Origin of the sequence: Nocardioides baculatus, from assembly GCF_016735675.1 — a bacterium.
GTDB classification, from domain to species: domain Bacteria; phylum Actinomycetota; class Actinomycetes; order Propionibacteriales; family Nocardioidaceae; genus Nocardioides; species Nocardioides baculatus.
The window spans coordinates 1-57671 of sequence record NZ_JAERSG010000003.1 but is presented as its reverse complement, the minus strand read 5'-3'; the positions used below and the strand labels follow the sequence as shown (position 1 = coordinate 57671).

Annotated in this window: 52 protein-coding genes, 1 tRNA gene, 1 rRNA gene and 1 riboswitch (1 of these 55 running past the window's edge); of the genes, 10 read left to right on the top strand and 44 right to left on the bottom strand. The window is 72.1% G+C overall.

Features of this window, described 5'->3' with window-relative positions; translation table 11 throughout:
- Positions 1 to 763, top strand: partial view of a TldD/PmbA family protein gene (locus JI751_RS09990; RefSeq protein ID WP_201935958.1) — the 3' portion only. The gene continues 755 nt to the left of window position 1, outside the view; 763 of the gene's 1518 nt are visible here — the last part of the coding sequence; the start codon falls outside the window, past its left edge; its stop codon occupies positions 761 to 763.
- Entirely contained in the window at positions 763 to 2160 is a 1398-nt protein-coding gene (locus JI751_RS09985; RefSeq protein WP_201935957.1) for a metallopeptidase TldD-related protein, read from the top strand. Before JI751_RS09990 ends, JI751_RS09985 begins: the two co-directional genes overlap by 1 nt.
- 17 nt (positions 2161 to 2177) lie before the next feature.
- Here JI751_RS09985 and JI751_RS09980 read toward each other — a convergent pair whose 3' ends face one another.
- The 17 genes from JI751_RS09980 to JI751_RS09900 all read right to left on the bottom strand — a co-directional run bounded on the left by JI751_RS09980 (position 2178) and on the right by JI751_RS09900 (position 19204).
- Positions 2178 to 2459 (bottom strand): hypothetical protein, encoded by a 282-nt coding sequence (locus tag JI751_RS09980; RefSeq protein WP_201935955.1) that lies wholly within the window; start codon positions 2457 to 2459, stop codon positions 2178 to 2180.
- Positions 2456 to 3676, bottom strand: a complete 1221-nt coding sequence (locus JI751_RS09975; RefSeq protein ID WP_201935954.1) for a hypothetical protein — start codon at positions 3674 to 3676, stop codon at positions 2456 to 2458. Before JI751_RS09975 ends, JI751_RS09980 begins: the two co-directional genes overlap by 4 nt.
- 52 nt (positions 3677 to 3728) lie before the next feature.
- A complete protein-coding gene (locus JI751_RS09970; protein ID WP_201935953.1) occupies positions 3729 to 4934 on the bottom strand; it encodes an SHOCT domain-containing protein in 1206 nt (401 codons plus the stop codon).
- Between the two features lie 98 nt (positions 4935 to 5032).
- Positions 5033 to 6358 carry a glycoside hydrolase domain-containing protein gene (locus tag JI751_RS09965; protein ID WP_201935952.1) on the bottom strand — a complete coding sequence of 442 codons (1326 nt, stop codon included), beginning with the start codon at positions 6356 to 6358 and terminating at the stop codon, positions 5033 to 5035.
- A gap of 44 nt (positions 6359 to 6402) precedes the next feature.
- Positions 6403 to 7692, bottom strand: a complete 1290-nt coding sequence (locus JI751_RS09960; protein WP_201935950.1) for a serine hydrolase domain-containing protein — start codon at positions 7690 to 7692, stop codon at positions 6403 to 6405.
- Positions 7693 to 7729: 37 nt separating this feature from the next.
- The gene (gcvP, locus tag JI751_RS09955; protein WP_307814065.1) at positions 7730 to 10591 is read right to left on the bottom strand and encodes an aminomethyl-transferring glycine dehydrogenase; all 2862 of its coding nucleotides are present in this window, start codon (positions 10589 to 10591) and stop codon (positions 7730 to 7732) included.
- A gap of 55 nt (positions 10592 to 10646) precedes the next feature.
- A riboswitch (glycine riboswitch) is annotated at positions 10647 to 10754 on the bottom strand.
- Between the two features lie 252 nt (positions 10755 to 11006).
- Positions 11007 to 11591 (bottom strand): MerR family transcriptional regulator, encoded by a 585-nt coding sequence (locus JI751_RS09950; RefSeq protein ID WP_443678522.1) that lies wholly within the window; start codon positions 11589 to 11591, stop codon positions 11007 to 11009.
- Positions 11592 to 11818: 227 nt separating this feature from the next.
- Positions 11819 to 12286: a bifunctional nuclease family protein gene (locus JI751_RS09945; protein WP_129475188.1), complete on the bottom strand. Its 468-nt coding sequence runs from the start codon at positions 12284 to 12286 to the stop codon at positions 11819 to 11821.
- Between the two features lie 52 nt (positions 12287 to 12338).
- On the bottom strand, positions 12339 to 13079 hold the full coding sequence (gene ftsR / locus JI751_RS09940; protein ID WP_201935947.1) for a transcriptional regulator FtsR: 741 nt from the start codon (positions 13077 to 13079) through the stop codon (positions 12339 to 12341).
- Between the two features lie 4 nt (positions 13080 to 13083).
- Positions 13084 to 13611 (bottom strand): zinc-ribbon and FHA domain-containing protein, encoded by a 528-nt coding sequence (locus JI751_RS09935; protein WP_201935945.1) that lies wholly within the window; start codon positions 13609 to 13611, stop codon positions 13084 to 13086.
- Positions 13612 to 13719: 108 nt separating this feature from the next.
- Positions 13720 to 14106, bottom strand: a complete 387-nt coding sequence (gene gcvH, locus JI751_RS09930) for a glycine cleavage system protein GcvH (protein ID WP_201935943.1) — start codon at positions 14104 to 14106, stop codon at positions 13720 to 13722.
- 41 nt (positions 14107 to 14147) lie between these two features.
- On the bottom strand, positions 14148 to 14921 hold the full coding sequence (locus tag JI751_RS09925) for a DUF881 domain-containing protein (RefSeq protein ID WP_201935941.1): 774 nt from the start codon (positions 14919 to 14921) through the stop codon (positions 14148 to 14150).
- Positions 14914 to 15246: a small basic family protein gene (locus JI751_RS09920; RefSeq protein WP_201935940.1), complete on the bottom strand. Its 333-nt coding sequence runs from the start codon at positions 15244 to 15246 to the stop codon at positions 14914 to 14916. The genes JI751_RS09925 and JI751_RS09920 overlap by 8 nt, the downstream gene beginning before the upstream one ends.
- The gene (locus tag JI751_RS09915; RefSeq protein WP_201935938.1) at positions 15243 to 16151 is read right to left on the bottom strand and encodes a DUF881 domain-containing protein; all 909 of its coding nucleotides are present in this window, start codon (positions 16149 to 16151) and stop codon (positions 15243 to 15245) included. The genes JI751_RS09920 and JI751_RS09915 overlap by 4 nt, the downstream gene beginning before the upstream one ends.
- Positions 16144 to 16743, bottom strand: a complete 600-nt coding sequence (clsA, locus tag JI751_RS09910) for a cardiolipin synthase ClsA (protein WP_372440559.1) — start codon at positions 16741 to 16743, stop codon at positions 16144 to 16146. Before clsA ends, JI751_RS09915 begins: the two co-directional genes overlap by 8 nt.
- Before the next feature lie 20 nt (positions 16744 to 16763).
- On the bottom strand, positions 16764 to 17828 hold the full coding sequence (locus JI751_RS09905) for a hemolysin family protein (protein WP_201935936.1): 1065 nt from the start codon (positions 17826 to 17828) through the stop codon (positions 16764 to 16766).
- Complete coding sequence (locus JI751_RS09900; protein WP_201935934.1) at positions 17825 to 19204, bottom strand: hemolysin family protein; 1380 nt, start codon at positions 19202 to 19204, stop codon at positions 17825 to 17827. Before JI751_RS09900 ends, JI751_RS09905 begins: the two co-directional genes overlap by 4 nt.
- A gap of 244 nt (positions 19205 to 19448) precedes the next feature.
- On the opposite strand from JI751_RS09900, the gene JI751_RS09895 reads away from it, so the two are divergent.
- From JI751_RS09895 to JI751_RS09885, 3 genes are read left to right on the top strand one after another with little or no spacing between them, the layout of a single operon-like run.
- A complete protein-coding gene (locus JI751_RS09895; protein WP_201935932.1) occupies positions 19449 to 20951 on the top strand; it encodes a sulfatase family protein in 1503 nt (500 codons plus the stop codon).
- Positions 20952 to 20968: 17 nt separating this feature from the next.
- Positions 20969 to 22054, top strand: a complete 1086-nt coding sequence (locus JI751_RS09890; protein WP_201935931.1) for an SLC13 family permease — start codon at positions 20969 to 20971, stop codon at positions 22052 to 22054.
- 17 nt (positions 22055 to 22071) lie between these two features.
- Positions 22072 to 22995 (top strand): threonine/serine dehydratase, encoded by a 924-nt coding sequence (locus tag JI751_RS09885; RefSeq protein WP_307814063.1) that lies wholly within the window; start codon positions 22072 to 22074, stop codon positions 22993 to 22995.
- Positions 22996 to 23005: 10 nt separating this feature from the next.
- Here JI751_RS09885 and JI751_RS09880 read toward each other — a convergent pair whose 3' ends face one another.
- Together JI751_RS09880 and JI751_RS09875 are read right to left on the bottom strand one after the other, a co-directional pair.
- Positions 23006 to 23839 carry a calcium-binding protein gene (locus JI751_RS09880; RefSeq protein ID WP_201935930.1) on the bottom strand — a complete coding sequence of 278 codons (834 nt, stop codon included), beginning with the start codon at positions 23837 to 23839 and terminating at the stop codon, positions 23006 to 23008.
- 599 nt (positions 23840 to 24438) lie between these two features.
- Positions 24439 to 24512: transfer RNA gene (locus JI751_RS09875), tRNA-Pro, on the bottom strand.
- Between the two features lie 191 nt (positions 24513 to 24703).
- Here JI751_RS09875 and JI751_RS09870 point away from each other — a divergent pair.
- Positions 24704 to 25375, top strand: coding sequence for a M23 family metallopeptidase (locus JI751_RS09870; RefSeq protein WP_201935929.1), 672 nt, complete (start codon positions 24704 to 24706; stop codon positions 25373 to 25375).
- A gap of 10 nt (positions 25376 to 25385) precedes the next feature.
- Here JI751_RS09870 and der read toward each other — a convergent pair whose 3' ends face one another.
- The 11 genes from der to JI751_RS09815 form a co-directional block, all read right to left on the bottom strand.
- Positions 25386 to 26753 carry a ribosome biogenesis GTPase Der gene (der, locus tag JI751_RS09865; RefSeq protein WP_201935928.1) on the bottom strand — a complete coding sequence of 456 codons (1368 nt, stop codon included), beginning with the start codon at positions 26751 to 26753 and terminating at the stop codon, positions 25386 to 25388.
- A gap of 17 nt (positions 26754 to 26770) precedes the next feature.
- Positions 26771 to 27505 carry a lysophospholipid acyltransferase family protein gene (locus JI751_RS09860; protein WP_201935927.1) on the bottom strand — a complete coding sequence of 245 codons (735 nt, stop codon included), beginning with the start codon at positions 27503 to 27505 and terminating at the stop codon, positions 26771 to 26773.
- Positions 27502 to 28164 carry a (d)CMP kinase gene (cmk, locus tag JI751_RS09855; RefSeq protein WP_201935926.1) on the bottom strand — a complete coding sequence of 221 codons (663 nt, stop codon included), beginning with the start codon at positions 28162 to 28164 and terminating at the stop codon, positions 27502 to 27504. Before cmk ends, JI751_RS09860 begins: the two co-directional genes overlap by 4 nt.
- An 11-nt stretch (positions 28165 to 28175) precedes the next feature.
- Entirely contained in the window at positions 28176 to 29258 is a 1083-nt protein-coding gene (locus JI751_RS09850) for a prephenate dehydrogenase (protein WP_201935925.1), read from the bottom strand.
- Positions 29251 to 29628 (bottom strand): chorismate mutase, encoded by a 378-nt coding sequence (gene aroH / locus JI751_RS09845; RefSeq protein WP_201935924.1) that lies wholly within the window; start codon positions 29626 to 29628, stop codon positions 29251 to 29253. The genes JI751_RS09850 and aroH overlap by 8 nt, the downstream gene beginning before the upstream one ends.
- A gap of 26 nt (positions 29629 to 29654) precedes the next feature.
- Entirely contained in the window at positions 29655 to 30458 is an 804-nt protein-coding gene (locus JI751_RS09840) for a pseudouridine synthase (protein ID WP_201935923.1), read from the bottom strand.
- Positions 30455 to 31267 carry an SMC-Scp complex subunit ScpB gene (gene scpB, locus JI751_RS09835; protein WP_201935922.1) on the bottom strand — a complete coding sequence of 271 codons (813 nt, stop codon included), beginning with the start codon at positions 31265 to 31267 and terminating at the stop codon, positions 30455 to 30457. Before scpB ends, JI751_RS09840 begins: the two co-directional genes overlap by 4 nt.
- Positions 31264 to 32145, bottom strand: coding sequence for a segregation and condensation protein A (locus JI751_RS09830; RefSeq protein WP_201935921.1), 882 nt, complete (start codon positions 32143 to 32145; stop codon positions 31264 to 31266). Before JI751_RS09830 ends, scpB begins: the two co-directional genes overlap by 4 nt.
- Positions 32142 to 32501 carry a hypothetical protein gene (locus JI751_RS09825; RefSeq protein WP_201935920.1) on the bottom strand — a complete coding sequence of 120 codons (360 nt, stop codon included), beginning with the start codon at positions 32499 to 32501 and terminating at the stop codon, positions 32142 to 32144. The genes JI751_RS09830 and JI751_RS09825 overlap by 4 nt, the downstream gene beginning before the upstream one ends.
- The gene (locus JI751_RS09820; protein ID WP_236666094.1) at positions 32486 to 33322 is read right to left on the bottom strand and encodes a ParA family protein; all 837 of its coding nucleotides are present in this window, start codon (positions 33320 to 33322) and stop codon (positions 32486 to 32488) included. The genes JI751_RS09825 and JI751_RS09820 overlap by 16 nt, the downstream gene beginning before the upstream one ends.
- A 753-nt stretch (positions 33323 to 34075) precedes the next feature.
- Positions 34076 to 36691, bottom strand: coding sequence for a DEAD/DEAH box helicase (locus JI751_RS09815; protein WP_201935919.1), 2616 nt, complete (start codon positions 36689 to 36691; stop codon positions 34076 to 34078).
- 168 nt (positions 36692 to 36859) lie between these two features.
- On the opposite strand from JI751_RS09815, the gene JI751_RS09810 reads away from it, so the two are divergent.
- A complete protein-coding gene (locus JI751_RS09810; protein WP_201935918.1) occupies positions 36860 to 37906 on the top strand; it encodes an ATP-binding cassette domain-containing protein in 1047 nt (348 codons plus the stop codon).
- Positions 37903 to 38715, top strand: coding sequence for an ABC transporter permease (locus JI751_RS09805; protein WP_201935917.1), 813 nt, complete (start codon positions 37903 to 37905; stop codon positions 38713 to 38715). Before JI751_RS09810 ends, JI751_RS09805 begins: the two co-directional genes overlap by 4 nt.
- On the opposite strand, the gene JI751_RS09800 is transcribed toward JI751_RS09805, so the two are convergent.
- The 4 genes from JI751_RS09800 to JI751_RS09785 form a co-directional block, all read right to left on the bottom strand.
- Positions 38702 to 41830 carry an AfsR/SARP family transcriptional regulator gene (locus tag JI751_RS09800; protein WP_201935916.1) on the bottom strand — a complete coding sequence of 1043 codons (3129 nt, stop codon included), beginning with the start codon at positions 41828 to 41830 and terminating at the stop codon, positions 38702 to 38704. The genes JI751_RS09805 and JI751_RS09800 overlap by 14 nt on opposite strands.
- Positions 41830 to 42750 (bottom strand): site-specific tyrosine recombinase XerD, encoded by a 921-nt coding sequence (gene xerD / locus JI751_RS09795; RefSeq protein WP_201935914.1) that lies wholly within the window; start codon positions 42748 to 42750, stop codon positions 41830 to 41832. Before xerD ends, JI751_RS09800 begins: the two co-directional genes overlap by 1 nt.
- 10 nt (positions 42751 to 42760) lie before the next feature.
- Positions 42761 to 43876 (bottom strand): alanine dehydrogenase, encoded by a 1116-nt coding sequence (gene ald / locus JI751_RS09790; RefSeq protein WP_201935912.1) that lies wholly within the window; start codon positions 43874 to 43876, stop codon positions 42761 to 42763.
- Between the two features lie 80 nt (positions 43877 to 43956).
- A complete protein-coding gene (locus JI751_RS09785; protein WP_201935910.1) occupies positions 43957 to 44577 on the bottom strand; it encodes an NUDIX domain-containing protein in 621 nt (206 codons plus the stop codon).
- 46 nt (positions 44578 to 44623) lie between these two features.
- On the opposite strand from JI751_RS09785, the gene pepN reads away from it, so the two are divergent.
- Complete coding sequence (gene pepN / locus JI751_RS09780; RefSeq protein ID WP_201935908.1) at positions 44624 to 47071, top strand: aminopeptidase N; 2448 nt, start codon at positions 44624 to 44626, stop codon at positions 47069 to 47071.
- Between the two features lie 114 nt (positions 47072 to 47185).
- On the opposite strand, the gene pyrG is transcribed toward pepN, so the two are convergent.
- Genes pyrG through JI751_RS09740 form a run of 8 tightly spaced genes read right to left on the bottom strand, consistent with a single transcriptional unit; the run spans position 47186 to position 55816 of the window.
- Complete coding sequence (gene pyrG, locus JI751_RS09775) at positions 47186 to 48877, bottom strand: CTP synthase (RefSeq protein ID WP_201935906.1); 1692 nt, start codon at positions 48875 to 48877, stop codon at positions 47186 to 47188.
- Between the two features lie 11 nt (positions 48878 to 48888).
- Positions 48889 to 49788, bottom strand: coding sequence for a copper transporter (locus JI751_RS09770; RefSeq protein ID WP_201935905.1), 900 nt, complete (start codon positions 49786 to 49788; stop codon positions 48889 to 48891).
- On the bottom strand, positions 49785 to 50984 hold the full coding sequence (gene steA / locus JI751_RS09765) for a putative cytokinetic ring protein SteA (RefSeq protein ID WP_201935904.1): 1200 nt from the start codon (positions 50982 to 50984) through the stop codon (positions 49785 to 49787). The genes JI751_RS09770 and steA overlap by 4 nt, the downstream gene beginning before the upstream one ends.
- 15 nt (positions 50985 to 50999) lie before the next feature.
- On the bottom strand, positions 51000 to 52772 hold the full coding sequence (gene recN / locus JI751_RS09760; protein WP_201935903.1) for a DNA repair protein RecN: 1773 nt from the start codon (positions 52770 to 52772) through the stop codon (positions 51000 to 51002).
- Positions 52765 to 53733 (bottom strand): NAD kinase, encoded by a 969-nt coding sequence (locus tag JI751_RS09755; RefSeq protein ID WP_201935902.1) that lies wholly within the window; start codon positions 53731 to 53733, stop codon positions 52765 to 52767. Before JI751_RS09755 ends, recN begins: the two co-directional genes overlap by 8 nt.
- The gene (locus JI751_RS09750; protein WP_201935901.1) at positions 53730 to 54569 is read right to left on the bottom strand and encodes a TlyA family RNA methyltransferase; all 840 of its coding nucleotides are present in this window, start codon (positions 54567 to 54569) and stop codon (positions 53730 to 53732) included. The genes JI751_RS09755 and JI751_RS09750 overlap by 4 nt, the downstream gene beginning before the upstream one ends.
- A 7-nt stretch (positions 54570 to 54576) precedes the next feature.
- Positions 54577 to 54783: a hypothetical protein gene (locus tag JI751_RS09745; RefSeq protein ID WP_201935899.1), complete on the bottom strand. Its 207-nt coding sequence runs from the start codon at positions 54781 to 54783 to the stop codon at positions 54577 to 54579.
- Positions 54784 to 54793: 10 nt separating this feature from the next.
- A complete protein-coding gene (locus JI751_RS09740) occupies positions 54794 to 55816 on the bottom strand; it encodes an HAD-IIA family hydrolase (protein ID WP_236666057.1) in 1023 nt (340 codons plus the stop codon).
- Between the two features lie 49 nt (positions 55817 to 55865).
- On the opposite strand from JI751_RS09740, the gene JI751_RS09735 reads away from it, so the two are divergent.
- Positions 55866 to 56984 carry a DUF1015 family protein gene (locus tag JI751_RS09735; protein ID WP_201935897.1) on the top strand — a complete coding sequence of 373 codons (1119 nt, stop codon included), beginning with the start codon at positions 55866 to 55868 and terminating at the stop codon, positions 56982 to 56984.
- On the opposite strand, the gene JI751_RS21475 is transcribed toward JI751_RS09735, so the two are convergent.
- Complete coding sequence (locus JI751_RS21475) at positions 56959 to 57363, bottom strand: single-stranded DNA-binding protein (protein ID WP_307814060.1); 405 nt, start codon at positions 57361 to 57363, stop codon at positions 56959 to 56961. The two genes, JI751_RS09735 and JI751_RS21475, sit on opposite strands and share 26 nt — an antisense overlap.
- Before the next feature lie 187 nt (positions 57364 to 57550).
- Positions 57551 to 57668: ribosomal RNA gene (rrf, locus tag JI751_RS09725) — 5S ribosomal RNA — on the bottom strand.
- Positions 57669 to 57671: the final 3 nt, after the last annotated feature.

Sequence of the window (57671 nt, the reverse complement as noted above, 5' to 3'; positions counted from 1 at the left end):
GGTCGTGGACCCGTCGAACCTCTGGCTCACCATCCACGAGTCCATCGGCCACGCCACCGAGCTCGACCGGGCCCTGGGCTACGAGGCCAACTACGCCGGCACCTCGTTCGCGACCTACGACAAGCTCGGCACGCTGCAGTACGGCTCGCCGGTGATGAACGTCCAGGGCGACCGGACGCAGGAGCACGGCCTGGCGACCGTCGGCTACGACGACGAGGGCGTGCAGACCCAGACGTGGGACATCGTCCGCGACGGCGTGCTGGTCGGCTACCAGCTCGACCGCTCGATGGGGCACCTCAAGCCCGAGCTCAACGGTGCGCGCTCCAACGGCTGTGCCTACGCCGACTCCCCCGGCCACATCCCGATCCAGCGGATGGCCAACGTGTCGCTGATGCCCGGCACCGACGAGCTCTCCACCGACGACCTCATCGGCAAGGTGGAGCGCGGCATCTTCGTCGTCGGCGACAAGTCGTGGTCGATCGACATGCAGCGGTTCAACTTCCAGTTCACCGGGCAGCGGTTCTACAAGATCACCGACGGCAAGCTCGACGGGATGCTCCGCGACGTCGCCTACCAGGCCACCACGACCGACTTCTGGGGCTCGATGGAGGCCGTCGGCGGCCCCGGGACCTGGGTGCTGGGCGGCGCGTTCAACTGCGGCAAGGCCCAACCCGGGCAGGTGGCCGCCGTCAGCCACGGGTGTCCGAGCGCCCTCTTCCGCGGGGTCAACATCCTCAACACCATCGACGAGGCGGGACACTGATGACCACGCTGCGCACCACGCCCCAGCAGCTCGTCGAGCACGCGCTCGCGAGCTCGACGGCCGACGACTGCATCGCGATCGTCCGCGACTCCACCAGCGCCAACCTCCGGTGGGCCAACAACACCCTCACGACCAACGGCGTGATGACGGAGGTCGCGGTCACCGTCGTCAGCTTCGCCTCGGTCGACGGTGGCGTCGCCACCGGCTCGGTCTCCGGCAGCGCCTCGACCACCGACCAGGTCGCCGCGCTCGTCGAGGCCGCCGACGCGGCGGCGCGGGCGGGCTCGCCCGCCGAGGACGCCGCCGAGCTGGTCGCCGACCGGACCTCCCCCGACTGGGACACCGAACCGGAGACCACCGACATCGGCGTCTACGACGCCTTCGCGCCGGTCCTCGGTGACGCGTTCCGCGAGGCGACGGCCGAGGACCGCCTGCTCTACGGCTTCGTCAACCACGAGGTCACCACCGTCTACCTCGGCTCGTCCCGCGGGCTGCGGCTGCGCCACGTCCAGCCGACCGGCCACTACGCCTGCACCGGCAAGGACACCTCGCTGACCCGCAGCGCGTGGACCGGTGGCGCGACCCGAGACTTCCGCGACGTCGACGCGGCCGCGATGGCCGCGACGGTGAAGCAGCGGCTGGGGTGGGCCGAGCGCCGCATCGACCTGGCGGCCGGCCGCTACGACACGATCCTGCCGCCGTCCTCGGTCGCCGACCTGATGATCGACGCCTACTGGGGCGCCGGCGCCCGCGTCGCCCACGAGGGCGAGTCGGTCTACAGCCGTCGCGGCGGCGGCACGCGGATCGGCGACAAGGTCGCCGCTCCGGGCGTCAGCCTGTTCTCCGACCCGGCCTACGCCGGCCTCGAGTGCTCGCCGTTCGTCATCGCCGGCGCCTCGGACAACACCGACTCGGTCTTCGACAACGGCCTGGCGCTCGAGCGTACGGACTGGATCCAGGACGGACTGCTGACCGGTCTCCTCCAGACCCGCCACTCGGCCGGGATGACCGGCCAGCCCGTGACGCCGATGATCGACAACCTCGTCCTCGAGGTCGGCGACGGCGCGGGCACGATCGACGACATGATCGCCGGCACCCAGCGCGGGCTGCTGCTGACCTGCCTCTGGTACATCCGCGAGGTCGACCCGCAGACCATGCTGCTCACGGGTCTGACCCGTGACGGCGTGTACGTCGTCGAGGACGGCGAGATCGTCGGTGCGGCCAACAACTTCCGGTGGAACGAGAGCCCGATCGACCTCCTCAACCGGTTCAGCGCGGCCACCACCTCGGTGCCGAGCTTCAGCCGCGAGTGGGGCGACGACTACTTCTCCCGCACGGCCACGCCCGCCCTGCGGATCCCCGACTTCAACATGTCGAGCGTCTCGCAGGGCGTCTGACCGGCACCTGACCGGCGTCAGGTGAGGCGCTGCACGCGCTGGCGGTGCTTGCTGGAGTTGTCACCGTCGATGTCGGAGTCGCGGGTCCGGGAGATGTGGTCGACCTTCTCCTGGTGGCCCTGCACCGGCTGGGCGGCGATGATCGTGTCGCGCTCGTAGGCGTGCGACTTGTCGGTGTTGCGGTAGTAGCGGTAGAGCGCCCAGTAGGTCGCCGCTCCCCCGGCCGGGCCGGCGGCGAGGATCCAGGCCGGCACGCCGTCGCTCGCCATCACCACGACCTGCGTCAGCTCGGTGATCATGCGCTCACCACCAGGATCCAGCCGGCGATGCCCTCGAGGAAGGTGCCGACGGTGAAGGCGGCGGCGAGCAGGCGCCACTGCGAGACGGGGACGCTGCCCATCGTCTCTCCCGTGCGGGCGTTGACCGCGATGTAGTGCAGCATCTTGGTGTTCTCCTGGTAGTAGGAGTAGAGCCACACCGGCAGGTACATCGAGACCCACCGCGAGCCGCCCACGTCGACCTTCTCGGCCTCCCACCGCACGCCGCGATCGAACTGCGCGAGCGAGCCCTCCACCTGCGAGCGCCCGATGGACAGCAGCTGGTCCTCCAGGACCGGCTTGAGCTCCTCGACGTCGAGGTCGCGCTTCTCGCTGGTGAACCCGACGAGGTAGCTGGAGTTCCACTTCACGGCGTTCTTGGTGTCGAACGGCAGGACCGTGTTGACGATGTTGTTGGTGGTCGACCCGTCGAAGTTCGCACGGTCGGCAGCGCCCTCGACGGTGAGGTCGTCGACCGTGAAGGCGACCTGCCGGTCGACGGCGTACACGTCGGCGGCGTAGTAGGTCGTCGAGCTGTCGCCGTGCTTCTCGGTCCAGCGCCTGGTCTGCACCTCGCCCCGGCCGACGTACGACGCCTCGGCGCGCGCGTCGATGACGAGGTAGGGCAGGTAGACGCCGAGGACGTTCTCGGGGACGAACTCCTTCTTGAAGCGCGGGTGGGCGAAGAGCCGCCGCTTGGAGGCGAACTCGCGGATCTTCTCGACCGCCTCGGCGTGGGTCAGCCGGAACGGCAGGACCGCATCGGGCACCGCGCCGTTGGGCGTGCGCTGGTTGACGTTGAGGGTGTGCCGGCACCAGTGGCAGCGCGCGTTCATCGCGTGCGCGGTGTCCACGACGACGTCGGCACCGCAACCGGTGCACGTCATGGTGATGACGTCCTGGTCGGAGGAGATCTCGTCGGCTCCCCCGGCGATGACCGTGCCCTCGAGCTCGTCGATGCCCACCCCGAGGCCGAACTCCTCCTCGACGCGCGACTCGGCCCACTCGTGTCGGCAGAACAGGCAGATCAGCTGCCCGGTGGACGCGCGCTGGCGTACGTCCGTCGACCCGCACTTCGGGCAGCGGTTGACGCCGTCGGCCAACGACTCGTTGACCATGTCGATGCTGGGGCCGGGCTCGGGCTCGGCGCGCGCCGCCGCCAGCTCCTCCTCGAGGGGCAGCGGCGGCCCGTCGAACACGGGAGCGTCGGGATCGCGCGGTGGCGGGTCGGAGGGCGACCCCGAGGACGGCTCAGAGGCCAAGAGCCTTGGCCTTCGCCGCGTCGTAGTCCTCCTGGGTGATGAGGCCGGCGTCGAGCATGTCCTTGGCCCGCTTGAGCACCGCGACCGGGTCCTCGGCAGCGGGCTCCGCCGGCGCCGCCGGTGCGGCAGGGGCCGTCGGTGCGGCGGGTGCGGCCGCCGGAGGCTGCTGGCCCGTGGGCTGCTGGAGGCCGCCGAGGCCCATGCCGCCGGTGGCCATGCCCATCCCGATCAGGCCGCCGGGGCCGGCGTTCTCACCGGCCGACTCGATGCCCGCCGCGACCGATGCCTGGAGGTTCGAGTTGCCGCGCGAGCCCGACAGGGCATCGGCACGCTGGACGTTCTTGAGCAGCTCGCGGGTGTTCGCGTCGTACTCGATGGAGATGATCGCGGTCTTGACGATCTCCAGTCCCCGGTCGGTGCGCCACCTGTAGTTCTCCTCGACCGCGGCCGAGAGGGACTGCGCGAAGCCGACGGAGTCCTGCTGGAGGCGGGCGATCCGGTTCCCCTTGGCGGGGTCGTTGGTGTACATCGAGAACGCCGGGGCGAGCGAGCCGACGACCTCGTTGAAGAGCTGCTCACCGGCCGGGTTGTCGATGTCGGTGAAGTCGAAGACGCCCTTTCCGCTGATCACGCTCGCCGACACGAAGTTGCGGATGAACGTCAGCGGGTCGGTGATCTTGAGCGTGTAGGTGCCGCGGGTGATCGCGCCGACCTGGGTGTTGAGGAACGCGTCGTCCCAGTAGATCTCCGACTGCGTGCCGAACTTGTTGTTGGGCAGCTCCTTGAGGGCCACGAAGATCGCGGTCTGCTGGCTCCCGGGGCGACCGCCGAACTTGAAGCGCTCCCAGCTCTGCTTGATGAGCGAGTCCACGAGCCCGCCGCCGGAGAAGACCGACTGCGAGGTCGTCTCGTCGGAGTCCCAGACGTAGCCGCCGGGCTGGGCCGCGAAGCCGGTGAACGCGCCGTCCTGGATCAGCACGAGGCCGTAGCCCTCGGGCACGACGATCTTCGAGCCGTTGGTGATGACGCCGTCGGAGGCGCCGGCGTTCTCACCGCGACCGGCGTTCTGGTCCCGGCGCACGGCCGGGAACACGGCCGCCGTGGCGGGCAACCCGTCGGGCACCGTGTAGAAGTCGAGCCACTGGTCGGCCAGCGTGCCGCCGATCGCACCGCTCACTGCCTGGAAGAGTCCCATGCCGTTTTCCCTCCGGAAGGTTCCACGCGGGTGCTCATCGCCCCCGACGGCGGCAACACTAGCGCCCGGCGCGACGCCCAGGCAGGTGCTCCGCGAGGTCAGCGGGTGCCGGTCTGGAGCGCTGCCCAGGTCTCCGTCGTGACCACGCCGGTCGGGTCGAGACCGACCCGGCGCTGGTAGCGCGCCACGGCCTTCGCGGTGCGGTCCGTGACGATGCCCGAGGAGGTGGCCGAGCGCACGCCGGCGGCCCTCAGCGCACGCTGGAGACGCAGTGCCGTCTTCCCCGACGAGCCCACCTTCATCAGCGGCGACGAGCCGCGGGCGAAGAGAGCAGTCCAGGTCGCGGCATCCGGCTTGCCGGTCTCGCGCAGGTCGTGGCGCCGCTGGAACGCCGTCAGGGCGCGTACGACGTCGCGGTCGAGGCGACCGTCGAGCTTGCCCCGGTAGCGGGCGTTGGTGCGGAGCAGGCACTGGAGCGCGGCCACCCGGTCGCCACGGCTGCCGGCCTTCAGGCGCGGGTAGGTCGGGAAGTCGACCCGTGTACGGCCGCACGCGAGCGTCTTCCGGGGCGCCTGCGAACCGCCGTCGAGGTCGAGGAAGTTGCGGTCGATGGTGAGCGGGACGCCGCCGTAGGCGACGGTGGTCTGCGCCTCGTACTGGTGGATCCGCTCCCCCGGCCAGCTGCCGGCACGCACCCACTGCGAGTCGATGTCGACGTCTGCGGCGCCGTTGAACCAGGCGTACCAGACCTGGTCGGGCATCTCGTAGGAGCCCGGCGACAGGCTGTCGGCGTTGTCGAGCGCGTGGATCCCCGCCGACACGCTGGAGTAGACCCCGGAGCGACGCCCGAGGGCGTGGAGCTGGGAGGTCCAGCCGCTGAGGAACCGCAGCGCCGAGCGGCGGCAGTCGGTGTCGGCGACGTCCCAGCCGCCCTCGAGGTCGTACCAGAGCGTCGTGGACGCCGGGAGCCCGAGCTGCGCGGCCCGGGCCACCGCCGCTGAGGCCTCGGCGCGCCCACGCGCGTCAGCGGCGGCGTAGTCGCCCGCCGGGTTCGGGTCGATGCGGTCGGCGTAGGACGAGCACGCGGCCTGCGGGCCGACCCAGATCGGCAGCAACCGCCACCCGTTGCGCCGCTGCTGCGCCACCCACGTGGCGTCGAGGTGCGGTTGGCCCGGGTCGGTGGCGGTCGGCTGGCACGCGGCGGTGGACCCGCCGATGTAGATGCCCGCGCCCCAGAACGGCGACGAGGTCAGCCAGGCGTCCATCTCGGCCTGCGTCGGCGCGCAGCGCGCGTCGAACGCGTAGCCGGTCAGCCCGTCGGGCCGACGGTCCGCGGCCTGGGCGGCGCCCCCGGTCAGGAGCGTGGTGCAGAAGGCGAGCGCGACGGCCACGACCGTGGCGGCGCGCAGTGGTGCGACAGACATGAGTTCTCCCCCGAGACGAATGTCCGCAGACCCTAGCCTGCCACCTAGCGCGGGTGCCCACCCGGGATGTCGACGTAGGGGTCGTAGGGCGTGCGCGTGTAGACGAACGTCGCGCACTCGAGGTGCCCGATCGACCCACCCGGACGGCGTACGACGTCGAGGCGCTCGCCGCGGTGGTAGCCCAGGACCCCGCGCAGCACGCCGTCGTCGAGCTCGAACCGCTCCTTGAGCAGCCCGCCGCGTGCCATCAGCCGCAGCTCCAGCCCGTCGTTGTGCCAGCGCACGTCGTAGGCCGTGTTGCCCCAGAACCAGACGCCCGGCACGCCCACGACCTCCGTCGGCAGGAACGCCGTCGGCCGCCAGGTCACCGGACGCTCGTCGGCGCCGTCCGGATCCCCCTCGATCAGCGAGACGGCCAGCTCCTGGGGCGCGATCCCGGTGGTGGCGTTGGTGAGGACCACGGCGCCGATGCCGCTGTCGGGGTCCACCTGGAGCGAGGCCATGAAGCCCGGCATCGACCCGTCGTGGCCGACGAGCCGTCCGCCGGGGTGCACGCCGAGCATCAGCCCCAGGCCGTAGGTCGGCGTCACCGGTCGGCCCATCTCGCCGAGCGTCGCCGGTGAGATCACCTGGGGGTGGACGCCGGCGAGCACCTGGCCCCAGGTGACGAGGTCGGCCAGCGTCGACCAGAGCTGGCCGGCGGGCGCCATCGCGCCGGTCTCGGTCAGCGGCTCGTGCACCCGGATGCCGGTGAAGTGGTCGACGCTCCAGCCGGCCTGGGCGCCGGGCCGCGGGAGGTAGGACGTGGAGCGCATCCCCAGGGGGCGGAACAGCCGCTCGTTGACCAGGTCGCGCCACCGACCGCCGAACCTCCGCGCGACGACCTCGCCGAGCAGGCCGTAGCCGAGGTTGGAGTAGTGGAACCACTCACCCGCTCCCGCCACCCGACCCGAGCCGTCGTTGGCGGCGACGAGCGCCGCGAAGTCGCCGCCACGCGTCCGCTCCCACCACGGTCCGCGCGGCTCGCTCTGCATCCCGGAGGAGTGCGCGAGGGCGTCCCGCACGGTGACGTCGCCGTAGCCGCCGATCTCGCCGAGGTGGGCCGACAGCGGGTCGTCGAGGTCGAGCAGTCCCTCGTCGCGCGCCTGCATGACCAGCACGGCGGTCATCGACTTGGTGATCGAGCCGATGCGGTACTGCCCGTCGAGCCCCGGCGCGTCACCGGCGCCACCCGCCCAGACCGCGCCGTAGCGGTCGAAGACGGCACCGACCACGGACGTCAGCCGTCCCTCGGCCTGCGCGACGTCCAGCAGCCGCTGCCGTTGATCGCTCACGCACCAGACCCTAGCCCCGGCCCGGACCCGCCACGGCTCAGTCCGCGAACGCCTCCGGCGGCGGGCAGGCGCACACCAGGTTGCGGTCGCCGTACGCCTGGTCGATGCGCGCGACCGCGGGCCAGTACTTGTCGGGGTCGATGCCCTGGGGGAACACCGCGACCTCGCGGGAGTACGACCGGTCCCACTCGCCGACGAGGGCACGGGCCGTGTGCGGGGCGTGCCGCAGCGGCGAGTCCTCCGGGGTCCACTCCCCCGCCTCGACCCGCGCGATCTCGCCGCGGATGGCGATCATCGCGTCGCAGAAGCGGTCGATCTCGGCGAGGTCCTCGGACTCGGTGGGCTCGACCATCAGCGTGCCGGCGACCGGGAACGACATGGTCGGTGCGTGGAAGCCGTAGTCGACGAGCCGCTTGGCGACGTCGTCGACGCTCACCCCGCTGGCCTTGGAGATCCCCCGCAGGTCGAGGATGCACTCGTGGGCGACGAGGTCGCCGTGACCGCGGTAGAGCACCGGGAAGTGCTCGCCGAGGCGGTGGGCGATGTAGTTGGCCGACAGGACCGCCACCGCGGTCGCGCGGGTCAGGCCGGGGCCGCCCATCATCCGCATGTAGGCCCAGGTGATCGGCAGGATGCCGGCGGAGCCGTAGGGCGCGGCGCTGATCGCACCGATGCCGTCGCGCTTCCCGGTCTCGGGGTGCCCGGCGTGCGAGGGCAGGTACGGCGCGAGGTGCTCGCGGACCGCGACCGGGCCGACGCCGGGGCCACCGCCGCCGTGCGGGATGCAGAACGTCTTGTGCAGGTTGAGGTGCGACACGTCGCCGCCGAACTCACCCGGGCGCGCGTAGCCGAGCAGCGCGTTGAGGTTGGCGCCGTCGACGTAGACCTGCCCGCCGTGGTCGTGGACGATCTTGCAGAGGTCGGTGATCGTGTCCTCGTAGGCACCGTGGGTCGAGGGGTAGGTCACCATGATCGCCGCGAGGGTCTCGGCGTGCTGGTCGCACTTGGCGAGCAGGTCGTCGAGGTCGACCGAGCCGTCGTCGGAGGCCTTGACGACGACCACCTTCATCCCGGCCATCACGGCCGAGGCGGCGTTGGTGCCGTGGGCCGACGACGGGATCAGGCACACGTTGCGGTCCGAGTCGCCGTTGGCGCGGTGGTAGCCGCGGATCGCGAGCAGCCCGGCCAGCTCGCCCTGCGAGCCGGCGTTGGGCTGCACCGAGACCTTGTCGTAGCCGGTGACCTCGGCCAGCCAGCGCTCCACGTCGTCGACGAGCTCGCGGTAGCCGGTCGCGTCCTGTGCGGGAGCGAACGGGTGCAGGTCGGCGAACCCCGGCAGGCTCACAGGCTCCATCTCGGTGGTCGCGTTGAGCTTCATGGTGCACGAGCCGAGCGGGATCATCCCGCGGTCGAGTGCGTAGTCGCGCGAGGAGAGCTGGTGCAGGTAGCGCAGCATCTGGGTCTCGCTGCGGTGGGAGTTGAAGACCTCGTGGGTCAGGAAGTCCGTCGTACGACCGAGCGCCTCGGGCAGGCTGGACGCCGCCTCGTCGTCACCCGTCGCCACGCCGAACGCGCGCAGGACCGCGCCGACCGTGGAGGGGCTGGTGCGCTCGGAGGTCGACAGCCCGACGTGGTCCTCGTCGATGAGCCGCAGGTGGAGACCGACCGTGCGCGCGGCGGCGACGACCTCACCCGCGCGGCCGGGGACCGAGACGGTGAGGGTGTCGAACCAGGTGTCGTTGACGACCTCGAGGCCACCCGCCTTCAGGGACGCGGCGATCCGGCTGGCGTGGTCGTGGGTGCGCTGTGCGATCCGGCGCAGGCCGTCGGGCCCGTGGTAGACGGCGTACATCGAGGCGACGACGGCCAGCAGCACCTGCGCCGTGCAGATGTTGGAGGTGGCCTTGTCGCGACGGATGTGCTGCTCGCGCGTCTGGAGGGCGAGGCGGTAGGCCGGGCGTCCCTCCGCGTCGACCGAGACGCCCACCAGCCGGCCGGGCAGGTGCCGCTCGAGGCCGGAGGAGACCGACATGAAGCCCGCGTGCGGGCCGCCGTAGAAGAGGGGCACGCCGAAGCGCTGCGAGGACCCGACGACGACGTCGGCGCCGAAGGTGCCGGGCGCCTCGAGCAGGGTCAGGGCGAGGATGTCGGCGGCGACCACGGCGAGGCCGCCCCGCTCGTGGACGGCGTCGATCACCGGGCGCGGGTCGCGCACGGCGCCGGAGGCGCCGGGGTACTGCACGAGGACTCCGGAGACGTCGCCGTCGGGCAGGCCGTCCGCCAGGTCGGCGACGACGACCTCGATGCCCATCCCCTCGGCGCGGGTGCGGACCACGTCGATGGTCTGCGGCAGCGCGTCGGCGTCCACGACGAACGGACCGGCGGCGTTGCGCTGCGCACGGCGTACGAGCGTCATCGCCTCCGCCGCCGCGGTGCCCTCGTCGAGCAGCGACGCGTTGGCGGTCGGCAGGCCGGTGAGGTCGGCGACGACGGTCTGGAAGTTGAGGAGCGCCTCGAGCCGGCCCTGGGAGATCTCGGGCTGGTAGGGCGTGTAGGCGGTGTACCAGGACGGGTCCTCGAGCACGTTGCGCCGGATGACCGCCGGGGTGATCGTCGCGTGGTAGCCGAGCCCGATCATGGCCTCGGCCGGCCGGTTCTGGGAGGCGAGCGTCCGGAGTGCGCGTGCCGTGGCCTCCTCGTCGAGCGGGTCGGGGAGGTCGAGCGCGGCAGCCGTACGGATCCCGCCGGGGACGGCGGCCGACATCAGGGCCTCGAGCGACTCGTGCCCGATCGCCTCGAGCATGTGGGCGACGGCCGCGTCGTCAGGTCCGATGTGGCGGGCGACGAACTCTCCCAGCGTGGCGCTGTCCTGCGAGGGGGTGGCGTCCGGCACGGGCACTCCTTGAGGTCACTTCGATGACCTCCCCTCTGTCGGCCGGACGGCCTCCAGAGTGCCAGCCCGTGCGGTCCTGGGTGCCTGAGAGGTTCCGGGAGGATTTGCCCCTTCGGCGCACTGCGACCTGCCCGAGGACCGGCCGCAACGACTCTCCCGCACGGGATGTCGGCAGTGACAGTTTAGGGCATGCCGCCGAGGCACTGGCCGTCGTGAGCGTCGTTCGGGACGTGCAATGGCAAGGCGGAGGAGGGAGACATGACGGAGTCATGGCGACTGACGACAACGCAGCCAGTGTGCGTGCCGGGCGGCGCGCAGCAGGTCAGGGCTGAGGTGGGGTGCCCAGATACGCAACAGAAATGGACGAAGCCGCCCGGTGAGGGGCGGCTTCGTCGGAGGTCGGTGCGGTGCTGGGAGGGCGTCAGCCGGTCTGGCGGGCGGCGCGACGTGCGGCGAGCATGTCGCCCGCGACCGGTGCGGCCGGCTCGTCGGCGGTGCGCTCGCTGGGCAGCTCGGCGAGCGTGCCCTCGATCTCGCGCCAGACACCGCCGATGGCGATGCCGAAGACGCCCTGGCCGCCCTGGAGCAGGTCGATGACCTCGTCGTTGCTGGTGCACTCGTAGACCGAGGCCCCGTCGCTCATCAGCGTCACGCGGGTCAGGTCGTCGGTGCCGCGCTCACGCAGGTGGGCGGTGGCGGTGCGGATCTGCTGGAGCGAGATGCCCGCGTCGAGGAGCCGCTTGACGACCTTGAGGATCAGGATGTCGCGGAAGGAGTAGAGCCGCTGCGAGCCGGAGCCGGCCGCGCCGCGCACGCTCGGCTCGACCAGGCCGGTGCGGGCCCAGTAGTCGAGCTGGCGGTAGGTGATGCCGGCGGCGTTGCACGCGGTCGGTCCGCGGTAGCCCGTGTCGCTGGGCAGCGGGGACACGTCGTCGCTGAAGAGGAGACCCTGCTCCTCGGCGAGGCCGGCGGCCTCGGCCGCAGCCTGCTGCGCGGCGGCGTCCACGCCCGGGTCGTTCTCGTTGCTAGCCACAGCCAAGCCTCCACGTCGGTTCCTCCGCTGAGCAGCAACTCCGGGGGGAAGGATCCGCCGGTGCCGGTCGAACCGGCACGACAACGGTGGAGTTACAACGAAGACATCTCAAGGTAAGCCCGAGAGTTCGGGTTGTCCATCCACGCTACGGCGTGTCGCAACCCTCAACCTCTACATGAGGGTGAGTGTTGCTGGAGAGACTACGGAGACTCGAAGTCGTCGGGCGAGACGTGGTCGAGGAACTCCCGGAACCGCTCGACCTCGTCCTCCTGCTCGGCCGGCACGGCGAGGCCAGCCTCATCGAGCACCGCCTCGGCGCACACGATGCGGGTGCCCGTGCGGAGCGCGAGCGCGATCGAGTCGGACGGCCGGGCCCCGACCTCGGCGCCGCCGTCGAAGACGAGCTGGGCGAAGAAGATGCTGTCCTGCATGTCGACGATGCGCACCTCGACGAGCCGCTGGCCGGTGGCCTCGAGGACGTCGCGCATGAGGTCGTGGGTCAGCGGCCGGGGCGGCGTCACGCCCTGCTGCGCGAAGGCGATGGCCGTCGCCTCCACGGCGCCGATCCAGATGGGGAGGTAGCGCTCCCCCGTCACCTCTCGCAGCAGCACGATCGGCTGGTTCGAGGGCATCTCGACGCGGACTCCGACGACGTCCATTTCGCGCATGTTCCCACCCTACTCATGCGTCGTGAGGCCACAGACCGCTGTCCCCGGAACGTCAGCCGCGGTCGAGCCCGACCTTCACCAGCGTCGCGTGGAGGCGTACGGACAGGGCGGCGATCTCCGACGTGGCGTCGTCGGCGCGACCACGGGCCGCGGCGTCGCGACCCCGCGCCAGCGGCGCGACGACCTGCTGCACGAGCCCGACCTCGCGGTCGGCGGAGGTCTTGAAGGCGCGCAGGTGGCGTGGCTCGAAGCCGAAGTCGGCGAGCTCGCGGGCGGTCTGGGCGACCACCAGGGCGTCGCTGTCGAAGTGGCCGGTGCCCGTGCGGGCGCTGACCAGGCCGAACTGCTCGAGCTGCGCGAGCAGCTCCTCGGAGATGTCGGCCACCTTGAGCAGCTCGCGGCGCGAGAGCCGCAGGTCGCTGGTCCGGCGGAACGACTCGGGGCTGGGCAGGCCGTCGGCGCTCAGCGCGACCTTCGGCACCGTGGGGACGACGGACTCGATCGCCGGCGGCTCCAGTCCGCGGTCGATCGCGTCGAGGTGGTCACCGATCACCTTGAGCGGCAGGTAGTGGTCGCGCTGCATCAGCAGGATGTAGCGCAGCCGGGCGACGTCGTCGCCCGAGAACTTCCGGTAGCCCGCGGCGGTGCGCTCGGGCTTGACGAGGCCCTGGTCCTCCAGGAAGCGGATCTTGGGGATCGTCACCCCGGGGAAGTCGGCACGGAGCTGGTCGAGGACCTGCCCGATGTTGTAGCGGGCGCCGCGACTCGCGCCGGCGGGCGTCGAGGCACTCAACGGCTCAGCTGTCCGGGTGGGAGGAGAAGAACACCAGGCGGTACTTGCCGATCTGGACCTCGTCGCCGTCGTTGAGGGCGACCGAGTCGATGCGGTCACGGTTGACGTAGGTGCCGTTGAGGCTGCCCACGTCGCTGACGGTGTAGCCACCGCCCGAGCGTCGGAACTCCGCGTGCCGACGCGACACGGTCACGTCGTCGAGGAAGATCTCGCTGTCCGGGTGCCGGCCGGCACCGACGACGTCGGTGTCCAGCAGGAACCGGCTGCCCGCGCTGGGACCGCGTTGCACGACCAGCAGGGCGTGGCCCTCCGGGAGGGCGTCCACGGCCGCGGCGTCGACCGGGCTCAGCTGGCGGTCGGACGACTCGCGCTGGTCGGGGACCCCGAAGGTGATCGTCGCAGTGGACTCGACCGGGCTGGCCCCGACAGGGGTGGCGCCGGTGTCTTCCCCGGCGAGCAGCTTGGTGCCGCACTGGGCACAGAAGCGCGCATCGTCAGGGTTCTGCTTGCCACAGGCGGTGCAGAACGGCATGGGAACTCCTCGGCGGATCGACGCCCAACCCTCAGCCGAGAGTTGAGGTTGACGGTTGGATCGAACCTATCAGCCGCGCAAGCACGTGGCGCGGCGAACGGTCGCGAGTCAGCCCGCGATGCTGGCCTGGTAGGCGGCGGAGTCCATGAGCCCGTCGACCTGCGAGGCGTCGGAGACGCTGACCTCGAAGAGCCAGCCGGCCTCGTAGGGGTCGCTGTTGACCAGCTCGGGCGTGGAGTCCAGGGCCGGGTTGATCGCCACGACCTCGCCGGTGACCGGGGCGTAGATGTCGCTGACCGACTTGGTCGACTCCAGCTCGCCGCAGGTGTCGCCGGCCGTGACGCTGTCGCCCACCTGCGGGAGGGAGACGTACACGATGTCGCCGAGGGCGTCCTGGGCGAACTCGGTGATGCCGATGCGCACCGAGCCCTCCGCCTCGCCGGGGGTACGGACCCACTCGTGCTCGCTCGTGTACTTCAGGTCTTCCGGATACACAGTGGGCTCCCTCGGATGTGGTTCGGGTGACGTCGGGCAGGCTACTGGCCGTCGTCGAGCTCCGCATAGTCAGGTCGCGAGGAGTCCCGGACGCTCGTGATCTCGACCGACTCGAGGTCCTTGACGTCGACGGTCGCGCCGTCCTCGGTCTGCAGCGTCTCGATGGGGCCGCTCGAGAACGCCAAGGCCGTCTCGAGCAGGTGGGGGTCGCCGATGACGTCCAGGACGTAGGGCGGCTCGAGGAGCCGACCGTCGAGCTCGATGCCCCCGACGGCGTCCTCGAAGTGGCTGTCGGCACCGAGCCGGATCGAGTCGTTGAACTCCATCGCCTCGGCGCCTGCGGTGCGGAGCTCCTGCACGGTGTCCAGCAGCGAGCCCACGGCGATCCGGCTGGTGGACTCGGTGATCGTGACGCGCAGGCCCGGCCCGGAGACCGGCACCAGGCCGGCGACGATGTTGAGGGTCCGGACGCGCTGCTCCGCCTCGTCGAGGGCGGCGGCGCGGTTGGTCGACTCGTCGAGCAGCTCCTCGCGACGGGCCTCGAGGCGGTCGACCTCGCGCCGAGCCCGCTCCGCGGTGCCGGTCAGGCCGTCGAGGACCTGGATGAGGTCGCTCTCGCGCAGCCCCGCGTAGGTGTCGTTGGCCGCGGTGTCGCGCACCTGGACGACGAAGGCGAAGCCGAGGACGGCCAGCAGGACCGCCACGACCGCCTGCCGTCGCGAGGGGTGCGTGATCGCGCTCCGCAGCCGGCCCTCGGAGGGTGCCTCGTCGGGTTGGCGGTGCTCGGGCTTGGAGCCGGGACGGGTGTCAGGCATGGAACACGTGCCTGCGGATGGCCGCGACGTTGGAGAAGATCCGGATGCCGAGCACCACGACGACGCCGGTCGTGAGCTGGGCGCCGACGCCGAGCTGGTCGCCGAGGTAGACGATGGCGGCGGCGATCACGACGTTGCTGACGAACGAGACGACGAAGACCTTGTCGTCGAAGATCCCGTCGAGGTAGGCGCGCAGGCCGCCGAAGACGGCATCGAGCGCCGCCACGACGGCGATCGGCAGGTAGTTCTGCAGGGCGAGGGGCACGTCGGGTGCGAACAGCAGCCCGGCGACGATGCCGAGCAGCAGACCCAGCGCAGCGATCACGGCGCGCTCCCTTCCCCTTCCGGAACGCCTGCGGGATCGGCGTTCAGCTCGATCACATCACGCAGCGGGTGCCCGGGGGCAGCCGGCAGGCGGATGTCGTCGACATTCTCCGCCTTGTAGACCATGTCGAGCCCGTTGACCAGGAGGAACCACGCTCGGCCCTGGCTGGTGCCGAGCAGCTTGGCCTGCAGCGACCGGGGGTCACCGATCGCCTGCACCACGTAGGGCGCCAGGACGGGGCGACCGTTGACGTGAACTGCCCGGCCGGTGTTGCGGATGCCGCCGAGCGCGTTGATCCGCTGGTCGTTGATCGCCACCGCCTCCGCACCCGCGGCCCACAGTCCGTCGACGAGGGTGGCGAGGTCCTCGTCGCGGATCTCGTCGTCGACGTCGATGTTGGGTCGGTTGTCGACGGTGATCCGTACGCCCGGACCGCGCACCGCGGCGAACCCGCTGTTGAGCTCGGCCCGGTCGACGCGCGCGGCGATCCCGTCGAGCTGGCCCTGCACCGTCGTGCTGCTGCTCGCCACGTCCTGGTTGGCGCTGGTGATCTCGGCGACGTCGTGCTGGAGGTCGGCGACCCGGTCGCTCTCGGTCTCGATGCGCTGGACCAGCGCGGCGCGGCTCAGCTCGTTGACCTCGGCCTCGCGGTCTGTCTGCGCGGCGACGACGGCGGCCATCACGCCGAGGACGACGACCGCGACCAGGCTCGCCCAGTGCGGCCGCGACCGCTCCACCGGGGCCTCCCCCGCCTCGGCGCGCTTGCGGGCGACGTGGGCGTAGTCCTCGTCCATCGACCGCGCAGTGATCAGGGTCAGCAGCGGGGTCGTGACGTGCTCGGGCAGCGCACGCTCGCGGGTGTCGGTCCCGCGTCCCGCGCCGCGGTGGGAGTGCTGGTCAACCATGGTCGGCCGCGGACGACGTACGTCTGGGGGTGTCGCGCAGCAGCGTGCGGACCTGCCAGGCGTAGAGCACGCCGGCCCACCAGTAGAGCCCGATCCCCCACCACGCGAAGGCCCAGCCGAAGGTGCGCGCGAGGTTGGCGACGATGCCGTCGCCCTCCCCGAGCAGCAGGAGCGGGAACGCGTAGAGGAGGTTGAACGTCGCGGCCTTGCCCAGGAAGTGGACCGGCAGCGCCGAGAAGCCCCGGGTGCGCAGGATCGGCACCAGCCCCCACAGGAGCAGGTCGCGCAGCGGCAGGGCGAGCGCCACCCACCACGGGATGATGTCGCGCAGGTAGAGCCCGATGACGACGGCCAGGATGTAGAGCCGGTCGGCGACGGGGTCGAGGATCTCGCCGAGCTTGGAGAACTGGTCGAGGCGCCGGGCGAGCCAGCCGTCGAGGTAGTCGGTGAAGCCCGCGACCATCAGCACCACCAGAGCCCAGGCGTCCGCCTCCGGCCCCAGCACCAGCCACAGGAAGAGGGGGACGCCGGCGAGCCGCACCACACTGATGATGTTGGGCACGGTCCAGACGCGCGACGCTTCCTCGGTCACGCCCAGACCCTATCCACGGGTCACCGTGGGTCGACGACGGACACGTCGTGGTGCGCCGCGTCGCGGATCTCTCCGACGAGCTCCTCGAGCACGTCCTCGAGGGTGACCAGCCCGACGACCTCGCCGTCACGGCGTACGACCCGGGCCATGTGGGCGCCCTTGACCTGCAGGCTCTCGAGCGCGTCGTGGAGCAGGTCGCCGGGGTGGACGGTCGCGAACGGGCGGATCCACTTGTCCTCGATGACCCGCGAGCGCTTGTCGTCGTCGGACTCGAGGGCGTCCTTGATGTGGAGGTAGCCGAGCAGGTCGCCGTCGGGCGCTGCCACGGGGAACCGGCTGAACCCGGTCGAGGCGCACACCGCCTCGACGTCGGCGACGGTCGAGCCGGGCGCGACGGTCGCGAGGGTGTCGGGCGCCATCAGGATCGACTCGACGGACTTCTCGGTGAAGCCGAGGGCGCCGGCGAGCCGGTCGTACTCCTCGGCCTCGATCAGGCCCTCGCCGCGCGACTCCTCGACGAGCGCTGCGACCTCCTCGCGGGTGAAGCTCGAGTGGACCTCGTCCTTGGGCTCGACGCGCAGCAGCCGCAGGACGCCGTTGGCGACCATGTTCATGAGCGCGATGACGGGACGGAGCACCGTGACGATGACCATCATCGGGGGGCTCAGCACCAGCGCCGCGCGGTCGGCACCGGCGAGCGCGATGTTCTTGGGGACCATCTCACCGAGGACCACGTGGAGGTAGACCACGACCGACATCGCGACGACGAACGAGATCGGGTGGAGGAGGTCCTCGGGCACGTGCGCGGCGTGGAACACCGGCTCGAGCAGGTGCGCGACGGCGGGCTCGCCGATCGCACCGAGCCCGAGCGAGCAGACGGTGATGCCGAGCTGGGCACCCGCCATCACGAGGGAGATGTTCTCCATCGCCCGCAGCGTGGTCCGCGCGGCGCGCGAGCCCTCCTGGGCGCGTGGCTCGATCTGGCTGCGGCGGGCGGCCAGCAGCGCGAACTCCGAGCCCACGAAGAACGCGTTGAGGGCGAGCAGGACCACTGCGAGGGCCACGCCGAGGAGGTCGCCGTTCATCGTCCGGCCCCCTCGGTGGTGCCGGACGCGTCTGCGGCCGGCTCGTGGGCCACCAGGCGCAGGTCGAGGCGGTCGATCCGCAGGCCGTCCATCCGCTCGACGGTCAGCGTCACCAGCCGCTCGCGCAGCTCGTGGGGGTCCGAGCGGTCAGGCACCGGCACCTCGACCCGGTCACCCGGCTCGGGGATCTTGCCGAGCTCGCGCATGACGAGGCCCGCGACGGTGTCGTAGTCCTCGTGGTCGGGCAGCTCGATGTCGGTGGCGTCCTCGACCTCGTCGGGCCGCAGCAGGCCCGACAGGGTCCAGCTGCCGTCGCGGCGCTGGCGGATGCGCGCGCCGAGGCGGTCGTGCTCGTCGGAGATGTCGCCGACGATCTCCTCGACCACGTCCTCGAGGGTCACGATCCCGGCGTGGCCTCCGTACTCGTCGAGGACGATGGCCATCTGGAAGCCGTCCTGGCGCAGCAGGGCGAGCAGCGGGTCGAGCCGGAGGCTGTCGGGCACGACGACCGGGCGGACCATGACGTGCTTGATCCGGGTCGTGGCGCGCTCGTGGACCGGCACGGCGACCGCGTGCTTGACGTGGACGGTGCCGACCACGGTGTCCTCGGAGTCGAGCACCGGGAAGCGGGAGTGCCCGGTCTGGCGGGCGAGGTCGATCACCGAGGAGACGCGGTCGCCGTCCTCGACCGTCGTCGTACGCACGCGGGGGGTCATGATCTCGCCGGCCGTGCGGGTGCCGAACTCGACCGACCGCTCGACCAGCTCGGCCGTGTCGGCGTCGAGCGTGCCCTGGTCGGCCGAGCGTTGCACCAGCGAGGCGAGCTCCTGCGAGCTGCGCGCGGAGCGCAGCTCCTCCTGGGGCTCGATGCCGAGCCGCCGGACGATGGCGTTGGCCGAGCCGTTGAGCGCACGGATGGGCCCCTTGGTGAGCGTGGTGAAGCCGCGCATGAAGCCCTGGGTCGTGCGGGCGGTCTCGAGCGGCCGGGCGATCGCGAGGTTCTTGGGGACCATCTCGCCGAAGATCATCGTGACGACGGTGCCGATGGCCAGGCCGAGCGCGAGGGACAGCGGCGTGACCACGCCGTCCGGCACTCCCACCGCGGCGAGCGGGCCGTCGATGAGGTCGGAGATCGCCGGCTCGGCGAGGAAGCCGATCGCCAGGTTGGTCACGGTGATGCCCACCTGGGCGCCCGAGAGCTGGGTCGACAGCGAGCGCAGCGCCAGCTGGACGCCCCGGGCGCCCTCGTCGCCCTCGGCGGCGGCGCGCTCGACGCTCGGCCGGTCGACCGTGACGAGCGAGAACTCGGCCGCGACGAACAGTCCGCAGGCGACCACGAGGGCCAGCGAGACGAGAAGCAGGAGGAGCGGGGTCACGACGCGCACCCGGGATTCAGTGCGGTCGTGCGGGGACTTTGACTTCCGTCCATGGCGCTGCTGGGGGTTCCTTCTGTCGGTGCCGGTCTCGGTCGCGGCGAAGCCACAGAGTACCGGTCCGGAGCTACTTCGCCCCACTCGTCGTGTCGCTTTGGGGAGGGGGGCTCCGGCCACCTACTGTGACCCCCACATCGGGGTGCGTCATCCGGGCCGCCCCGGTCCCCGGGGCGAGGAACTTCACCAGATGCGTGTGTGGGCACAGTCGATCACGGCTGCACTGCTCGTGGTCCTCGTGGCCGCACTCGCCACGGTCACCGCCGACGGCGGCTCGAGCGCGTCCGGCCCGGGGTCCGTGCGGATGGTGCAGGGCACCCAGCAGCCGAGCGCTGCGCCGGACAGCCGACCCAACCTGGTCTTCGTCCTCACCGACGACATGCGCGACGACGACCTCGACCACATGCCGATCACCCGGGCCCTGCTGGCCGACCAGGGCATGGAGTTCACCGACGCGATCTCGCCGCACCCCCTCTGCTGTCCCGCCCGCGCGCAGCTCGCGACCGGCCAGTACGCCCAGAACAACGGCGTGCAGCACAACCGGGGCGTGCACGGCGGCTTCCAGGCGCTGGACCCGACCGAGGAGGCCAGCGTCTGGTTCCGCGACGCCGGCTACCGCACCGGCTTCGTCGGCAAGTTCCTCAACGGCTACGGCCCGCGCGACGTCCGCCCGGACGGCTGGACGCGCTGGGACGCCCTGACCCGCGGCGTCTACGACTACGTCGACTTCTCGATGACGGGTGACGGTGAGCCACGCCGCTACACCGGCAGCTACATCACCTCGGTGATCGAGGACCACGCCAACCAGGCGGTGCGCGACTTCGCCGAGTCGGGCGACCCCTTCGTGCTGTACGCCTGGCACCTCGCGCCGCACTACCGGATCACGCCGGAGGGCGGGCGGAGCCTCCCGCTCGCCGCCCCGCAGGACCGGGACTCGTTCCTCGACGAGCGGCCGTCGTCGTTCGACAGCCCGGCCTTCAACGAGGCCGACGTCAGCGACCAGCCGGCCTACCTGCGCCACCTCTCCCCCGCCTCCCCCGACGAGGTCAGGGCCGAGAACACCGCGCGCCTCCAGTCGCTCCAGGCGGTCGACCGGGCGGTCGGCTCGCTGGTCGAGACCCTCGACGAGGAGGGCGTGCTCGACAACACCTACATCGTCTTCTCCTCCGACAACGGCTACTCCCTCGGCGAGCACCGCTTCGTCGGCAAGGACGTGCTGACCGACGAGGCGCTCCAGATCCCCCTGCTCGTGCGCGGCCCCGGCATCGCACCGGGCTCGACCTCGGACCTCCCGGTCACGCTGGTCGACCTCCCGGTCACGTTCGCCTCGCTGACCGGGGTCTCCCCGCAGTGGCAGGTCGACGGGACCTCCCTGGCACCGACGCTGCGCGGCGAGGACCAGACCTTCCGTGACACGACGCTGATCCAGACGGGTCGCACGCTCGGCGACGGGTGGTCGCACCGCGGCGTGCGCACCGACCGCTACCTCTACGGCACCGACGGTGCCGACGGCTTCCTCTACGACCACCTCCTCGACCCCGAGGAGCAGGTCAACCTCGTCGCCGACCCGGCCTACGACGCCGTGCGCGCGGCCCTCGAGCTGCGGCGGACCGAGCTGGTCACCTGCGCCGGGTGGACCTGCAACCAGCAGTTCGGCCCACTGCCCGAGCCGGTGACCGACACCGCTCGCTGACCGGGCATCCTTGCCTCGTGCTCGAGGTCCTCCACCCCGTCGTCGTCCAGGTGCTGCCGGTCGCAGTGTTCCTGCTGGCGATCACGGTGACGGCCGAGATCGCCCAGCTGGCCGGCGTCTTCGACGTCGCCGCGCATGCGATGGCGCGTCGGGCCCGGCACCGCGTCGTGCTGCTCTGGCTGCTCTTCGCGGCCCTCGCGATCGTCAGCACGATCGTGATGAGCCTCGACACCACGGCCGTGCTGCTCACCCCGGTCGGCCTCGCGATCGCCCAGCAGACCGGCATCGCGCCGATGCCGTTCGCCCTGACGACCCTCTGGATCGCGAACACCGGCTCGCTGCTCCTGCCGGTCTCCAACCTGACCAACCTGCTGGCCGTGCACCGTTTCGAGGACCTCGGCGCGGGCCACGCCGACTACGTCCGTACGGCTGCACTCCCCGCGGCGACCGCCATCGTCGCCACGCTCGTGCTCATCGCGGTCCTCCAGCGGCGCGCGCTGCGGGGGACGTACGCCGTCGACCCGCCCGCCGAACCGCACGACCGGGTGCTGCTGGTCATCGCTGGGGCCGTCTCGCTGGCCATCGGGCCGCTGTTCGCGGTCGGGATCGAGCCCGCAGCCGTCGCCGTGGCGTCCGCCGCCGTGCTCATCGTCGCGACCCTGTGGCGGGCGCCCGGGCTGCTGCGCGAGGTCAGCCCGCCGTGGCTCATGGCCGGCGCCTTCGTGCTCGTCGCCGGGCTGCTCCGCGCGGCCCAGACCGAGGGGCTGCTCGACTGGCTGGCCCCGGCCGTCGGCACCGGCACCCGTCCCCTCGACCTGCTCCACCTGTCCGGCGTGTCCGCCCTCGCGGCCAACCTCGTCAACAACCTGCCGGCCTACCTGGTCGTCGAGCCGTCCGCCGCGGGCGACGTACGCCGCCTCGTGGCGACGCTCGTCGGTGTCAACGCCGGTGCCCTCGTCACCCCGTGGGCCTCGCTCGCCACCCTGCTCTGGCTCCAGCGCTGCCGGTCGGCGGGGCTGCAGGTGCCGCTGCTCCGGCTCGCCGGCTGGGGCGCCGTGTGCGCCGTCGTCTGCGTCACCGCGGCGACGTTGACCATCCGCTGACCCGGATACTGGGCGCCGTGATCACCCGCGACGACGTCCTGGCGGCCCGCGAGCGCATCGGCGGACGCGTGCGCCGTACTCCCCTGCTGGCGCCGTCGGGTGCCGACCCGGCGTGGCTCAAGCTGGAGCACCTCCAGCACTGCGGCGTGTTCAAGACACGTGGCGCCTTCAACCGGCAGCTGGCCGCGATCGAGCATGGCGAGCTCGGCGACGCGGGCATCGTCGTGGCGTCCGGCGGCAACGCCGGTCTGGCGCACGCCTTCGCGGCCCGCGAGCTCGGCGTCCGCGCGACCGTCTTCGTGCCCGAGGCCGCGCCGGAGGTCAAGGTGCAGCGGATCCGGGCCTACGGCGCCGACGTGGTGCGGGCGGGTTCGGAGTACGCCGAGGCGCTCGCGGCCGCCGTCGACTTCGGGCACGCGCAGGGAGCCGCCTTCGCGCACGCCTACGACCAGCCGGAGGTGGCCGCCGGCGCCGGGACGCTCGCCGAGGAGCTGCTGGACGACGAGCCGTCGATCGACACGGTCGTCGTCGCGGTCGGAGGCGGCGGGCTCTACGCCGGGGTCGCTGCCGCCGTACGCGGACGGGCGAAGGTCGTCGCCGTCGAGCCCGAGACCTGCCCGACCCTGCATCGCGCCATGGCCGCCGGCGAGCCTGTTGACGTCGAGGTCTCGGGAGTTGCGTCCGACTCCCTGGGCGCCCGTCGCCTCGGGGACCTCGCGTTCGCCGCGCAGCAGGCCGAGCCACCCGTCTCGGTGCTGGTCACCGAGGAGGCCATCGTCGAAGCCCGTCGGCGGTTGTGGTCCGACTACCGCATCGCCTCCGAGCACGGCGCCGCGACCGCGTACGCCGGCCTGCTGTCCGGGGCGTACTCCCCCGCTGTCGGCGAGCGCGTCTGCGTCGTCGTCTGCGGGGCCAACACCGATCCGGCGACGCTCGCCTGACGCCGGGCCGTCAGAAGGCCACGCGCAGACGCGGCTCCAGGACGGTCGAGCGCACCTTTGGGAAGATCGACGACTGCTCGGGGATCGGGCCGTAGGGCCAGCCGGCCGGGAGGTGGTCGATGACCTCGACGATCTCGCAGGTGCCGAACGGGTCGACCACGTCGAGCGGGTCGCGCCAGCCGACGAAGAAGACGCGGTCGGCGGTGCCGTTCTCCTGGCCGCCGTCGTCGCAGCGGATCTTGTCGACGAATCCGTCGGGCAGGACGTAGATGGTGTCGTTGCCCTGCTCGCCGAAGACCTTGTCGGCGCCGGGGCCGAGGAAGACGGTGTCGTCGCCCTCGTCGCCCTTGACGAGCCAGTCGTTGCCCGGACCGTCGATCAGGACGTCGTTGCCGGGACCACCCTGGATCGCACCGTCGTCACCGGGCCCGGCGTCGATCCAGTCGTCGCCCGGGCCGCCGATGTGCTTGTCGTTGCCCTCGCCCCCGAAGAGGCGGTCGTTGCCGGGACCCCCGTTGAGGATGTCGTTGCCGTTCTCGCCGTACGCGACGTCGTTGCCCGAGCTCGCTGAGATGACGTCGTCGCCCTCGCCGCCGAAGACCGTGTCGTCACCGGACCCGCCGTCGACCTTGTCGTGGCCCGCTCCTCCGGCGACCCAGTCGTTGCCGGGCTGCGCGGTGATCCAGTCGTTCCCGTCGTCGCCGTGGACCGTGTCGTTGCCGTTGCCGGCGTAGATCTTGTCGTTGCCGCTGCGGCCGCGGATCACGTCGTCGCCACCCAGGCTCATGATGACGTCGGCCCTGGCGCGTCCCACGATGACGTCGGCCTTCGTCGATCCGCGCATGAGCCTGGCACCTTCGGCAGGGGATGCCGCCAGGAGGACGACGATCGCGCCCATGCACAGCGTCACGCGCCCGTACCTCACCCGCATCTCCAGTCACTCGCCGTCTGCGGGAAAACTAGCGAGGAACCAGACCGTGCGTTGACGTTCGGTGCAAGCCGGTCCGAAGGGATGAGGCGGTCCGACCGAGGTGGGACGGAGCGACGCGCCGGAGCGGGCAGGGGCGTCCCGTCCAGAGATCCGGCTACAGCCGCCGGCGTACGCTCGACCTCACCCGCTACACCTCGAGTGCGCGAGCCGGCTTCCCGCCCCCAGGTTGCCACGGCCGCGCAGGGCCCGGTCGGCGCGTGACCCCGCCCCCGACCGGGCCCACCTCCACGAAGGGTGATGGCCCAGCGGCGCTGGCTCCGGGGGGGATAGCAGCGCTGCTGGGCCCATCAAGCCTTCAGCGCCGCACCGCGACGATCTGTTACGGCCCATCTCCACTGGTCTAGACGCGTCCGCTCCAACGACCGGGTCACCACTGCGCGCGCGGGGCGAGAACGAGGAAGAGGCCGCCCCCGCATCCAGCGGGAACGGCCTCTGACCTGCTGCTTCTTCGGTCGGGCTGACAGGATTTGAACCTGCGACCCCTTGACCCCCAGTCAAGTGCGCTACCAAGCTGCGCCACAGCCCGAATGCCCCCGGCGCGAGGCCAGCGGAGCGAGGGGAACACTACCGCAGCCCCCTCGACGCCACGGAATCGGCCCACCCGGCTCGCCGATGAGCCATGCCGCCTGGCCCGACTGGGCCATTTGAGGAGAAACGGGCGGCACCGGCTGCCCGGCGCGAGGAGCATCGGATCCTCGACCTGTGGGGGTTCCGTCCGTGTCTTCTCTACCTCGCCGCGCCGGCCTGGCGGTGGCTGCCGTCGCTCTTGCGCTCGGCCTGGACATGGCTGCGCCGCGCGCCGACGCCGCGCCCGAGACGCTCGTCCGCGAGAACACCCGCCAGGCCGACGCCATCGAGCTCGCGCTCCAGGTGCGGGAGCGCCAGCAGAGCCTCTCCTCGCTGAACCGGCTCGCGGACGCCCGGGACCGCGCCCTCCTCGGCCGCAAGGCCGTCCTCGCGCAGTACGGCTACCACGGGGACCCCGACGCGGTCGTCGCGGTGCTCCCGCTGGCGTCGTACTCCGTCTCGGCAGGCTTCGGGCTCACCGGACCGCTGTGGGAGGCCGAGCACGGCGGACAGGACTTCGGCTCGTACGTCGGCGACCAGATCGTCGCGGTCGCGGCGGGCGTGGTCACCGAGGTGGCGTACTCCGGTCCCTACGGGCTGCGCACGATCGTGACGCTGCCGGACGGCACCGAGGTCTGGTACTGCCACCAGGACGACGTGTCGGTCTACCCCGGCCAGGCGGTCGACGTCGCCGACCCGATCGGCAGCGTCGGGTCCACCGGGAACTCCACCGGCCCGCACCTCCACCTCGAGGTCCGCCCCGGCGGTGGCAGCCCGATCGACCCGATGGACTGGCTGCGGGCGACCGGGCTGACTCCCTGACGGGCGTCGGTCAGCGCTTGCGCTTCTCCCGCACCTTCTGCTCGATCACGATCGGCGTGCCGACGAAGCCGAACTCCTCGCGCAGGCGGCGCTCGATGAACCGCTCGTAGGACGCGTCGAGCTTGCCGCTGGTGAACAGCACGAAGGTGGGCGGTGCGACCGACGGCTGGGTCGCGAACAGGATCTTCGCCTGCTTGCCGCTGCGCACCGGGTGCGGGTGCTCGGCCACGAGGCGGCCGAGGAACGTGTTGAGGGCACCGGTGCCGATGCGGGTCTCCCAGCCCTCGAGAGCCTTCTCGATCGCCGGGACGAGGCGGTCGACATGCCAGCCGGTGCGCGCGGTGAAGTTGATCCGCGGGGCCCACTTGAGCTGGACGAGGTCGCGCTCGACCTCGCGCTCGAGGTAGTAGCGACGCTCCTCGTCGACGAGGTCCCACTTGTTGAAGGCGATCACCATCGCGCGGCCGGCGTCGCGGATCGTCTGGATGATGCGCATGTCCTGCTCGGAGACGGTCTCGCTGCCGTCGAGCACGAGGACCGCCACCTCGGCGCGGTCGATCGCCGTCGACGTGCGGAGCGAGGCGTAGTACTCGTGGCCGGAGGCCTGGTTGACCCGCTTGCGGATGCCGGCGGTGTCGATGAAGCGCCAGGTCTTGTCGCCCAGCGTGATCAGCTCGTCGACCGGGTCCACCGTGGTGCCGGCGGCGTTGTCGACGACGACGCGGTCCTCCTGGGCGAGCATGTTGAGCAGCGAGGACTTGCCGACGTTGGGCTTGCCGACGATGGCGATGCGGCGCGGACCGCCGACCTCCTCGAACGACTGCTCCGGCGTCTCCGGCAGCGCGGCGAGGATCGCGTCGAGCATGTCGCCCGACCCACGACCGTGCAGCGCGGAGACGCAGAACGGCTCGCCGAGACCGAGGTTCCACAGCCCGTAGGCCTCGGCCTCGGTGCGCTGGTCGTCGACCTTGTTGGCGGCCAGCACGACCGGCTTGCCCGACTTGCGCAGGATGCGTACGACGGCCTCGTCGGCGTCGGTGATGCCGACGGTCGCGTCGACCACGAAGAGCACGGCGTCGGCCAGCGACACGGCCACCTCGGCCTGCCCGGCGATCCGCTCGGCGAGGCCGCGGGCGTCGGGGTCCCAGCCGCCGGTGTCGACGACGGTGAAGACACGGCCGTTCCAGTCGGCGTCGTAGGACACGCGGTCACGGGTCACGCCCGGGCGGTCCTCCACGACGGCCTCGCGGCGGCCGATGATGCGGTTCACGAGGGTCGACTTGCCCACGTTGGGGCGGCCCACCACGGCCAGGACGGGGGTCGGGCCGGTCGGCTCGTCGGCACCCGGCTCCACGCTGAGGGCGTCGTACTCACTCATGCTGCTCACTGCTCATTTCACTGCTCGACGAGCCCGGTGTCGGGGTCGTCCTCGGATTGTCCCGCAGGAAGGGGCCCGGGCAAGGATCGGCGCGTCTGCGAGAGGGCGCTGTCCAGCTCGGACAGCAGGTGTCCTCGCAACAACACCGACGTGGCGGCCACGTGTTCCCGGGTGCGCGGCCACGGCTGCTGTGTCGTGTGCCACGGCTCACCGAACACGATGTCGATGGGGTCGCCGGACTCGGGGATCGACCGCACGCTGCCGGGGGCCCGCGTGCCGATCAGGGTCACCGGGACCACGGGAGCGCCGGTCACGAGCGCGAAGTAGGCCGCACCGTGGTGGAAGCGGCGGAAGTCGCCGCCGCCCCGCGTGCCCTCGGGGAAGATGCCCAGCACTCCCCCGTCACGCACCACCCGGAGGCCGGTCCGGATCGCACCGGGGTCGGTCGCGTAGCGGTCGAGCGGGATCTGCCCGGTGCCGCGGAGGAAGCCGCCGAGCCTGCCGTCGAACATCTCGCGCTTGGTCAGCGCGTGCACCGGCCGTGGGGCGTACGTCGCCAGCAGCGGGCCGTCGAGGAGACCGATGTGGTTGGCCGCGAGGATCACTCCCCCGCTGGCCGGGACGTGCTCGGCACCGTGGACGGTGACCGGCCACCGCCGGCCCATCACCTGGACCGCGATCGGTCGCATCACGCCGAGGAGCCGCGTCCGCGGGTGCACGACGCTGCCGGTCGGCAGGTCCCGAGCGGTCACGGAGCCGTGGACCCGACCAGGCCCACGATGGTCTCGATGACCTCGTCGAGGGTGAGGTGCGTGCTGTCGACGTGCACGGCGCCGTCGGCCATCGTGAGCGGCGCGGTCGCGCGGCCGGAGTCGATCCGGTCGCGCTCGAGCAGCGACTGCTGGGTGCGCGCCAGGTCGGCGCCGCCCTCCTCGGCCGCGCGCCGCTCGGCGCGGGCGTCGGGGTCGGCGCTCAGGTAGACCTTCACCTCGGCCTGCGGCCACACGACCGAGCCGATGTCGCGACCCTCGACCACGATGCCGCCGTCACCGATGGCTTCGCGCTGGAGCTCGAGCAGGCGGGTCCGCACGGCGGGAACAGCACTGACCGGGCTGACCGCGGCGTTGACCTCGGCGCTGCGGATCTCGACCGACACGTCCACGCCGTCGACGGTGATCGTCGGGGCGAGCGGGTCGGTGCCCGACTCGATGCGGGGGCGGTTCGCGGCGGCCGACACGGCCTCGGCGTCGTGCACGTCGACGCCCTCGCTCAGCAGCCACCAGGTCATCGCCCGGAACATCGCCCCGGTGTCGAGGTAGCGCAGTCCCAGCCGCCCGGCGACGCCGCGCGAGGTGCTCGACTTGCCGGAGCCTGACGTGCCGTCGACGGCGATCACGAGGGAGCTGGTCACGGGCGAGAAGATTACCGGTGCGTGGTCCACCCACGGGATTCGAGAGCGGCGAGCAGGTGCTCGGCCCGGCCCTTCTCGACGACGAGCTCGGTGAGGCCGACGGGACGGCCGGGGTCGTGGTCGATGTGGACGTCCTCGATGTTGACGCCGATCTCGCCGGCGTCGCCGAACAGGCGGGCCAGCTCGCCCGGGTGGTCGGGGACGGACACGAAGACGGACCGCGTCGGACGGGCCGGTCCACCGTGCTTGCCGGGGATGGCCGCCGTGCCGGCGTTGCCGCGCGCGAGGATGTCGACGAGGTCGGCCCCGGCGTCTGCGGAGACAGCCGCCATGAGCGCGTCGAGATCGGCTCGCACCTCGCCCAGCAGGTCGAGCACGGCCCCTGCGTTGGCCTCGAGGATCTGCTGCCAGAGCGCCGGGTCGCTCGCGGCGACGCGCGTGACGTCGCGGACCCCCTGCCCGGACAGCGCGAGGTGCTCCGCGGGCGCGGCGGCGAGCCGGCCGGCGACCAGGACGGCGGCGAGGTGCGGCAGGTGCGAGATGCGGGCGACCGCGCGGTCGTGCTCGGCGGGATCCATCCGCAACGGGGCTGCCCCGCACTCGACGACCAGCGACTCCACCAGCCCGACCGCCGCCGGGTCGGCGTCGGCGTGCGGGGTGACGGCCCACGGTCGTCCGTCGAACAGCGCCGCGCTCGCGGCCAGTGGACCGGATCGCTCGCTGCCGGCCATCGGGTGCGACCCGACGTAGCGGGCCAGGTCGGCGGGCGACACGCGCGCGGCGACCGCGGCCAGCGGTGCCGACTTCACGCTCCCCACATCGGTGACGACGGCGTCGGTGCGGTGGAGCGCGTCGACGACCGCCCCGGCGATCGCCGCCGGTGGGACGGCCACCACGACGAGCTGCGGCCGGTCGGTCGCCGTCGCGGAGCGGCCCGCGCCCAGCCCGGTCGCCGTACGCACGTTCTCCGCCGAGGCGTCACGCAGCACGACCTCGAGGCCGAGTCGGCGGCACACGAGCGCGACGGACGTGCCGATCAGGCCCGCCCCGACGACCTCGACGGGTCCGGTGAGGGCGGGCAGGTCGTCAGTCATGGCTGGTGGTCCGGCTGAGGTCGCGCCGCAGGTTGGCCGCGCCGTGGAGGTAGACGTGGGTGACATCGGCGCGCAGGAGGTCGGTCTCGACATGGGCCATCAGGCGCACGACCCGCGGCATCGACCCCTCGATCTCCAGCTCGCGCGCGCACACCAGCGGGACGTCGGAGAAGCCGAGCTGGCGCGCGGCGTAGGCCGGGAACTCGCTCACGAGGTCGCTGGTCGCGGTGAAGATGATCGAGATGAAGTCGTCGACGTCGAGGCCGTTGGCCTCCATCACGTCCGTCACGAGCTCGGCCACCCGGTCGAGCATGTGCTCACGGGTGTCCTCGTCGAGCTGCGTCGCCCCGCGTACTGCCCTCACTGCCACGGGGAAGACCCTAACGTCGGCGGGCCTCAGAGCTGCGCGCTGTCCATCAGCTCGCCGAGCTCGGCCATCGTCAGCTCGCGCATCTCCCCCGACCGGAGCCGCGCGAGGGTCACCGGACCGATCTCGGTGCGGGTCAGCCGGCGCACCGGGTGGCCGACGTGGTCGAGGAGCCGACGCACGATGCGGTTGCGGCCCTCGTGGATGGTGAGCTCGACGATCGAGCGGTTGCTGCCCTCGCGTCGCGGGTCGCCGCCGACGACGCGCGCCTTGCTGACGGTGACGGGGCCGTCGTCGAGGGTGACGCCGGCGAGCAGCTCGCGGATCGTCCGGACGTGCACCTCGCCGTCGACCTCCGCGACGTAGGTCTTGTCGACCTCGTGCGAGGGGTGTGCCAGGTGCTGGGCGAAGTCGCCGTCGTTGGTGAGGATGATCAGGCCCTCGGTGTCCGTGTCGAGCCGACCGACGTGGAAGAGCCGCTCCGGGCGGTCGGCGACGAGGTCGCCGAGCGTGCGCCGGCCCTCGGGGTCGGACATCGTCGAGACGACGCCGCGGGGCTTGTTGAGGACGAGGTAGACCTTGTCGCTGATCGGCGGCAGCCGCTTCCCCTCGACGCGTACGACCGCCGTGCGGGGGTCGACCTTGGTGCCGAGCCGCGTGACGACCTCACCGTCGACCTCGACCAGGCCGTCGAGCATGAGCTCCTCGCACTTGCGGCGGCTGGCGACGCCGGACTGGGCGAGCAGCTTCTGGAGGCGGATCAGCCCGTCGTCGTCGACGTCCGGCCGCTGGGAGGCGGGCTGCGGGTTGTCCGGCTGGTCGTGGGGCCTCATGTCGTCTCGGTCCCGCCGTCGGGCTCGGTGCCCGCGCCGCTGTGGGGAGACGCGTGGTGCTCGGTCACCTGCGCCGGCACGGGCTCGCTCGGCGCGACCTCGACCGGTGCGGTCTCGACCGGTGCGTCCAGGCCCGCGACGCTGGCGAGCTCGTCCTCGAGGTCGTCCATGTCGGGGAGGTAGGGGGCGAGCTCGGGCAGCTCGTCGAGCGAGGTGATCCCGATGCGCTCGAGGAAGTAGGAGGTCGTGCGGTAGAGGTTCGCGCCGCTCTGCTCGTCCTGCCCGGCCTCCTCGACCAGCCCGCGGCTCAGGAGCGTGCGCATCACGCCGTCGACGTTGACGCCGCGGATCGCGGACACCCGCGCCCGCGAGACCGGCTGCTTGTAGGCGACGACCGAGAGGGTCTCCAGCGCGGCCTGCGTCAGGCGCGCCTGCTGGCCGTCGAGGACGAACGACTCGACGACCCCGGCGAACTCCGGGCGCGAGTAGAAGCGCCAGCCACCCGCGACGGGTCGCAGGTCGAAGCCGCGGCCCTGCTCTGCGTACTCGCTCGCCAGGGCGGCCAGGGCCTCGTCGACGTCGCTGACCGGGTGGCCGACCACGGAGGCGAGGCGCACCGTGCCGAGCGGCTCGTCGGAGACCATCAGGATCGCCTCGAGTGCCGGGCGCAGCTCGGCGACCGCGACGGACAGGGTGTCGACGTCGTCGGTGGTCCCGGACGTGGGCTCCGGCGCGGGCTCGGGCGCGGGCTCCGGCGCGGGCTCCGGCGTGGTCTCGGGGACGTCCGGCTCGCTGGTCTGGTCGGTCACTCATCCGCTCCGTCATGGTCCTGGGGCACGGGAGCATCATCGTCGGCCGCGTCCGCACCGTCGAATTCGTCGGTGATCTCGATGTCGCCGTCGTCGGCGCCGGTCCACCGCACCGTCAGCTCGCCCAGCGGGCTGACCTGGTCGAAGGAGACCGCACCTTCGCGGAACAGCTCGAGCAGCGACAGGAAGCGCGCGACCGTGGTGAGCCGGTCGGGCGAGTCGCCGCAGAGGGCGCGGAAGGTCAACGTCCCGCTGCGCCGCAACCGGTCGGCGACGAGCTGGGCCTGCTCGCGCACGCTGACCTTGGCCGCGTGGATGTGCTGGAGCGAGACCTCGAGCACCGGCTTGGGCTCCATCGCCCGGGCAGCGAGCTGGGCGAACTGCTCGAGCCCGATGCCGATCAGCACCTCCGGCAGGAGGGTCGCGAAGCGCTCCTCCAGGCCGACGGCCCGCGGGTGGCGACGCGACTCGGACGCCAGCCGGTCCTCGAAGACGGACGCCACCTGCTTGAACGCGCGGTACTGCATGAGGCGCGCGAAGAGCAGGTCGCGGGCCTCGAGGAGCGCGAGGTCCTCCTCGTCCTCGACGTCACCCTGGGGCAGCAGCCGGGCCGCCTTCAGGTCGAGCAGCGTGGCCGCCACGACGAGGAACGACGTCGTCACCTCGAGGTCGTAGATCCCGCCGAGGTTCTTGACGTGCGCGATGAACTCGTCGGTGACCTGCGAGAGCGCGACCTCGGTGATGTCGAGCTTGTGCTTGGCGATCAGGCCGAGCAGCAGGTCGAACGGTCCCTCGAAGTTGTCGAGGTGCACGCCGAAGGCGGGAGCCTCGTCGATGCCGCCCGGCTCGAGGACGGCGGTGCCGGGGTCGGAGCTCACTCGTCGAGCAGCCGCTGCACCAGCGCGCTGTCCGTGCCCTGCGCCTCGAGGTCGGCGAGGACGAGCGCCAGCGCCTCACGCACGAGGCGGCCGCGGTCGACCGCCAGGCCGTGGTGGCGGCGCAGCGTCAGCCGGGCGTGCTCGATGTCGAGCAGCTCGTCCGCGGTGACGTAGACCGTCATCTTCTCGTCGTGGCGCACGCGACCGCTGGGGCGCTTCACCCCGGTGTCGGTCTCGGGGGCGTCGTCGGCGACGGCCCGGACGCGGCGCGGGCGCTGCTCCGGTGCGGGCTGCTCGGTGTCGGAGGTCGGCCGGAACAGGTCGTCCGCGGCCGGCATGCTCACTCGGCGGGCCACCGGGTGAGCACCTCCTTGGCCAGCTGGCGGTAGGCGCTCGCCCCGGTCGACGACGAGGCGTAGGACGTGATCGGCTCACCGGCCACGGTGGCGTCGGAGAACTTCACCGTGCGGCGGATCACGGTGTGGAAGACCGTGTCGCCCCAGGCCGAGACCAGCCGCTCCATCACCTCACGGCTGTGGAGCGTGCGCCCGTCGAACATCGTGCCGAGCACGCCGTCGATCTCGAGCTTGGGGTTGAGCCGCTCGCGGACCTTGTCGATCGTGGTCTTGAGCAGGGCCACGCCGCGCAGCGCGAAGTACTCGCACTCCAGCGGCACGATCACGCTGTCGGAGGCAGTCAGCGCGTTGACGGTCAGCAGGCCGAGCGAGGGCTGGCAGTCGATGAGGATGATGTCGTAGTGCTCGATCGCCGGCGCGAGCACCCGCTGGAGCGTCTGCTCGCGGGCCACCTCGTGCACGAGCTGCACCTCGGCGGCGGACAGGTCGATGTTGGAGGGCAGCAGGTCCATGCCCTCGATGCCGGACCCCACGATCACGTCGCCGAGCGTGGTCTCGCGGTCCATCAGCAGGTTGTAGATGGTCGCTTCCATCTCGTGGGGGTTGAGCCCCAGGCCGACCGAGAGCGAGCCCTGCGGGTCGAAGTCGACGAGCAGCACCTTGCGACCAAGCTCGGCGAGCGAGGCGCCCAGGTTGATGGTCGTCGTGGTCTTGCCGACGCCGCCCTTCTGGTTGCACATCGAGATCACGCGCGCATTGCCGTGGCGGGTCAGCGGGGTCGGCTCCGGGAAGTACGGCATCGGCCGGCCGGTCGGGCCCATCGGGGCGTCGAGCGGCGTGGCGTCGGTCGGGGCCACGATGGGCTCCTCGACGGTGCTGCGCTCGAAGGGCAGGGGCTGGGTCACGGAGGGCTCGTCTCGGGGGAAGGTCGACGGGGCGGGCGCGTGGCGAGGTCGGTACATCGGCGGCATCTCGGAGGCACTGCTCCCGACGTTCGAACCGGGGAATCCCGCACCGCTCATGTCTTCTCCTCTGGATTGCTGTGGAGCTCGATTGCACCACGCCGGAGCCTCCGAACTTTGTCGACACGTCGACAGTTCTCGGACCGGCTTCGCACGGACCCTAGGCCCCGGCGCCGCCCTCACCAACACCGACCGGGAGACCCACAGGCAGACGTCTGGATCTGTGTACGACGCCCCGGTGCTCTGCACAGGGACCGGCCTCCCTGTGCACAACCCTGTGCACTGCCGCGTTCTCCGCCCTAGGGCCTTGTTGGGTGGCGGCACACGACATGCCCGGCCGCCTGGGTGGCGGCACACGCCATGTCCAGACGGTGATCCAATGTCGTCTGCCGCCACCCACTGCTGGAGGCCTTCTTGGGTGGCGGCACACGACATGCCTGGGCGTCTGGGTGGCGGCACACGACATGTCCAGACGGTCATCCGACGTCGTCTGCCGCCACCCACAGCCAGCCAGATGTCGTCTGCCGCCACCCACAGCCAGCCAGATGTCGTCTGCCGCCACCCACAGCCAGCCAGATGTCGTCTGCCGCCACCCACCAGGGCGGACCGGGGTCAGTCGAGCCGGCGCATGGCCGTCGTCGCGAGCACCAGCTCGCCGGCCTCGTCGGTCGCGTCGCAGTCCACGGTGGCCTCGATCACCCAGTCGTGGTGGCCCTCCGGGTCGTGGATCGTCTGGCGTACGTCGCGCAGCCGGGACGTCACGCCCTCCTCGGCGCCGACGGGCTCCCCCACCCGCTCGTCGGCCACCACCAGCAGGTCTGGGCCGCGGGCGTCGCCGTCGGTGAGGACGGAGTCGTGCTCGGCGTAGTAGGCCTCGATCGCCGCGTCCCACACGGAGCGGCCGACCACGACCTGGCGTGGGGGCTCGGTGCGGTCGGCGGCCGCGCGCTCGAGGCGGACGAGCACGTCGAGGTCGTCGCGGGCGACCGCGTCGACGCGCGCCCACATCGCGTTGCGGAGCATCACCCGGAACGGGCGCTCCTGCCTGGACAGCGGCCGCGGCGGTGGCGGCGGCTCGTGGTGGGCGACCGCGCTGGAGGCGTGGTCGGGGTCCGACAGCGCCTCCCACTCGTCGAGCAGCGAGGAGTCGGTCTGCCGCACCGTCTCCCCCAGCCACTCGATGACGTCCTCGACCTCGGGCGCCCGGTGCGCCTCGGGCACCGAGTGCCGCAGCGTCTTGTAGGCGTCGGTGAGGTAGCGCAGGACCAAGCCCTCGGACCGGGCGAGCTGGTAGCGGCCGACGACGTCGGTGAACCCCATCCCGTTCTCCCACATCTCCCGCACGACCGACTTCGGCCCCAGCGCGTCGTCCGGGAGCCAGGGGTGGGTCTGCCGGTAGGTCTCGTAGAGCGCCTCGAGGAGCCCGCGCAGCGGCTGCGGCCAGGTGATCTCCTCCAGCAGCGCCATCCGCTCGTCGTACTCGATCCCGTCGGCCTTCATCTCCCCGATCGCCTCCCCGCGGGCGGCGTGCTGCTGGGCCATCAGGATCTGCCGCGGCGCCTCGAGCACCGACTCGACGATCGAGACGACGTCCAGGGAGTACGTCTCGGACTCGGGGTCGAGCACGTCGAAGGCGGCCAGCGCGAAGTGCGCCAGCGGCTGGTTGATGGCGAAGTCCTCGGGCAGGTCGACGGCCAGGACGTAGCGGCGCCCGAAGCGGTCCGGCTCGTCGAGCCGCGTGACGATGCCGGTGCGGACCAGCGAACGCGACAAGCGCAGCGCCCGGCGGGCCAGACGCAGCCGCCCCCGCTGCCCCTCGTGGCCCTCCATCACCAGTCGTCGCATCACAGCGAAGGCGTCCTCCTCGCGCGCGACGACGTTGACCAGCATCGCGTTGTCGACCTTCATCCGGCTGCTCAGCCGCTCGGGCACGCCCGCGACGAGCTTGTCGAAGGTCTGCTCGGTCCACACGACGGTGCCCTCGGGCGCCTTCTTGAGCTGTGCCTTCGACTTCTTCTTCCCCGCAGCCACGCGGGCGGCGATCTTCGCCTTCTGCTGCTCGTTGTCGATCACGTGCTCCGGAGCCTGTACGACGACGTAGCCGGCCGTGTCGAAGCCCGCCCGGCCGGCGCGGCCGGCGATCTGCTGGAACTCCCGCGTCCGGAGCACCCGCTGCCGGTTGCCGTCGAACTTGGCCAGTCCGGTGAAGAGGACGGTGCGGATCGGCACGTTGATGCCGACCCCGAGGGTGTCGGTGCCGCAGATGACGCGGAGCAGTCCCGCCTGGGCGAGCGTCTCGACGAGCCGGCGGTACTTCGGCAGCATCCCGGCGTGGTGGACGCCGATGCCGTTGCGGACCAGCCGCGACAGGGTCTTGCCGAAGCCGGCACCGAAGCGGAACGCTCCGATCCGCTCGGCGATCGCCTCCTTGTCGACCGTGAGCCCGTTCGCGCCGACCTTCGACTTCAGCAGGTTGGTGGCGTGCTCGACGGCCGCCGCCTGGGTGAAGTGGACGACGTAGACCGGGTCCTGCCCGGTCGTCACCAGCTCCTCGAGGGTCTCGTCGAGCGGTTCCATCGACCAGCGGAAGCTCAGCGGGACCGGGCGCTCGGCGTCGTCGACGACCGCCGTGTCGCGCCCGGTGCGCTCCTTGAGGTCGTCGACGAAGAAGGAGACATCACCGAGGGTGGCGGACATCAGGAGGAACTGCGCGTCGAGCAGCTCGAGCAGCGGCACCTGCCAGGCCCATCCGCGGTCGTGCTCGGAGTAGTAGTGGAACTCGTCCATCACGACCAGCCCGACGTCGGCGGACCGGCCCTCGCGCAGGGCGATGTTGGCCAGGATCTCGGCGGTGCAGCAGATGATCGGGGCGTCGGGGTTCACCGCCGCGTCGCCGGTGAGCATGCCGACGTTGTCGGCGCCGAAGACCTCGATCAGGGAGAAGAACTTCTCGCTCACCAGCGCCTTGATCGGCGCGGTGTAGAAGCTGACCTCGTCCCGGGCGAGGGCGGCGGCGTGCGCGCCGAGGGCGACCAGCGACTTCCCCGACCCGGTCGGGGTCGCGAGGATCACGTGGTTGCCGCCGAGCAGCTCGATGACCGCCTCGTCCTGGTGCGGGTAGAGGCCGAGGCCCTGGTCGGCCACCCAGCTCGCGAAGGCGTCGTACACCGTGTCGGGGTCGGCGCCGGTCGGGATCCGGGTGTCGAGTCTCGCTGCGGCATCCGGCATGCCCCGATCCAACCACCTGCCGGTCCAGGGTCGGGTTTCACCGTGGCGGTCGGCGCGCAACCGCCGTGAAACCGGGCGGGGCCACGCTTCGACCATGAAGACACCCCACGGCGTTCTCGCCCTCCTCCGCTTCGCTCCCCCGGCCGACAACCCCGCAGGGACCCCGTCATGAACTCACCCACCACCCAGCCCGCCGTCCGGGCAAGCGGGCTCGTGAAGAGCTTCGGCGACCACCGCGCCGTCGACGGCGTCGACCTCGAGGTCCACCGCGGCGAGGTCTTCGGCGTGCTCGGCCCGAACGGCGCCGGCAAGACCACGATGCTCAAGATGCTTGCCACCCTCCTGCCGATCGACGGCGGCACCGGCGAGGTCTTCGGCCACGACGTCGCCACCGAGCCCCACCTGGTCCGCCAGCTCCTCGGCGTCACGGGGCAGTACGCCTCGGTCGACGAGAACCTGACCGCGACCGAGAACCTGTGGCTGTTCGCCCGCCTCCAGGGCCTGGGCCGCGCCGAGGCGCGGCAGCGCGGGGCCCGCCTGCTCGAGCAGTTCGACCTCACCGAGGCCGCGTCCAAGCCGATCTCGGCCTTCTCCGGCGGCATGCGACGGCGCCTCGACCTCGCGGCCAGCCTGATCACCCGTCCGCCGCTGATCTTCCTCGACGAGCCCACCACCGGGCTCGACCCGCGCACTCGCGGCCAGATGTGGGACACGATCCGCGAGCTCGTCACCGAGGGCAGCACCGTGCTGCTCACCACGCAGTACCTCGACGAGGCCGACCAGCTCGCCGACCGGATCGCCGTGATCGACCACGGCCGCAAGGTCGCCGAGGGCACCGCCGACGAGCTCAAGTCGTCCGTCGGCCGCTCGACGCTGCAGCTCCAGCTCGTCGACCCCTCCGACCTGCCGACCGCCTCCGCGCTGGCCCAGCAGCTGCTCGGCGAGGAGCCCACGCTCACCCCGGAGTCACGTCGGGTCACCGTCGCCCTCCAGCGCACCGACCAGTCCGTCGACCTGCTCGTCGCGCTCCGCGACCGGGGCGTCGCGATCGAGTCGGTGACCGTCCAGAAGCCCTCCCTCGACGAGGTCTTCCTCGCCCTCACCGGTCACGACACCGGCGAGGACACCGGCGAGGACACCGCCGAGGACACCGCCGACCAGCCCACCCAGAACACCCAGAACACCCAGCCCCAGGACATGGAGGCCTCCCGATGACCACCCTGAGCCCCGAACGGCCCGACACCGTCGACCTCGCCCCGCACGTCAGCCTCTCCGACACGATCTCGCAGACCATGACGCTCGCCTGGCGGGCGACCGTCAAGATGCGCCGCAGCCTGGAGGTGATGTTCGACGTCACCATCCAGCCGCTGATCTTCACCGCGATGTTCGCCTACATCTTCGGCGGCGCGATCTCCGGCGACGTCGGCAGCTACCTGCCGCTCATCATCCCCGGCCTGATCGGCCAGACCGTGCTCACGGCGTGCGTCGCGACCGGCGTACAGCTGCGCACCGACCTCGACTCCGGCGTCTTCGACCGGTTCAAGGTGCTGCCCATCGCGCGCATCGCGCCGCTGGCCGGGCCGATGGTCGCCGACATGCTGCGCTACCTCATCGCCGCGGTGCTCACCTTCACCGTCGGCATCGCGATCGGCTACCGCCCGGGCGGTGGCTTCGCAGGCGTGGCCGGCGCGATCCTGCTCGCCGTCGTCGCGGGCTGGTCGTTGGCCTGGATCTTCACCTTCTTCGGCCTGGTCGGGCGCAACGCCCAGGGCGTGCAGGGGATCTCCCTGCTGGTGATGTTCCCGCTGACGTTCCTGTCCAACGCGTTCGTCCCGACCGACACGATGCCCCGCCCGCTGGAGGCCTTCGCCGAGGTCAACCCGGTGTCGCTGGTGATCACCGCGCTCCGCGACCTCGCCAACCGCGGCGAGGTGACGGGCGCGGTCGGCTGGGCGCTCGTCGGTTGCGCGGTCGTGGTGGCGATCTTCGCCCCGCTGTCCGTACGCCGCTTCAAGAAGATGTGAGCCACAGGCGCCGCAATCGGTCCACGACCTCTGCGGCGCCGGGCAGCAGGTCCGGGCCGGGGCGGTCGGCCAGCTCCTCGACGAGCTGGTCGACCCGTCCCGGCACCGCTGCGTCGGCGAGCTCCACGAGCGGCTCCCACGCCATCACCGGGATGCTGCGGTTGTAGGCCCATCGGTGCGCGATGGCGAGCAGGCGTACGCCGTCCTCGTGCTGCTCGGGCGGCCCGAAGCGCAGCACCCACGTGCCGAGCGCGACCAGCATCACGCCGTTGAGGGGCAGGTCGGCGAACCAGAGGGACCCGTCGACGAGGGCGGCCGACGAGCCGAGCAGCAGGTCGCGCAGCTCGCTCGCCCGCGGGTCGACGTCGAGGCCGCCGTGCCGGGCACGTGCCACCAGGGCGGCCGATGCCGCCAGCATCAGCCACGGGTTGATGCCGGCCGCGGGGTCGGACTCGACCACCATCTCGACGATGTCGTCGTAGCGCCGGATCGCGCCCGCGTGGTCGCCGCGGGCGAGGGCGAGCTCCGCCTGCGCGGTGAGCCACGTGAGGCGGGCACCCATCTGGGCCGTCTCGCCGTCGGGCTCCCCGAAGTCCGCCAGCATCGCGGCGGCACGGTCGACGTCGCCGTCGAGCAGAGGGGCGATCGCGGTCGCCATCCGCAGGCTGTACGCGTCGGTCACCGAGTGCACGCGCTCGAGCAGGGGCCACGCGATCTCGGCGTGCTCGGCGGCGCGGTGGTGGTCGCCGACCGCCATGGCCAGCTGGCTCAGCTCGGCGTGGAGCGACGCGGTGAGGTAGGGCGGCAGCGGGCCGAGGGCGAGCGCCTGCTCGGCCCGGGCGCGGGCGGTCTCCACGTCGCCGACGTTCTCCCCCACGATGGCGGCCCACATCAGCAGCGCACCGGCCATCGCGGTCGGCTGGGTGGAGGCGACCTCACTGAGCCGCGCAGAGACGTCCGCCGGCTCGCTCGCGACGTGGACGGTGTGCCCGATGAGGCCCCAGGGGCCGACCGGTCGCTCGCCCTGCAGGAGCAGGTCGCGCAGCCCGCTGAGGTCGACGCTGGGCATCCAGCTCAGGTGGATCATCAGCACGCCGGCCGCCTCCTGGGCGTCCGGGAGCAGGTCGACGGGCACCTCCCAGCCGGTGAGCAGCTCCGCGGCCGGGTCGCACACCGCGAAGACCCGCGGCTGGTCACCGGTGATCGTCCAGACGCTCCCGAGCAGCGCCACCAGTCGGGCGACCACCGCGCGGTCACCGACCGACAGCGCGTGCCGCAGCACGTCGGTCAGGTTGTTCTGCTCGCGCACCAGCGCGTCGAGCAGCGCGACCTGGTGCTCGGCCACGACGAGGTCGACGGCGCGCTCCGCGTGCTCGAGCGCCCACCGCCGCTGCGCGGCGACCGCGTCGTCGTGCTCACCGGCCGCGACCAGCCGGGTCGCGGCGTACTCCCGGATCGTCTCCAGTGCGCGGAAGCGTGCGCCCCCGGCGCCCTCCCCCATCACGAGCAGCGACTGCTCGACGAGCACGCCGACCAGGTCGGGGCCGTCGGTCCCCAGCACGCTCGTCGCGGTCGCCCGGTCGAACCCGTCCTGGAAGACCGACAGCCAGGCCAGGGCCCGTTGCTCGTCGGGTGCCAGCAGGTCCCACGACCACGCGATGACGGCCTCGAGCGTGCGGTGCCGGTCGGGGGTGCTGCGGTCGCGGCTGCGCAGGGCGGCGAAACGGTCGTCGAGCGCGGCGGCCACCTCGGCGACGGTCATCGTACGCACGCGGGCCGCGGCGAGCTCGACGGCCAGCGGGAGCCCGTCGAGGCGCTCGACCACCTCACGCACGGCCTCCGGGTCGAGCACGGCGTCGGGCCGCGTCGCCGTCGCCCGGCGGACGAACAGGTCCGCGGCGTCGGCCGGCGACAGCTGGGTGAGCGGCACGGCGCGCTCGGCGGCGAGCCGCAGCGGTGCCCGGCTCGTCGCCAGCACCTGCAGGTCGCGCGTGGTCGCCAGCAGGAACGCCACCAGCGCCGCCACCGGCTCCAGCACGTGCTCGCAGTTGTCGAGCACGAGCAGGGTCGGCCCCGCGTCCAGCTCGGCGGCGATCCGACTGCGTACGTCGGCCTGCTGGGCCGGGGTGAGGATCGCGCGGGTCGTGACCGAGCCGCGTACGCCCAGGCCGGCACCCACGGCCGCCACCACGTCGTCGCCCGCGCCCACACCGACCAGCTCGACCACCCGCACGTGCGGCAGCGTCGACTCGCGCGCGAGCGCCTGGGCCACGCTCGTCTTGCCGATCCCGCCCGGGCCGAGGACCGTCACGAGCCGCGACGTCGCGAGGGCGGACCGGAGCCGGGCCAGGTCGTCGTCGCGCCCGAGCAGCCGCTCACCGTCGTACCTCAGACCGGTGCGCACCGGGTCGTCGGCGGCGAGGAGCTCGCGGTGGAGGTGCTGGAGCTCGGGCGCGGGGTCGACGCCGAGCCGCTCGGCGAGGTCCTCGCGGTAGGCCTCGTAGCGGCCGAGCGCCACCGCCGGTCCGCCGAGCGCCGCCATCGTGCGCAGCAGGTCGCCCAGCACACCGGCGTCGTCGACCCAGCGCGCAGCGGCGGCCTCCAGCAGCGGCAGCGCCTCGGCGTGCCGGCCCTGCCGGGCGAGGGCCCGGCCGAGCACGTCGTCCGCAGCCGCCAGTGTCCGGGTCGTCAGGTCCCGCAGCGTGGCCAGCGGGCCCGACGGCTCGTCCTCCAACGACCCGGCCAGGCCACGGGCGGCCTCGGCGCGGGCCGCGGCGCCCACGGCGTCGCCTGCCCGCAACAGGTCGCGCGCCTCCGCGACGTGAAGGCCGAGCGCCAGCGCGTCGACCTCGTCGGGCCGCAGCCCCAGGCGGTAGCCGTTCTCGGTCAGCTCGATGACGTCGGATGAGGTGGCCGAGCGCAGGCGGGACACCAGCACCTGGAGGGCCTTGCCCGGGTTGGCCGGGGGTGCGTCCTCCCAGACCTGCTCGACGAGGTGGGCGACGCTCAGCCCGCGCGGCTCGAGGACCAGCGCGGCGAGCAGCGCCTGCGGGCGCGCCCCGACCAGCGGTGCGCCGTCCCAGCTCGGCTGGCCGAGCAGCCGCAGGCGGACCATCACTCCCGCGCCCGCGGGTGCGCGGTGGCGAAGACCTCGCGCAGGTTGTCGACCGTGACGAGCGTGTAGACCTGCGTCGTGGTCACGGAGGCGTGCCCCAGCAGCTCCTGCACCACGCGTACGTCCGCGCCGCCGTCCAGCAGGTGCGTGGCGAAGGAGTGGCGCAGCGTGTGCGGCGACACCGAGGCCGTGACGCCCGCACGCTCGGCGGCCTTCACCAGCACCGCCCAGGCACTCTGCCGCGACAGGCGGCCGCCGCGCGAGTTGAGGAACATCGCAGGTCCGCCACGTCCGGCGCCGACGATCTCCGGCCGGGCGCGGGCCAGGTAGGCGGCGACCGCATCCCGGGCGTAGCCGCCGACCGGCACCAGCCGCTCCTTGCCGCCCTTGCCGCGCAGCAGCACCGTGCCGTCGACCGCGTCGAGGTCGTCGACGTCGAGGCCGACGGCCTCGGAGATCCGCGCGCCGGTGCCGTAGAGCAGCTCGAGCAGCGCCCGGTCGCGCAACGCCAGCACCGTGTCGGGTGCGCCGGCCGCCTCGAGGATCGCCTCGACGTCGGACAGCGGCAACGCCTTGGGCAGCCGCTTCGCCGGGGTCGGCGGCTTCACCGCCGCGGCCGGGTCGGCCACGGCGAGCCCGTCGGACACGGCGAACTTGTGGAAGCCGCGCACCGCCACCACGGTCCGGGCGGCCGAGGTCGCACTGAGCGGTGGGTGGCCCTCGCTCCCCTCACGCAGGCTCACCAGGAACGCGGCCACCGTCTGCTCGGTGACCGCGTCCAGGTCGTCGATCCCCTGCGCGGCGAGGAACTCGTCGTACCGGCCCAGGTCGCGCCGGTAGGAGCTGAGGGTGTTGGCGGCCAGGCCGCGCTCGACCGTGAGGTGGTCGAGGTACGTGCGGACGGCCCGGCCGAGACTCACCCGGGCACTCTCAGGCGAGAACGCTGTCGAGCCCCACCGCGTCGATGCCGACGGCGGCGCCGACCGGACCGTTGGTGAGCTGGCCGGCGTGGGTGTTGAGGCCCAGCGCCAGGCTCGGGTCGTCGCGGAGCGCCTGCTGCCAGCCCTTGTCGGCGAGCGCGACCGCGTAGGGCAGCGTCGCGTTGGTGAGGGCGTACGTCGAGGTGTTGGGCACCGCGCCGGGCATGTTGGCCACGCAGTAGAACACCGAGTCGTGGACCTGGTAGGTCGGGTCGTCGTGCGTGGTGGCGTGCGAGTCCTCGAAGCAGCCGCCCTGGTCGATCGCGATGTCGACGAGCACCGAGCCGGGCTTCATCCGCGAGACCAGGTCGTTGGTGACCAGCTTGGGCGCGGCCGCACCGGGGATCAGCACGGCGCCGATCACCATGTCGGCCTCCATCACCTGCTGCTCGATCGCGAGCTTGGAAGATGCGAGGCCGTGGACGCGGTTGTTGTAGCGCCAGAACGACATCCGGAGCTTGTCGAGGTCGGTGTCGAGCAGTGTCACGTCGGCACCCATGCCGAGCGCGATGTTGGCGGCGTTCTGGCCCGAGACGCCGGCGCCGATGATGACGACCTTGGCGTTGGCCACGCCGCCGACACCGCCCATCAGGACGCCGCGGCCGCCGTTGGCCTTCATGAGGGAGTAGGCACCGACCTGGGGCGCCAGGCAGCCGGCGACCTCCGACATCGGGTAGAGCAGCGGCAGGCCGCCGGAGGGCAGCTGGACGGTCTCGTAGGCGATGCCGGTGACCTTGCGCGCCATCAGCTCCTCGGTCAGCGGCTTGTCGGCGGCGAGGTGGAGGTAGGTGAAGAGGGTCTGGCCCTCCCGCATCCGGTGGTACTCCTCGGCGACCGGCTCCTTGACCTTAAGGATCATGTCCGCGGTGCCCCACACGTCGTCGGCCGTGTCGAGCATCGTGGCGCCCGCGGCGACGTACTCCTCGTCGGGGATCTGCGAGCCCTCGCCCGCGGTCTTCTGGATGACCACCTCGTGGCCGTGCTGGACCAGCTCGTGCACGCCGATGGGGGTCAGGGCCACGCGGTACTCGCGGTTCTTGACTTCCTTGGGTACGCCGACCTTCATGCCTTTGCTCCTATGGAATCGGAGAGGGGCCACGGGTGTGGCTCGCCTCACAGCGGGAGCGACACTACTCCCGGCGGGCGCTAGGCACCGTCGAGGGTGCCCCGCTCCTTGAGCACGGCGTACGCCAGCACGGCCTGGGCCAGCGGACCCTGTCGGACCCGGCGCTCGAGCACCGCGTCGAGGAGGTCGGACATCGGCACCCAGAAGTGCTCCATCTCGGCTTCCTCGTGGCGCATCTCGAAGTCGCCGCGGGGCGCGTGCGACAGCCCGCGCGCCAGGAAGATGTCGTGCACCTCGTCGCTGATGCCGGCGCTGCCGAAGGTGCTCAGCAGCAGCCGCCAGTCCGACGCCTCGAGCTCGACCTCCTCGCGCAGCTCGCGCTTCGCGGTCTCGACCGGTGGCTCGTCACCGGCGTCCTTCAGGCCGGCGGGCAGCTCCACGAACTCGTGACCGCTCGTGTGGCGGTACTGCCGCAGGCACATCACCTGCTCGTCGTCGTCGACCGCCAGCACGACGACCGCACCCGGGTGCTCGAGGCTGATCCGGCTGAACTGCTCGGAGTGGCCGGGGCGCGTGATCACGTCCTCGCGGAGCGCGACCACCCAGTCGTCGCGGTGCAGGTCGTGGGTCGAGACGACGGGCCACGACATCGGCCGGTCGGCGAGGTCGTCAGCAGGGTCGTCTCCGCGAGGGGTGGCCATGCCCCGCACGCTAGCGCGGGTGGACACAGTGCATAGGGTCGGCCGCATGAGTCTTTCGACCCTCACCCAGACCGAAGCAGCGGCCCGATCGGCCCTCCTCGAGGTCCAGCGCTACGACATCGCGGCCGACATGACCGGGCTGCTCGAGGGAGAGGTCTTCTCCTCCGTCAGCACCATCACGTTCACGTGCAGCGAGCCCGGCGCGACCACGTTCGTGGACGTCGCGATGGACGTCGCCCGTGCCACGCTCAACGGCGAGGACATCGACGTCTCGCAGGCCGAGGACGGCCGGTTGCCGCTCCCCGCGCTCGCGGCCGACAACGTCCTGGTCGTCGAGGCCAGCACGACCAACACCGGGACCGGCGAGGGCATCCTCCGCACGGTCGACCCCACCGACAAGCTCGTCTACGTCTGGACCAGCCTCGAGCCCGACGAGGCCCGCCGCGTGTGGGCCTGCTTCGACCAGCCCGACCTCAAGGCGCCGCACCGCTTCGTGGTGACCGCCCCGTCGTCGTGGATCGTGACGTCCAACGGGGCTCCCGAGTCGATCGTGGACGTCGAGGGTGACGACGCGAAGATCTGGACCTATCCCGACACCCCGCGCCTGTCGACGTACGTCGTCGTGGTCAACGCCGGCCCCTTCCACGAGGTGCGCCGTCAGCACGACGGCTACGACCTCGGCTTCTACTGCCGCCAGTCGCTCGTGCCGATCCTCGAGCGTGACCTCGACGAGCTGGTCACCCTCACCCGCCAGGGTCTCGCCTTCTTCGGCGAGCAGTTCGGCTACCCGTTCCCGCAGTCGCGCTACGACCAGGTCTTCGTGCCCAACCTCGGCGGGGCCATGGAGAACTGGGGCTGCGTGACCTACGGCGACGGCCAGCTCTTCCGCACTCCCCCGACCCACGCGCAGCGCGGCGTCCGCGCCGAGTTCATCTTCCACGAGATGGCGCACATGTGGTTCGGCGACCTCGTCACGATGCAGTGGTGGGACGACCTCTGGCTCAACGAGGCGTTCGCCTCGTGGGCGGCCAACTGGGGCATGGCGGGAGCCTCGGAGTTCACCGACCAGTGGGCCACGTTCCTCGCCGCCTCGAAGCGGACGGCCTACGAGATGGACATGAGCCCGTCGCGCCACCCGATCCGCAGTGACGTCGCCGACGTCTCCTCCGCGATGGCCAACTTCGACGCGATCACCTACGTCAAGGGCCAGAGCGTGCTCCACCAGCTCGTCGCCTACATCGGCGAGCCGGCCTTCGTCGAGGGCCTGCGCGACTACTTCAGCCGCTACGCCTTCTCCAACACCCGGCTCGACGACCTGATGGACTGCTACTCACGCGCGAGCGGCCGCGACCTGTCGGCATGGACGCAGGCCTGGCTCGACGAGGCGGGCACCGACGTGATCTCGATCGACGGCGACGAGCTGGTCGTCGAGACCACCAGCGGCGGCGACCCCCGACTGCACCACCTCGACGTCGCGGTCTTCGACACCTCGGGCGACGACCTGGTCGCCGTGGGTCGTTCCTCCCACGAGGTCACCGGGTCGCGCACACCCGTCGAGCTCCCCGCCGGTGACCTGCGCCTGGTCAACGCCGGCGACTACACGTTCGCCGCGGTCCGGCCCGACGCCACGTCGCTCGAGGCGATGCTCACCCGCATCGACCAGCTCACCGACCCGCTCGACCGGGCGCTCGTCGCCGCCACCGCCGGCCAGCTCCTGCTGCTCGGGCACGTCGCGCCCCGTGACGTCGCGGCGGCGCTCACCCGCGCGCTGGCGACCGAGACCAGCCCGGCCCTCATCGAGCCGTTCCTCGGCCAGGCCCTCCAGGTCGCCGACCGCTGGGCGCCCGCCGCCGAGTCCCCCGACCTGCTGCGCGGCCTCGCCGACGCGGTCGTCGGGCTCGTCGAGCTGCCCGACGCCCGCCAGGCCGCGCTGCGCACGCTGGCAGCGTCCGCCTCGACCGACCAGCACTGGAAGGTGCTGGAGGCCGCTGCCGAGCAGGCCACCGACCTCGACCTCGCCTGGCGGATGGCCACGCGGCGCTCCGAGCTCGGCCACTACGACGACGACGCGGTCCGCCGGCTCCTCGAGTCCGACCCCGACCCCGACGCCGGCATGCGCCGCCTCGCGGTCCTCGCCGCCCGCCCCGATGTCGAGGCCAAGGAGGAGGTCTGGCGCGCGTTCTTCGTCGACTACTCCGTGCCGGCGAGCCGCGAGACGCTCGTCCTCGGCTCGACCTTCTGGCGCCCCGGACAGGCCGAGCTGCTCGCGCCGTTCACCCACCGCTACCTCGAGGAGCTGCACACGCTCAAGGGCGGCCTGCTCAACCAGGGCCTCACCATCCGCGCGATGTACCCCCTCGGCGCCGGCGACGCGTCGTTCCTCGCCGCGGCCGAGCGGGCCGTCGAGGACACCAGCCTCAGCTCGTACGCCCGCAACCAGCTCGGCGCGAACTCGTTCGTGCTCCGCCGGATCCTCGAGGCCCGCGAGCTCTGACCACGCGCTTCCTCGCGCTGAGAGGCGGTGACCGGGCGCTTCCTCGCGCTGAGAGGCGGTGACCGGGCGCTTCCTCGCGCTGAGAGGCCGTGACCGGGCGCTTCCTCGCGCTGGTCAGTCCTCGGACTCGTCCTTGCGGCGCAGCCCGGTCTCGTCGATCGGGAAGCGCTCGGAGCGCTGCCGCTCGATCGCCGCACCGACGAGGCCCGAGAAGAGCGGGTGCGGGCGCGTCGGGCGCGAGCGCAGCTCGGGGTGGGCCTGGGTGGCGACGTAGTAGGGGTGCACGTCGGCCGGCAGCTCGACGAACTCGACCAGCCCCAGCTCGGGGTTGATCCCCGAGAAGACCAGGCCGGCCTCCGACAGTGTCTCGCGGTAGGCGTCGTTGAACTCGTAGCGGTGCCGGTGGCGCTCCTCGACCACCTCGGAGCCGTACGCCGTCCGCACGACGCTGCCCTCCGCCAGGGTCGCCTTCTGCAGGCCCAGGCGCATGGTGCCGCCGAGGTCACCGGCACCCTCGACGAACTTCTTCTGCTCCTCGATCGTGGAGATGACGGGCTCGACCGTGTCGGGGTCGAACTCGGTCGACCCGGCCTTCCCGAGCCCGGCGACGTTGCGGGCGTACTCGATGACCATGCACTGGAGGCCGAGGCACAGCCCGAGGGTCGGGATCCCGTGGGTGCGGGTGTAGCGCAGCGCACCGAGCTTGCCCTCGATGCCGCGCACGCCGAAGCCGCCCGGCACCAGCACGGCGTCGACGTCGGCCAGGTGCTTCGCTGCGCCCGCCTCCGTCTCGCACTCGTCGGAGGCGACCCAGCGGATGTTGACCTTGGCCTCGTGCGCGAAGCCGCCGGCCCGGAGCGCCTCGCTGACGGACAGGTAGGCGTCGGGGAGGTCGATGTACTTGCCGACCAGTGCGACGGTGACCTCCTCGGACGGGTGGTGCACCCGGCGGAGCAGGTCGTCCCAGGTGGTCCAGTCGACGTCACGGAACGGCAGGTCGAGACGGCGTACGACGTAGGCGTCGAGGCCCTCGCGGTGCAGCACCTTGGGGATGTCGTAGATCGACGGGGCGTCGGCCGCGGTGACCACGGCCTCGTCGTCGACGTCGCACATCAGCGCGATCTTGCGCTTGATCCCCTCCGGCAGCTCCCGGTCGGCGCGGCACACGATCGCGTCGGGCTGGATGCCGATCGAGCGCAGCGCGGCCACGGAGTGCTGGGTCGGCTTGGTCTTCAGCTCACCCGACGGGCCGATGTAGGGCACCAGCGAGACGTGGATGAAGAAGCAGTTGTCGCGGCCGATCTGGTGGCGCGTCTGGCGCGCCGCCTCGAGGAACGGCAGCGACTCGATGTCGCCGACCGTGCCGCCGACCTCGGTGATCACCACGTCGATCTCCGGCCCGCCCATCGCGAGGATCCGGTCCTTGATCTCGTTGGTGATGTGCGGGATGACCTGCACCGTGTCGCCGAGGTAGTCGCCGCGGCGCTCCTTGGCGATCACCGTCGAGTAGACCTGCCCGGTCGTCACGTTGGCGATCTGGTTGAGGTCGGTGTCCAGGAACCGCTCGTAGTGGCCGATGTCGAGGTCGGTCTCCGCCCCGTCGTTGGTCACGAAGACCTCACCGTGCTGGAACGGGTTCATCGTGCCCGGATCCACGTTGAGGTAGGGGTCGAGCTTCTGCATCGTGACGCGCAGCCCGCGCGCCTTGAGCAGGTTGCCCAGGCTGGAGGCGGTGAGCCCCTTGCCGAGAGAGGAGGCGACGCCTCCGGTCACGAATACGTGCTTGGTCGGCGTGGGGTTCTTCACGGGCTTCGATCCTACCCGAGAGGGACGGCACCGTCGGTACCCGACGCACCGAATGATCCGCCGGGCGTCGTCAACGAGCGTCCCAGGGCCATCACGGCGGCCGCCCGACCGGCCAGGGCGTCGACCCCGTCGACCGTCGCGACACGCGCAGCGGTCGGTGTGGCGCGCAGCCGTCCCAGCTGTCCGCTGCCGCCGTCGGCGAGCGTGCCGGCCACCACCACGCCCGTCGCCTGCGACGCGAGTCCGTCGACCAGTCCTGCCAGGATCGCGTCGGATCCCTCGTCGTCGGCGTCGTCGCCCAGCACCAGCAGCACCAGCGGAGCCCGTCGGTCGACCTCGGACGGCAGCTCCATCAGGCCGGCGCCGCTGATGGAGTCGGCGATCGCCCGCGTCCTGCGCGTGACGTCCTCGCCGTCGGCCTCCTTGCTCGCCACGGCCAGCCCGATCAGCTGGCCGATCCGGTCGTACGTCGACGCCTCGGCCGGCACGACGCCCTTGGCCTGCTGGGTGAGCAGCTGGCTGCCGAGCGTGTCGACCAGCGACTTCTGCGCCGGGTCGACGAGGTCGGCGCCCAGCGCGTAGCGCGCCGTGACGGCGCCGCCGGCGGCCTCCACCTGGCTCGCGAGATCGGTGACGACCTGCTCGTCGGCACCCGGGACGGTGACCAGCACGACCGAGCGGTCGGTGAGCCGACCACCGAGGATCGGCCCGGTGAGGGCGGCGACCCACTTCTCGTCGAAGTCGCCCTTCGCGCTGCTCGCGGAGGGCGTCTCGGCGCGCCCCTTGTCGATGCCGGCGGCCGTGACCGCCGGGCCGACGTCGGACAGCGGCCCGCCGCCGAGGACGATGCCCGCCGCCAGGGCCAGGAACACGGCGACGATGGTCAGGAGGTGGTGACGCAGGGTGATCACGGGAGGAGTCCTCGAACGTCGTCGATCAGGTCGGTGGTGGTGCTGGTGATGCCGGGCGAGAGCTCGTCGACCCACTGCTGGCCGACGGGCGTCACGCTGATCGCCGCGCCGACGGCGATCACCCCGGCGAGCAGGGCACCGAGCAGGTGGCGCGGGCGGACCGCGCCGTCGTAGAGCCGCGGCAGCGCCGAGGCGTCGACGAGGTCGGGCCCCACCTTGAGCCGGGTCAGGAACGTGCTGGCGAGCCCGGTGCGTCGCCGGTCGAGGAACTCGGCGAGGGTCGCGTGCAGGCCGACCCCGACGATGAGCGACGCGTCGTGCGTCGAAGCGAGCAGCAGCGCTGCGTCCTCGGTGGTGGCGGTGGTCTCGAACCGGAGCGGGCGGATGCTGAGCCGCTCGAGGTGCTCCACCGCGCTGCGGGGTGTTCCGTGCTCGACGAGCACGACGACGTCGCGAGCCTTGCGCAGCACGGCCGCGGCCGGGAGGTCGTCGCTCCCGCTCGTCAGCACGACCACGTCGGGCCGGTGCCCGGCCGCGACGAGGGCGTCCGCGCCACGGTCGACGCCGATCAGCACCGGCCGTTGTTCCCGGACGAACGCGCGGATCCCGCGCAGCTCGTCCTCCCAGCCGTGCGACCGGACGACCACCACGACGGGGCGGCCCGCCATCTCGGTGGCGGTCTCCGGGATGCCGTGGCCGTGCAGCAGCAGGTCCTGCTCGCGCCGCAGGAACTCGGTCGTGTTGTGCGTGAAGCTCTCGAGCTGGGCGGTGAGCCCGCTGCGGGCCTCCCCCATCTCACGGCGTACGACGTCGGGGGTGACCTCGCGTGCGGCCACGACCAGGCTGTCGCCCTCGTGCACGACGCCCGCGTCGATGCGGAGGTCGGTGCCGTCCTTGACCCGGTCGAACACCTCGGGGCCGGCAGCGTCGACCACGGTCACGCCTGCCTGCACCAGCAGCTCGGGGCCGAGGTTGGGATAGCGGCCGGAGATCATCGGGCTCGCGTTGACGACGGCTGCGACACCCGCGTCGATCAGCGCCTGCGCCGTGTCACGGTCCATGTCGAGGTGGTCGACCACGGCGACATCGCCGGGCTGGAGCCGGCCGAGCAGGCTGGCCGTACGCCGGTGGAGCCGGGCGGGGCCGTGGACACCTGGGAGGGAGGGAGCTGGACGGGAGCGGACTGCGAACTTCATGACCGCGCCATGGTGTCAGCCGGTCGGGTGCCCTTCGGGGAGGCACGCCCGCTCGGGCGCGGCGGTCGCGAGGAGCTCCCGGGCGTGCGCGCGGGCGCTGTCGGAGTCGTCGACGCCGGCGAGCATCCGGGACAGCTCGCGCTCCCGCTCGGCGTCGTCGAGGGTGACCAGCCCGGACGTCGTGACCGATCCGTCGCTCGACTTGTGGACGACCACGTGACGGTCGGCATAGGCCGCCACCTGTGGCAGGTGGGTGACGACCAGGACCTGCGAGGTGCGTGCGAGCGCGGCGAGCCGGCGGCCGACCTCGATGGCCGCCTTGCCACCCACCCCCGCGTCCACCTCGTCGAAGACGAAGGTCGGCACGGAGCCGGTCTCGGCGAGCGACACCTCGAGCGCGAGCATGACGCGCGACAGCTCGCCGCCGGACGCGCCCTTGTGCAGCGGACGCGCATCGGCGCCGGTGTTGGCCGCCAGCAGGAACTCGACGTCGTCGACACCGTGCGAGGTGGCTCGCAGCCAGCGGCCGTCGACCAGCAGCTGGGGGCCGGCGGGGACCGCGGGCGTGGGGGTCGGGTTCTGGGTGAGCGCGACGGTCACGGTGGCGTGCGGCATGGCGAGCGACGTCAGCTCGTCACTGACCGCCGTGCCGAGCCGGGTGGCGGCCTCCGTGCGCTGGGCGGTGAGCGTCGAGGCGAGGGTGCCGAGCTCGTCGCGCAGGCGGTCGCGCCGCGCCTCGAGCTCGCCGACCTGGCCGTCGGCGTCCTCGAGGTCGAGCAGGCGCTTGGCGCCGTCCTCGGCCCAGGCGAGCACCTCGTCGATGGTCTCGCCGTACTTCCTGGTGAGCGCCGTCAGTGCCGCCCGCCGCTCGGAGACGTTGGCCAGGCGTGCCGGGTCGGTCTCCAGGCTTGAGGCGTAGGACGCCACGTCGCCGGCCACGTCGACGAGGAGGTGGCCGACCTCGGCGATCCGGTCGGCGAGCTCGCCCGCCGTCGCGTCGTGCTCGCGGACGCCGTCGAGGGCCTGCCGCGCCGCGCTGCTGAGGCCCAGGGCATCCGGCGAGCCCTCCTCGCTGGAGAGCGCCTCGCGCGCGGTCTCCGCCGCGGTGCGCAGCGTGTCGGCGAACCCGAGCCGGGTCTCCTCCGCGGCGAGCTCGACGTCCTCCCCCGGCTTGGGATCGATCGCCTCGACCTCGCCGAGACCGAACCGGAGCTGGTCGGCCTCGCGTGCCCGCTCGCGCGCGGAGCCGAGCACCTCGGCGAGCGTGCGCTCGGTCGCTGCCAGCTCCGCCCACCGGGATGCGTACGACGTCGCGGTGGCGGCGAGCGCGTCGCCACCGAACCGGTCGAGGGACGCACGCTGGGCACCGGCACGGAGCAGCCGGTGCTGGTCGGACTGGCCGTGGACCGCGACGAGCGGTTCGGCCAGGTCGGCGAGCGTCGTCACGGGGACCGACGCACCGCCGACCCATGCGCGCGAGCGCCCGTGGGCGGCGACGTTGCGGGCGAGCACGACCTGGTCGTCCTCCACCACGCCGCCGGCGTCCTCCACGGCGTCGCGGAACGTGTCGAGCGCAGCAGCGGACACCACGCCCTCGACGCGCGCCTGCTTGGCGCCCGTACGGACGGCACCGGAGTCGGCGCGGCCGCCGAGCAGCAGGCCGAGGGCGGTGACGACCATCGTCTTGCCGGCGCCGGTCTCACCCGTGATCACCGTCAGCCCGGGGCCGAGCTCCAGGGTCGAGGAGTCGATCACGCCGAGCTGGCTGATCCGCAGCTCCTCAAGCATCCGCATCACCGTTGTCGCCGTGGTCGCGGCGGCGGCGCTCGGCGGCGCCGCGCCATCCCTCGACGGGCAGGCCGAACTTCGCCACGAGCCGGTCCGTGAACGGCGCCTGGTGCAGGCGCACGAGGCGCACCGGACGCTCGCCCCGGCGCACCTCGATGCGGGCGCCGGGAGGCAGATCGACCGAACGTCGGCCGTCGCACCACAGCACGCCGGAGCTGTTGGTGCTGCTCGCGAGCACCTCGATGGCGAGCACCGACGTCGGAGCGACCACCATCGGTCTCGCGAAGAGCGCGTGTGCGCTCAGCGGCACGATGAGCAGGGCCTCGACCTCGGGCCACACCACCGGTCCCCCGGCGCTGAAGTTGTAGGCCGTCGAACCGGTGGGGGTGGCGCACACGACGCCGTCGCAGCCCCACCGCGACAGCGGTCGTCCGTCGACCTCGACGACGACCTCGAGCATCCGCTCGCGGGCGGCCTTCTCGACGCTGGCCTCGTTGAGGGCGAAGGTCGTGAACAGGACCTCCTTGCCCACCAGCACCTGCACGCCGAGCGTCAGCCGGTCCTCGGCGGTGTAGGCGCGGTTCACGATCGCCGTGATCGTCGACTCCACGTCGTCCTGCTCGGCCTCGGCGAGGAAGCCGACGTGCCCGAGGTTCACGCCGAGCAGCGGGGTGCTCGTCTCGTGGGTCAGCTCGGCCGCGCGCAGGATCGAGCCGTCGCCGCCGATGACGAGCACCAGCTCGCAGCCCTCCCCCGGCATGTCGTCGGGCTGCGTCGTCTCGACCAGTCCGCCGGTGCCCGGACCCGCGAGCCCGAGATCGGCCGCCTCGTCGGCCAGCAGGCGTACGGCGATGCCGTGCGCGGTGAGCCGCTGCACGCACTCGCGGGCCACCTCGCGCACCTCGGCCCGGCCGGTGTGGGCAAGCACCAGCACGCGGCGTCCGGACGGTTGGCTGGTCACGGATCCACCCTCTCAGACGGCACCCCCAGTGGGGCCGCCCTCTCCACCTCGGCACGGATGTCGTCGGCGTCGATGGCCGCCGCGCCGCGCCGCAGGAGCAGGAAGAACTCGACGTTGCCCGAGGGCCCGGGCAGCGGGCTGACGGTGACGGCCACCGCGCCCCACCCGCGGGCGGCGGCCAGGTCGGCGATGGTCGTGACGGCCTCGGCGCGCAGCGCGAGGTCGCGCACCACTCCGCCCTTGCCGACCCGGTCCTTGCCCACCTCGAACTGCGGCTTCACCATGAGTGCCAGCTGGCCGTCCTCGCGGGTCACCGACAACAGCGGGTCGAGCACCAGCGCCAACGAGATGAAGGAAAGGTCGCCGACCACCAGGTCGACGGGCTCGCCGACGATGTCGAGGGTGAGCTCGCGGATGTTGGTGCGGTCGTGGACCTCGACCCGGTCGTCGCTCTGCAGCGACCACGCGAGCTGGCCGTAGCCGACGTCGACGGCGACGACCTGCCGGGCGCCGGCCCGGAGCAGGACGTCGGTGAAGCCGCCGGTCGAGGCGCCGGCATCGAGGCAGCGCTTGCCCTCGACGCTCACGCCGTGGGCGGCGAACGCCGCCAGGGCACCCGCGAGCTTGTGACCGCCCCGCGACACGTAGTCCACCGACGTCGGGTCGTCACGTACGACGATCGCCACGTCCGTGGTCACCCCCGTGGCGGGCTTGGTCGCGGGCGCGCCCGACACCGTCACGCGTCCGGCGGCGACCAGCTCGCTCGCGTGCTCGCGCGATCGGGCGAGTCCGCGCCGGACGAGCTCCTGGTCGAGTCGAAGTCGTCGAGGTGGCACGGCCGGGTCAGGCGCCCTGCTGCTGGCCAGGCTCCGGCTGGGCGTCGAGGGCGCGACGGAGCTGCTCGTGCGCCCGCTCGAACACCGCGACGTGGCCCGCCACCGGCGTGCCGGACACGGCCGCGACGTCGGCCAGGACCTGGTCGACCTCAGCGACGCCGGTCGAGCCGTCGTCCGCCGTGCTGTCGGGGTCCCTCTCGCTGTCCCGCTCCATGGTCACGACCCTACTCGGCACCGAGCCGTCGGGCGGGCCCGGGCGGCGTCGTGTCGCCGAGGTCGACGGGGGTCCCGGACGCGTCGAGATGGAGCCAGCCGGCGGTCGCGACCACCCGCCACCAGTCGGCGTCGCCGCCCGCGCCGCTGACCGCCAACCGACCGTCGTCGACCCTCGCCGTCCACCCGCCCAGCTCGACCTCGCCGTCGTCCGTCCGGCGAGGAGCCGGGTGCGGCTCGAAGAGCCCCTCGAGCGTCGGCGAGATGTAGGTCGGACGCAGCTCCGGCGTCGCCGCGACGAGGTCCTCGAGCCAGCTCACACCGGTCAGGACCAGCAGCGACGGCACGTCGATGGCGTGCGCGCCCTCGATGTCGGTGTCGAGCCGGTCGCCGACCATGAGCGGCCGGTCCCCGCCGACGCGTCGGACGGTCTCCTCCATCAGCGGCTTCTCCGGCTTGCCGGCCACCGTCGGCTCGATCCCGGCGAAGTCCGAGATGGTCCGCACGAGCACGCCGTGGCCGGGTGCGAGGCCGTAGGGCGTCGGGATGGTCATGTCGGTGTTGCTGGCGACATAGGGAAGGCCGTCGCGCACCAGCGTCGAGACCCGCATGATGTCGCGCCACCGCACGTCCGGCCCGTAGCCGCTCACCACGGCAACCGCGCCCTCCGGGTCCTCGACCGGCTCGAGCCCGGCCTCGACGAGCGCCACGCGCAGGCCCTCGCCGCCGAGCAGCAGGATCTTCGCCCCGGCACCGTGCGCGTCGGACAGCACCCGGGCCGCCGCCTGGGCGGACGTCACGACGTCCTCGGCCGACGCGGCCACCCCGACCTTGCCGAGCTTCTCGGCCACCTTGGCGGGAGGCCGCGAGGCGTTGTTGGTGACGAACGCGACGTGGGTCCCGGTGGCGCGGAGACGGTCGATGTGCCCTGCGGCTCCCTCGATGGCGGTGTCGCCGACGTAGACCACACCGTCCAGGTCGAACATCACCAGGTCGTGCGCCTCCATGATCGGAGTCGCTGACTCCTCGAGCATGCTCCACCCCTTCTCCGGATCGTGATGAGCGTCCCCCTACGATGCTCCGATGGACTTCGCCACCGACGTGCCGCCGTACGTCGCGAAGCCCCTCGAGCTGCTGCCGTTCCGCGCGCTCATGCTTGCTCCGAACCACGTCGGCGACCCGGCATCCGCGCGAGCGCTCGCGCGACCCTACCGCGACGTCGCGGCCCGATTGACGACGTGGATCGCGCAGGGACGCGCCGTCGCCGACACCGCTCCCGCTCTCTACGTCCACGAGTACACCGCGGCCGGGCTCACCGTGCGTGGCCTCGTCGGCGCGCTCGGGATGTCGCGGCGTACGTCCTCGCGCGCCGACCGCGCCGTCTGGCCCCACGAGGAGATCCATCCCGAGCAGGCCGGCGAGCTCGCCGACCGGATGCACCAGATGGACCTCAACCCGGCTCCGATCCTGCTCGTGCACCACGGCGAACCGGAGCTGCGCGACGTGCTCGCCGACGTCACCCGTGGGCGCCCCGACTGGCGCTACCTCGATCGCAGCGGCCAGCGCCAGCGCATCTGGGCGGTCCGCGACCCCGAGGCCCTCGCCCGGATCGGCACCCTGCTGAGCGAGACCCGGTGCCTCATCGCCGACGGCCACCACCGGTATGCGGCATATCTCCGCCTCCAGCAGGAGCACCCGGGCACGGCGTGGGACGCGGGTCTGGCGATGCTGGTCGACCAGGTCGACACTCCCCTGTTCCTCGGGGCGATCCATCGCACCCTGCCCGGTACGACGCTGGCCGCCCTGGTCGAGGCCGCGCGCGAGGCCGGGGCCGAGGTGACGACCCACGGCAGGCGGCGGGCGCTGAGCGCGCTCGACAGCACCCATCTCGTGCTGACCGACGGCCAGTCGTGGCACACCGTGAGCCCGGTCAACCTCGACCGTGCCGCTGCGGTGTCGTGGTTGCACGAGCGCGTGCTGCCTCGGCTCGGCACCCCCCTGATGCGGATCGAGCACCACCACAACGTCGAGGACGCGCTGGCGGCCACGAGTGCGTCCTCGCCGGCGGTCCTGCTGCCGAGTCCGGACTTCGAGCAGGTCCGCGCCCTCGTCGAGTCGGGAGGGCTCCTGCCGGAGAAGGCGACGTCCTTCCAGCCGAAGCCGAGCCTCGGCGCGCTCATGCGGCCGATGACCGACGGATGATCCTCGCCGCAGCGGCCTCGACCTCGACGCGCGACCTCGTCGCCCCGCCGGCCTGGTAGAAACGGCACCGGACGGCGCCGGACACCTCCACCAGGTCGCCCGGACGCCACGCCAGGATGCTCCGGCGCAGCCGAGGGGTCCAGGCCGTGCACGGCACCGAGTCGACGCGCTGCCCCTTCCCCGGCGCGGACGATGCCGCTCGCGTCGGTGAGGCCCGTGGCACCGAGATCCGGAACGTGATGAGCGTGTCCCCGCTCGGCAGCTCCACGACCGCCGGCTCGGCGGTCAGCCGACCCACGAGTCGTACGTCGTTGGTCGCGACCTCGATGTCGCCCGACTCGGTGGTGTCGCTCGGCTTGTTCTTCTGTGCAGTGGTCACAGTGCACCTCCTGCGACCACTCTCCGGGCGGCGACCGACATCATCCGAGGTCGCGACAGGAGGGCTGTGGAAAGTGCCCACCAAGGTGCGCCTGTGGACGCCTCGTGGCCCGTCGACAACAACCGGAAGGACGTCCGAAATGCAGAAAGCGGGGCCACCCGAAGGTGACCCCACTTCCACAATGCTTGTCCGGCGGCGTCCTACTCTCCCACAACCTCTCGGTTGCAGTACCATCGGCGCTGAAAGGCTTAACTTCCGGGTTCGGTATGGGACCGGGTGTTTCCCGTTTCGCTATGGCCGCCGTAACT

Coding starts and splice junctions, on each gene's coding strand:
- JI751_RS09985 (WP_201935957.1), top strand. CDS start 763: ATGACCACGCTGCGCACCACGCCCCAGCAGCTCGTCGAGCACGCGCTC.
- JI751_RS09980 (WP_201935955.1), bottom strand. CDS start 2,459: ATGATCACCGAGCTGACGCAGGTCGTGGTGATGGCGAGCGACGGCGTG.
- JI751_RS09970 (WP_201935953.1), bottom strand. CDS start 4,934: ATGGGACTCTTCCAGGCAGTGAGCGGTGCGATCGGCGGCACGCTGGCC.
- JI751_RS09965 (WP_201935952.1), bottom strand. CDS start 6,358: ATGTCTGTCGCACCACTGCGCGCCGCCACGGTCGTGGCCGTCGCGCTC.
- JI751_RS09945 (WP_129475188.1), bottom strand. CDS start 12,286: ATGCGCGAAATGGACGTCGTCGGAGTCCGCGTCGAGATGCCCTCGAAC.
- JI751_RS09935 (WP_201935945.1), bottom strand. CDS start 13,611: ATGCCGTTCTGCACCGCCTGTGGCAAGCAGAACCCTGACGATGCGCGC.
- JI751_RS09925 (WP_201935941.1), bottom strand. CDS start 14,921: ATGCCTGACACCCGTCCCGGCTCCAAGCCCGAGCACCGCCAACCCGAC.
- JI751_RS09915 (WP_201935938.1), bottom strand. CDS start 16,151: ATGGTTGACCAGCACTCCCACCGCGGCGCGGGACGCGGGACCGACACC.
- JI751_RS09905 (WP_201935936.1), bottom strand. CDS start 17,828: ATGAACGGCGACCTCCTCGGCGTGGCCCTCGCAGTGGTCCTGCTCGCC.
- JI751_RS09895 (WP_201935932.1), top strand. CDS start 19,449: ATGCGTGTGTGGGCACAGTCGATCACGGCTGCACTGCTCGTGGTCCTC.
- JI751_RS09880 (WP_201935930.1), bottom strand. CDS start 23,839: ATGCGCGGATCGACGAAGGCCGACGTCATCGTGGGACGCGCCAGGGCC.
- der (WP_201935928.1), bottom strand. CDS start 26,753: ATGAGTGAGTACGACGCCCTCAGCGTGGAGCCGGGTGCCGACGAGCCG.
- JI751_RS09850 (WP_201935925.1), bottom strand. CDS start 29,258: ATGACTGACGACCTGCCCGCCCTCACCGGACCCGTCGAGGTCGTCGGG.
- JI751_RS09840 (WP_201935923.1), bottom strand. CDS start 30,458: ATGAGGCCCCACGACCAGCCGGACAACCCGCAGCCCGCCTCCCAGCGG.
- JI751_RS09820 (WP_236666094.1), bottom strand. CDS start 33,322: ATGGGCCCGACCGGCCGGCCGATGCCGTACTTCCCGGAGCCGACCCCG.
- JI751_RS09815 (WP_201935919.1), bottom strand. CDS start 36,691: ATGCCGGATGCCGCAGCGAGACTCGACACCCGGATCCCGACCGGCGCC.
- JI751_RS09810 (WP_201935918.1), top strand. CDS start 36,860: ATGAACTCACCCACCACCCAGCCCGCCGTCCGGGCAAGCGGGCTCGTG.
- JI751_RS09805 (WP_201935917.1), top strand. CDS start 37,903: ATGACCACCCTGAGCCCCGAACGGCCCGACACCGTCGACCTCGCCCCG.
- JI751_RS09800 (WP_201935916.1), bottom strand. CDS start 41,830: ATGGTCCGCCTGCGGCTGCTCGGCCAGCCGAGCTGGGACGGCGCACCG.
- ald (WP_201935912.1), bottom strand. CDS start 43,876: ATGAAGGTCGGCGTACCCAAGGAAGTCAAGAACCGCGAGTACCGCGTG.
- JI751_RS09785 (WP_201935910.1), bottom strand. CDS start 44,577: ATGGCCACCCCTCGCGGAGACGACCCTGCTGACGACCTCGCCGACCGG.
- pepN (WP_201935908.1), top strand. CDS start 44,624: ATGAGTCTTTCGACCCTCACCCAGACCGAAGCAGCGGCCCGATCGGCC.
- steA (WP_201935904.1), bottom strand. CDS start 50,984: ATGAAGTTCGCAGTCCGCTCCCGTCCAGCTCCCTCCCTCCCAGGTGTC.
- recN (WP_201935903.1), bottom strand. CDS start 52,772: ATGCTTGAGGAGCTGCGGATCAGCCAGCTCGGCGTGATCGACTCCTCG.
- JI751_RS09745 (WP_201935899.1), bottom strand. CDS start 54,783: ATGGAGCGGGACAGCGAGAGGGACCCCGACAGCACGGCGGACGACGGC.
- JI751_RS09740 (WP_236666057.1), bottom strand. CDS start 55,816: ATGCTCGAGGAGTCAGCGACTCCGATCATGGAGGCGCACGACCTGGTG.
- JI751_RS09735 (WP_201935897.1), top strand. CDS start 55,866: ATGGACTTCGCCACCGACGTGCCGCCGTACGTCGCGAAGCCCCTCGAG.